This window comes from Desulfobacter sp. (genome assembly GCA_028768525.1).
Lineage (GTDB): Bacteria > Desulfobacterota > Desulfobacteria > Desulfobacterales > Desulfobacteraceae > Desulfobacter.
In genome coordinates this window covers 4,949,505-5,007,175 of record CP054837.1, presented here as the reverse complement: position 1 = coordinate 5,007,175, position 57,671 = coordinate 4,949,505, and the positions used below count along the sequence as shown (strand labels likewise).

The following is a 57,671-nucleotide window of genomic DNA, read 5'->3' as shown; positions in this document are numbered from 1 at the left end:
TAACTTGCGGTCAGATCAAAAATAAGTCCGGCCATCAGGGGACCGATGGCCCCCCCGATGGTGCTGCAGAATATAACGATGCCATAGAGCAGGCCGTGGGACTTTGTTCCGAAAAATCCGGCGACCAGGGGCGAGACCAAAGCAAAAAATCCCCCGTGGGCAAACCCGTAGACCGTAGCGAACACATAGAACATCCACAGGCCGGATACGGCTTGAAGCCAGAAAAGGGCCAGCAGCAGAAAGGAAAGACAGATCAACAGGGCCCTTTTCTCGCCGATCCTGTCACCGGCTCCGCCCATCAGCAGCCTGCCGAAGATACTCACCCCCCCGACGGTGGAAAGCACCCCGGCGGCCACCCCCGGGGCAATCCCCTGGTCAATGGCATGCTGGACAATATGCATGAGTACCGTGTAGACACAGAAAAGAATCACGAAATACACCATGCAGATGGTCCAAAACTGCCGGGTTCGCACCGCCGCTTTGAATCTCAGCCCCTCTTCCGGCCCCGTCCTGTTTTCAGCCCCCAGCCGGTTCCCATTGTCAACCAACTGGTTTTTCAAAGCGGGATCACGGACCAGAAACTGGGCCAGGGCCAGGACAAATACGAGAATGACAACGGCCAGCACCGCAAAGGACTGCCGCCAGCCGCAGGTGGTCAAAAGCCCATTGATGAAAAAAGGCATGACCAGCATCCCCACGCCTGTGCCGACTTTGATGATCCCGCTCATCATGCCGCGCTTTTTTTCAAACCACCTGGACACGGTTGACAAGGGGATCACATCAATGCCCCCCAATCCGATAGAGGCGATCACGCCGTAACACAGGTAGAGCTGCCAGACCTCATTCACATCGCCCATGAGAAAAAAGCCCAGTCCCAAAAACAGCCCGCAACCGGACATGATAAACCGGGGACCGAACCTGTCGTTAAGGTTTCCCAGAAAAATACTGGACATGCCGTGTACAAGAAATCCCAGAGAAGCCGCCCCTGAAATGGTGGCCCTTGACCAGCCGAACTCTCTGATCAGCGGGTCTAAAAAAACGCCGAAGCTGTTGCTGGCGCCCCAGACCACGGCCTGGATAAAAAAACCGGCAACAAGAATGGTATATCCGTAAAAAAAAGGAACGCGTTGTGCCTGGGTGATCAAGGTGGCCTCCTGTGTCAAAACTCATCGGATAACAGCGTATCTGTCCCAACGATAATGACTACCACCTCGGATTTAAAGAAAAAAGGGGCAGACCGGCCTTTTTTTTAGGGGTACAGATAAAAAAGCCTCCCGATTACCCATCCACGGCGACCAGGGAAACGGAAAGCGCTTTTTCAAGTTTGCGGATTTTTTCCAGCGCCCCCTCATCGACCGATGCAGGCTCGACGTCCTGGCAGGAAAAGGAAAGCAGAGACTTTCCGATTTCCGATTCAAGGGCCTGGATGGATTTTAAAGCGCTTTCATCCAATTGAGAATAACTGCAAAGCATAATGACCTCCCCATGGCTGTGGTTGGAATTTAGATTGCGGGCCGCCGGTGAAAAACAGCCCGAATAAATTTGAATGTATAAACACGGGCCAACGGATTCAATAGGAATAAAACAATAGTTTTCCGGTAGTAAAAAACTACTATTTTAAAGAAAGCAGATAGGTCCTTAAATTGATTTTCCGGCCGGTCAAACCAAATTTTTTCCGGATGTTCTTCCTGTGGAAATCCACGGCATCGGGTGAGGATCCCAGTACAGCGGCGATTTCCTTAGTTGTCCGCCCCTCTTTTACCAGATTGGCCACCTGCAGTTCCAGGGGCGTCAGCTGAAGGGCCAGTGAAGGCAGCCGCTTTAAAAAAGGAGAGGCGATACTGTCCAGGTTGGAACGGACGGTGCGGGCCAGAGCAGCCTGCCGCGCCCCAAGCCCGCTGTCCAGAAGCTGATCCAGGTGGGGCAGGACAAGCTGGCTGATATGGGTCAAAAACTGTTGTTCAAGATCTGATTTATCCTTTTCCCGCTGGTCCAAAAGCACTTTCAAGGCGGTGTTTGCCTCACTTAAGTGGCTGGACTGGAGTTCCAGCTTTTCCCTTTCTTTCCTGAGCATGGCCTCTTTTCCCAGCAGCTCCTCCTGGGCCTGTTTCAATGCGGTAATATTTTCATGGCTGATGATGATAAAGAGGTCGCCTTCCAGTTCAAGGCGGGTGGCCCGCATGTAAAACCACCGCCGGACTTTCGGCGAATGGCAGGCGTATTCCATGACAAATTCATCAATTTTTCCCGCAATCAATTCCCTGATGCCCCGGTTGACATCTATTTTTTCCCCCTCCTCCCGGCCCGGGGAGGCGGCGCAGACATCAAGATAATTAATCCCCTTTGTATCGGGACGCATCTGCAAATCATTGCGCCGCGCAAACTTTTTCCAGGCTTCGTTGGTCTCCAGAATCCGGCCGGTTTTATCGAGAACGGCCACATGGGCGGAAAGGGAATCCAGAACCAGCCTGAAATAGGAACCGCTGTTTTGCTTAAAATGATCAGCCATGGCGTTCATTAAGATAAAATTTCCATCAGCTTGCCCAGATCCTTTTCCGGATCAAAATCGCCCAGGTCCCTGGCCGGCGGGTCACAACACAAGGGAGGCGGGATACCAAGGATATCTGACACAATCAGATTCAGCTTTGACAGCCTGAGGGAAACCCTTTCAAAAGATTCACAGGGAACAGGGTATTTTAAAAGCATCAGGTATTCCATGCTGTAACGGGACAATTGTCTCTCAAATTCCCGGATACGATTGATCATCTCTACCTCCCCTTGAACCCTCTCCAGAAAATAAGCGGCCGGGTCCGCGGCGCCCGGTGCCTGGGAAAGCAGCGTTAAAAACAGTTCAAACACCCGGCCAAAGTCCTGGGGGCGGCCACCTGATTTACTCATGAACTCAAGCAAAAACCGCTTTTTTCTTCCCTCAAAGCGGCACGTCCGGTTTCGCAGCAATACTCTGAATACCGGAATATCCCCGGCAGCAGCCGTCTTTTCAAGGGCAGTGCAGATATCAAGGTCAATTTTTCCAGTCAGATTCAGCCTTGAAACAAAAACCGTCACCTGCTCCGGCGGGACCGGGATCACTATGGGCTCAGGCTGGCCAGGATAAAAAACATCAAGCCGGGAATAATTCCGGGAAAGACGCCGGGCAATGCCGGCGGCTTCTTCAGCGGTCAGCCCGGCTGGCCCTAAAAACGATTCCAGAATACAAAGAAGCTTCTGATCCGGAAAAAGAAGGTATTCGAGAATGATCTCCCCTTCCTGGGACGCTTCTTCACCCATGGCTTCTTTCAATTCCCGGGCAGTTGAGATACCGAAACCTGACTCAAGAAAAAACAAGGCCTCCCGGGAAAGGGCAATGCCCTCCCCCCATAACTGGCCGATGGCACAAACAATCAATCCCGCTGTTTTTTCTGAGCACATTTTTTAAGCCTGTAATCCCGCCATGTTAAGCGTCTCCCTAAAAACGCCATGCATTTTTTACTAATTTTGTGTTGACATACCAACCGATACCGGATATAAATGCCCTCGTTTTGGGGCTGTAGCTCAGCTGGGAGAGCGTACGGCTGGCAGCCGTAAGGTCAGGGGTTCGATCCCCCTCAGCTCCACCACTAAACCATTAAGCCGTTGAGTTTTCAACGGCTTTTTTGTTTTAAAACAAGCCTCTTCTATCTGCCGCAAAAATAAAGACTGTCTGTGTCGGCTGGCCGAGTTGATTTCCATATACCGGCGACGGCACATTACCCCGGCCGCAGCGCTTTTCCTCCGGCCACGCCGGCAAGTCCTACCAGGCCAAAAGCCAAAAGGGTTAATGTACTGGGGATAGGGACTTGAGACTCGTTCAACGCCAAATTATCAACCAGAAAAATGCCATTGGGGACAACAAGATGAAGCGCATTGATCAGAACACCGTCCCAACCTGAATAATACGTCCAATCCGTTGTTAAGGTGTATTCTGCAGAAACGGCCAAAGAACCATTCTGGTATCCTGAAATTATTAAGGCATTGGTCCCTGTGCGCCAAATCCTGGCATATAGCCCGTCAAAGGTAAAATCTGCATTGCCTACAGCATTTATCCTGCCCTCCCCGCCAAAGTTATCTAACATCGTAAAATCACCACTAATGGCGCCATAGTCCCAAGCAGAACCAACGGTATCTATCCAGTCCAATCGGTCCAAGCTATTGGTTGCATGAAACTCAAAACCATTATATGTCCCTATTGGACCATAGGCGTTCTGGGTGGCATCAGGATGGTCATCAAATGTGATGACGACGGCATTAGACATTTCTGTTAAAAATAAGAAGAATAGAACCGCTAAAAAAATCTTTTTCATTCCCCCTCCATTCCGAGGGCTTAATCCAAGCGCCGGCCCCCTATAAAGACCCATCGGCTTTTCCCCCCTGCTTCACAAGAAGGCGGGTATTCCCTCCCCCCTTGATATTTTCTAAAAACCTGAAAAATGAATTATTCTGCCCCCCTTTCCAAGGCATCCAATTTATTTTTTAATACCCTGATTCTGTCCGTTATTTCATTACGTTTTTCGATCTCTCTAAATCGTTCACCCATCGTCAGCTGACTTGAATATAGATTTTGGGAAATCTGATCAATTTCGGAGTAGTAATATGAAATCTGGGTTTTTATCTCCTCAATCTTCTCTTTTCTCAGTTTTTCCTTTGTTGACTCAATCCGGTCAAAATTTCTCCCTGCATCTGATAAGGCATCCTTTGCAATTTGGGCTGCCGTCTCCAAGTCATTTTTCACTTCTATTTTCAGCGCATTAAGTTCATCAAACACGGCTTCAGCCCTCACCTTTGCCTGCTTGGCTATTTCTGCTGACTGTTTGGCCGAAACTCTTTCCTGATTTGCAAAATAGAGTTGTAAACCAGCGATCAATAGGAGCCCAATTGAAACCAAAACACCAATGTTCTGAAAATGCCGAACTATCCACCTTTGATTTCTCTGACAATGCATACAGACGCTTGCTTCTGCTGGTATTATTCCAAAACAAAGCTGGCACTGCTTCTCTTTGCTTTCCATTTCCGGATTTTCAGAAGTCATGGCATTTCCCTTTATTTCGTCTCTGCTTTTAGAAGCTTAAAAGGCGTTTAATCCCGGATAAAACCAGCAATTATCAAAGAACCGATAGGTTCCGCCTGTCACCCCTGATCATAATCAGGCATCGCCCACAGGATATGACGTTTATTAATGAACATCACCCCATGCCTGACAGACTCTTCCAAATCCTTTTGATGGGAAGTGGCACCGACAACAACGATAAACTCTTCATCCCTGCTCTGCAGAAGATCACTGAGCCGGTCATAGCCGGCAGCCCCTCTATCAATATTAACCTGCCCATTGATCTGTGTGCCGTCCACAAGCTTCACCCGTATGATCCTGCTGTCAATCTCTTTGTTTTGTTCCATACAATCCTCCTGACACGTGAAATTTCAGATGCTGAAAATGATATCTATTCGGATAGTTAAGGGGTATCAAGGGAGAATAAAAAAGTCAAATCCGACCTGTTCATTCACAATCTGCAAGATGTTTTTTGATCATTTGACCATTATCTCCCTTGACAGAGGATTCTTTAAGGTTTAATTTATGGTCAAATGATCATAACAAGGAGATTCAATGCCGAGACCCAAACGACGCAGACACATCATGGCCCGGCCCCAGGTCGATTCATTCGGGCCGGCCGCCTCGGAGGCTGCCGGAGAAATCACCTTATCCCTGGAAGAGTTTGAAGCCATCCGCCTCATTGACCACGACGGCATGGATCAGAGCCAGGCTGCTGATGTCATGGGCGTCTCCCGCCAGACCGTGGGCCGGATTCTCAAAGCAGGACGGTCCAAAGTCGCCCGGGCCCTTGTTGAGGGCCTGAGCCTGAGAATGAGCGGAGGCTGTTACAAAATCAGGGGAAAGGGCCAGGGCAGAGGGCCGGGCAACGGCCGCGGCCGGGGCCGGGGCCGGGGATGCGGCAAAGGCCGGGGCAGAGAATAAGGAGATCACCCAATATCCTGAAAGGAGGTGAATACAATGCCAGGATTAGATCAGAGAGGACCTGAAGGAAGAGGCGCCATGACCGGGCGCCGGCAGGGCATCTGCCAGGGCGGCGGAGGCCAGTCATTTGCCGGCGGACGGGGCAGAGGCTGCCGCAGGGGCGGCGGTGCAGGGCGCGGATTCGGCCAGGGTGCCGGCCAGGGTGCATCCCGGGGCTACGGCCGCGGAAATGCTGCCGCACCCATGCCGTACACCGAAACCCGCACCTCCCTCCAGGACAGGGCAAAGATGCTGGAAGACGAGCTCAATGCCGTCAAGGACCAGCTCAATGCCATGTCTGAAAAAGAATAACCCTGTAAGCCTGCCGGCCCGGAACGTCTGCTCCGGGCCGGCATCTTTCCATAAGCCCCTTTTTACAATCGGCCCGTTCCCGTCCATCAATGAACAATGGCGGCTCCGGCGCCGTTTTTGATTTCAGATATCCGGCTGGTGGGCAATATGGTCCCGGCTCATCCGGATCAGGGACCGGACATGGTCGTCATCCAGGGAGTAATAGATAATCTTTCCCTCCCGCCGGTTTTTCACCACCTTCAGGGTCCGCAATATCCTGAGCTGGTGGGAAACGGCGGATTCGCTCTGGCTGCAGATGGCGGCCAGGTCGCAGACGCAGTGCTCCCGGACAAGCAGGGCATTTACAATTTTCAGCCGGGAGGGGTCCCCCAGGGCCTTGAAGATTTCCGCCATGCCGGCGATGATGGCATCCGAAGGGAGCCGGTCAACGGTATTGCTCACCTGCTCCGGATTGATACATTTTCCTGAACATACATCCATGGACTCACCCGGATCTTTTAGTTTCAATTCACGGCCCAGGGCCGCACCGTATATAACAAATATATGAATTCCGTACAATCAAAGAGCCCCAATTGAATCACCCCCGCTTAACGATGCCCTGGCGGCCGTTGACATAGATCCGGTCCCCGTTGGAAAGGGCCGCCATGCAGTTGTGGACATTCATTACGGCGGGAAGGCCGATCTCCCTGGCCGTCACCGCCCCGTGGGACAGGGGGCCTCCGGACTCCGTGACCACGGCTTTGGCCTTGTAGAACAGAGGGGTCCAGGAGGGATTGGTTGTCTTTGCTATGAGAATACTGTTCTCCGGCATCCCGGCAAAATCCGCCACCCCCCTCACCAGATAGGCTTCGCCCTCGCATTCCCCCGGGCTTCCCGGTATCCCCTTGAGGGTATCTCCGGTTAACTCAACCGGCGCCTCATCCCCCCCGTCCAGGTTCCAGGGCGGTTCGGATTCCCCTGCCTTCAGAAAGGCTTTCTTTCGTTCCAAAATGTTCTTCAATAATGAGGCTTCCAGCCTGAAATCGCTAATGGATTCAAACTCCTCCTTGGTCAGAAAAAAGAGATCATAGGGATCTTCCATGGCGGTGTTTTTCTGAACGGCCCGCCCGAAAGCGCCCACGGCCCTGCGGGCAATGAGGTTGGCCCGGGTGGTCTGGAAATGTTCAAGGTCATCCAGAAAGGTAAAGTTCAGGGTCATTCGGATCAATTCGCTTAAAAAGAAATGCATGGTTTCCGGGGTTTTCTCATACAACTCCCGGGTGGCCTTTAATTGTTCATCCCTGGCGGCAAGCTCCCTTTCCCTGGGATCTTCCATCCGGTCCGAGGAGGCCGTAAGGCAAATAAGGTCCAGCACCACCTCAGGGGCCTCGGCCCAGGTGGGGTGGTAATAGTCAAAGGAGATTTCCCGGTGGCCGTAATTCCCGATAAAGGCCTTGAATTCACGGGAGAAATCCTCAAATTCATCCAGCCGCCCAAGGGCGGCCCGTCCCCCGTTTTCCAGAGCCGCCATGAGCGCCCCATCGGCCGCCGCCATCCGGGCCATCATAAATATCTCCCGGTTGATCTGGCCGGTCTTGGTCTCCGGCGTTGAGATGATTTTTTTGAGCAGGTCGCTGGCAGTGAGGCTGTCCCCGGTAATCTGCTCGATAATGCCCAGCAGGGTCCGGGTCAAAAAACTCTGGGTCATTGAAATGGCGATATTGGGTTTAAAATAGTCGGTGACTGCATCAAACATTTCCCTGAGGTAGGCCTGGAAGCGTTCACAGTCAAGGTCATCCAAATCCCTGCCCCCCAGCGCCCCCATTTTAAGCAGGTACCGGTCCAGGTCCCTTAGCCATTTCTGGGGAAGGTCCATGACCCAGGCATACTGGTCCATGATCTGGGGGATCTGCTCAATGAGGGCGTCAATGCTGTCGGCCCGGATGGGGCGGTGAAGGGCCATGAGCTGGACCGCATTCTGGTTGCCGTATACGTAGTGGTTCTTCAATGCAAACCAGGGCCGCGTGGGCAGGGAGACCTGCATCAGATCCAGGGAATACTCCAACGAGGTGTTAAAGGTCTCCTCCACATAGGACCAGGTCAAAGGGGTCAAGGGTTCGGGAAACCGCTCTGCGGATTCATCCCGGGTAAACCTTGCGGGGATGGTGGTCTGGGGCCTTGACTGGACAATATAAAGCCGGTCCTTTTCCACCACCCACTCCATGTCCTGGGGGGCCCCGTAAATTCCCATCAGCTGCCTGGCCTTTTTTGCAATACGCAGCACCTGGCTGTCGGAGAGGCAGGGAAGTTTCCGCTCCCCCTCGGGGATTTCAGCCTTTACGATCCCCGTTTCCGCCGGAACATATTGAAAGAATTTTTCGCATACCCTGCGCTGGACAATTTCACCGGCCGCCACATCCACCACCCAGGAGTCCGTGGAGGCCTCTCCCCCCACCACGGATTCCCCGATGCCCCAATTGCCCTCAAGCAGAACCTGGGAGAGATCCCCGGACACCGGATCCACGGAAAAGGCCACCCCGGCGACATCCCCTTTTATCATCCGTTGAACGACCACGGCCATGGATGCCTCTTCCTGGGAAAATCCCTGGTGGCGGCGGTAGAGCACGGCATGTTTCCCCCACAGGGACGCCAGGCATTTTTGGATATGGATACCGATATCCCCGGGCTTGATGTTGAGATAGGTATCGTGCTGTCCGGCAAAAGCGGCGCCGGCAAGGTCCTCAAAGGTGGAAGAAGACCGGACCGCCCAGGTTTCATCCTTCCCTGCGGCGGCGGTAAATGCGTCCACCGCCTCTATAAGCCCATCGGGAAGGGGCCGGGCCGCCACGGCCCGCTGCATTTCCAGGCACTGGTCCGCCAACGCCGTTTCGTCTTCAAAATCAAAATCCGGGGGCGCCGGATAATGCGCCGTATAAAATTCCGAGGAAATGACCAGCCCCTCGGGCACGTTTATCCCGTTCTGGGTCAGTTCCTTGAGGTTGTATCCCTTTCCCCCGTCCGACTCAATCTGTCCGGGGGTATCAAAACCGGTCACCATTTCCTTGAATCCCATGGGCACCCCTTTACATATTATATGTTTCTTTAATTTCCAGAAGTTTTGCCACCAGTTCCCGCCGCTTTTGAATCAAATGGCCCTGCAGCCGGGGAAAAATCAGAAAAAGCATAAAGGTCCTCAGCCGCTTCACCGTCAGCTTTAATCTCATCCAATAGCGCAGGGCAAAATAGGTGGAGAATATCCCGCCCGGTATCAGGGCCGGTGCCAGTACAACGGCCTGGGGCCCGAAAAATGCAAAACAGGCGGCACCGGCACAGCCGTACCATAATACAAACAGGGCCGTGCCGTAAAACAGGTAATTGGTGGCCCAATGGTCTTCATCTTTGGACATGCCCCGCACCAGGGCGGCAAGGGCAAGAAAGGGAAGACCATTGACCAGGGCCGCCGCCCCACAGATCAGTGCGCCCAAGGCCAGGATTTCCGCCTCCCGGAACACAAAGAACACCGCCCGCCAGAACCGGACCGGCAAAAAAAGATTTTCGGCACTGATGCCCAGGGCCTCCTGTTCGGTTTTCAGGGAGATGGCGTCCTGTTTTATACCCCGGATCTCCCGGGTGTCCGGCAGCCGGTAATAATTCTCAATGAGGTAACGGGCCGTCCGGATAAAATGCGCCGGCAGCCGGTCCCCCTGATCCACCGGCAACGGCATGCGGTTCATCCGCTGGTAAATCTCGCTAAGCCATACCAGAAGCTCGGCATCCCCTTTGTTTTCCGCCTGGACCGTCAAAGCGGATATCTCTTTTTCCAGCGTTTGGGTCAGCGCTCTGTGGTCCGGAGAAGCACCGGGGATAATCCATTGAGCCGGGTCAATTGGCGCACCGATCTCCACCATGATCCGGGACCCGAATTCTGCCTTGCCCCCATAAAACAGGCCCGCCGGCAGGATCACCAGCCCCCCGCCGTCCGGGCGGGCGGCTGCATATTCAAGGGCCAGCCGGGCCGCCCCGGTCTTGAAGGGCATCATGGAGGGATTGGAATGGCTCTTTCCCTCGGGAAAAAAACAGAGGATTTCACTGCGGTCCAGTGCCCTGAAACAATGGCGGAACGCCTCCCGGTTCTGCCTCCTGTGCTCCTTGTCCTGGCTGTCCCGGGCCCGGGACAGGGGGATGATGCCCAAAACCCCTGATACGGAACGGATCAATGGATTTTTCCAGAGGGCGGCCTTGGCCGTAAGCTTCAGGGAACGGCCTATGGCCGCTGAAATGGCAAAGGGGTCCACAAAGGCGTTGGCATGGTTGCTGACCAGAAGAACGGGCCGGCCCGGCTCCGGCAGGTGGGCCAGCCCCCGGACCTGGACCCCGCCGAAAAAATGGTGGATGAAAAACCGGCAGACCCGTGCAAAAACAGTCGAGCGGGGGCGATGCATCCCATGTATTTTTTCCGCCGCCACCACTGAAAAGGAGGCAATGGCAAACCCTGCGGCAAGATCGATGAAATAATGATAGCGCAGCAGCATGGTGGCGAAAAAGATACCCAGGGCCAGTGGGATATACAATAGCCCCCGCAGCTGCCCCCGCCGGATCTCATAAAAACAGATAAACCAGGTGGCGCCGATGTGGAGGCTGGGGAATGCCCCGTGGGGTCCTCCTGCGTTTTCAATGGTCTTCAGGACGAGGCCGTGAAAGAACCCGCCCCTGAGGGCCGCATCAAACGCATTGGCCATGAACACCACCGGCCCCTTTGCCGGCACCAGCAGGTAGCCCAGAAAGCTGAGGGCATAGGTCAGGGTCAGGGCCGTGACAAAAACCGCCCGTTCATCCGCCTCCCGCCCCAGAAGGCACAAAAAAATGGAAAAATAAAGATAGGGGATAAAGCCGCCGTAGGCGATACTGAAAGCCTCCACCACCTTTGGGGTGGCAAACTGCGATAAAAAAACCACGGGGGAGCCGCCCATAAAAATCAATCTGTCCAGGGCCGATAAAACCGGGTCACCATCCCAGGGAATCACATCAAACACCAGGCCGGCAAGCACCATGTAAAGGCTGAGAATAAAAAGGATGGACACCAGGGACCGGGCAAGGATGCCGGTATTGGAACCCGGCAGTTTTACCGCCGCCCGGAGCCCGGCCAGATACCCCGCCCAGAGCAGCAGGCATATCCCCGCCCATTTGGGATGGCTCTGCACCGCCGTCAGGCTGGATACCACCAGGACGCCCATGAGCATGTGCACGGGCAGGTGGGGCCATGAAAATAAAGATTTCAATGGAAATTTACCTTTCATTGGGATCCTGAATGCCATTGAGTCCCCGGGAGCGGCGGGCTATCGCCGGTCCCCCCGCAATTGGGCCACCACCCCGCGGAGATAATCTGCCCCGGCATTTTCAGGGGCAATCACCGGCCCCACCCGGTACTCGATTTTTGAAAAAAACCGTCTGGGAAGCTTCATCAGGGCGCCCCCACCCTTGTGGCTGAAAAAGCTGCCCCACAGCCCCCTCAGGGCCGAAGGCACCACGGGAACGGGGTTCCGGGCCAGAATTTTTTCGATGCCGCTGCGGAACTCGCCCATGTCGCCGTCGGTGGTCAGCCGGCCTTCGGGAAAGATGCAGACGATATCCCCATCCTCCAGGGCCTGGGATATGGATTCAAAGGCCTTTTCATAGAGTTCGGGGTCCTTTTTCCTGGCGGCAATGGGAATGGCCCTGGCAGTCCTGAAAATAAAATTGAGCACCGGAATTTTGAAGATGGCCTTGTCCATGACGAACCGGGCCGGCCGCCGGCAGAGGCTGGCCACCACCAGGGCGTCCACATAGCTGACATGGTTGCAGACGATGACCGCCGGGCCCTCGGCGGGGATCAGGTGGAGATTCTCATGTTTGATCCGGTAGATGATATGGGTGAGGACCCAGACCAGGCAGCGCATGGTGAATTCCGGCACCAGGGTATAGATGAACACGGCCACGGCAATATTCATGAGCACGATAACGATGAAAAACTGGGGAATGGTCAGCCCGGCCACCCCGAGAAAAACCGCTCCGGCCACGGCGGCCAGGACCATGAGCAGGGCATTGATGATATTGTTGGCCGCAATAATCCGGGACCGGTATCGGGGCAGGCTCCGGGTCTGGACCAGGGCAAAGAGGGGTACAATATAGATCCCGCCGAAAACACCGATGAGCACCAGGTCGGCCAGCACCCGGATACTGCCCGGAGTCCTTAAAAAATCCGCCAGCCCCATCAATACCCCCGGGTCCGTCCCCTTGTAGGCCATGGCCAGGTCAAGCCCGAAAATACTCAGGCCAAGGGAGCCGATGGGCACCAGGCCGTATTCCACTTTTTTGCCCGAGAGCCACTCGCAGAGCAGGGAACCGGCCCCGATGCCGATGGAAAACATGGTCAGCAGCAGGGTGGCCACATTTTCGGACCCGAAAAGCACATTCTTGGTAAAATTGGGAATCTGGGTCAGGTAGCAGGCCCCCAGAAACCAGAACCAGGAAATGCCCATGATGGAGAGATAGACCACCCGGTCCTTCCGGGCCAGTTTAATGATGTCCACGGACTGGGTAAAAAGATTCCAGGAGACTTTCAGACCGGGGCTTGCCGGATCGGCCACAGGAATTTTACGGCTCACCAGCCATCCGGCCAGGGCCGTGGCAATGACGGCAGCCGCCGCCCATCCCCGGCCCTGGTTCACCAGGATGCCGCCGCCGATGGTGCCCAGGAGAATGGAAACAAAGGTGCCCATTTCCACCAGGGCGTTGCCCCCGATAATTTCGGTGTCGTCCAGGTGCTGGGGCATGATGCTGTACTTCACCGGCCCGAAAAAGGTGGACTGGGTGCCCATGAAAAACAGGAGTACCAGCAGCAGGGCCGTCTGCTCGTAATAAAGAGCAAAGGCCGCACAGGCCATGATAAGGATCTCGGCCAGCTTGATTTTCCGTATCAGTCCGGATTTTTCATATTTATCCGCCACCTGGCCGGCAAAGGCGGAAAAGAGGAAAAAGGGCAGGATAAATAGCCCGGCCGCCAGGTTGATGAGGATGTCGGAGTTGCCCCCTGCCCCGGCAGCGGACTGGAAGGCGATCATGAGAATGAGGACATTCTTGTACACATTGTCGTTAAAGGCCCCGGCAAACTGGGTCCAGAAGAAAGGGGCAAACCGTTTCTTGCCCAGGAGGCTGAACTGGTTGTGATTTTCCGGCGGCGGAACGGACTGGGAGGATCGGGCCATGGCAATTCCTTTGTGAATGGGGCGAAATGTAAAATTCAATCCGAGGGGCCGGGAATCCGTTTCCGGCCTTCCCGGAATTCATATGACAGATGGGCCCGATGGTCAATATATTTCACACCTTGCCCGCCCATAACCGCTGCCCTCCCCTTTCCCCGGGACCTTTTTTTCAAAAAAAACACCATTCCCGTCTTGCATTGTCCGGCCATTGTGATATATTCAGGACCTCGTGCAGGCCAGTAGCTCCAATTGGTAGAGCGCCGGTCTCCAAAACCGGATGTTGGGAGTTCGATTCTCTCCTGGCCTGCCACTCCCCCCCCTTCCTCTGTTTTTTCACCTGATCATTTTTTTCTCCATAGATTGAAGGCACCGTCAGAATAATGGGAACCAAACCCGTTTAATTCCATGTAACGAACCCATTTAAGTGCAATGGCCTCAAAGGTCCCGTCATTCTTTATCTCCTCTGCCGCTTTTTTCCACTGGTTGACCATTGTCATCGGAGTGCCGTTTTTAGATATGATGATATAGGATTCCACGGTGTTGGTTGTGAATATGGGATATATGTCATTGCAGTCCATTTCCGGTTTCCGGCAGACATTTAAAAGGCCTGCGGAAGCAAAATACATGGCGGAAACTCTGTTCCCTATCAGTTTTTTTACATTTAATTCATGGGTCGACACCGGATCAAGGTTTGCGAACCCTTTGGATTCCAGTAATTGTTCCCATACAGAGGACCGCATCACCCCGATGGATTTCAGGGATTTTGCATCGTCCAAGGTGGTAATGGATATCGATGCGCCTTTTCGGATAAAGAAACTGTACCTGATTCTGGTAATCCTGGTGATCCAGTGGAATTTATTTTCCCTTTCCTTTGTTCTTGTGGCAGTAAACGCAACGACATTGGGCTGTTTAAGGGCATTCCGGTAGGTTCTGGCCCAAGGATACTTTCGTATGGGATCTGTGTTGCCGATCCGCCTTTGTATCTCTCTCACCACATCAACAGAAATACCGGTAAGACGCCCTGAACTGTCCGTAAAACTTCCGGGAAACTCTTCCAGGGTATTTATCAATAATTCTGAATTTACCGCCCCTGCTGTGCCTAGGTTGACGATAAGCAACAATAGAATCAGATAGTTTATTTTTTTCATATTATTTGGCCTTGTTGGATGAGCTTCAGGATAAATCAGAAGGAGATTTAAAGTCAACCCAGGGCGGGAGAAGCTGAAATACAAGGAGGGTTCTGCACTGACGGAGGGGCATTCCGGATAGGGGGGAATATTGTAGATTCATTCACCCCAGATTTCCGGTTTAACCAACTGCCTGATCGCTGTGTTGAGGGCATCAATCGTGGCTTTATCCACAGACTTATTGCACATGAGATACCGCTTATTGCCTGGGGGGATATCAGGGAACGCAAGCAAATCAAAGAGGGACTGCTTTAGCCCCGCTTCATTAATCAGGGATTCCGCCTCCATCGGTGCGATGATGATATAATCAATACGTTTTTTCAAAATCATCGCTATCAATTGAGCGGCGGAAGAAGATACTTTTATCTGCCTTGGATGATACCTGATGATCTGCTGGTCTATATACCCGCTATACCGGTATGTGGCGACCGTCCCCATGGTCATTGATCGATCTGAGAATAAGGCGGTAAGCGACTCGTATTTATCAAACCTGCTTTTTGCTTGCTTGAGAACGAGGACTGAAAGGGGGGTGTTTTGATAAATGGCCAGGGTAAAATTTGCAAATGACAGCCGGTCCGCTTTGAAAAACCAACCGGGTGAGCATACCGCACAATCCGTGTATTGAAACATAGAAAGAATACGGTTTGGCGGCAATGACTGCCATGAATGCGGTATTCCGGCGGTTTTAAATATCTCGTTTGTCAGATCCGACAATATGCCTTTTACGCTTGAATTCTCGGTATAATAAAACGGCGGGCGTTCGATGTATGCAATCACAATTTCGCCGGCGGACGCATGGACGCCGGACATGGTTAAGAGGGCCAGGCATAACACGAATTTTTTGAGTGTTCCCATAATAACGCCTCGGTGTGTGATCATCACGAGACCGCCTATGTTTTAATGCGCAAGATGCCGATTCTAACTTTTTTACGACTTTTGGATCCTTCCATATTCATATCAGATACGGGATGGGGCATAAAGGAAAAACATCAATCATCTATTCCCAATGATGTGGCCGCTCAAAATATAAAACGGCCGCCGGGTGGCAAATTCCGGCGGCCGTTTTACAGGGTATAATAAGGAGGTTATGGAGCCAGTTTTCTAAGCATCAAAAATGGCACTGGACATAACCTACTCATTATCTTTCATTGTGTCAACAAAAAAGTTTGTAATGCATAACTTTTTATCAATTCATTCAAGGTTAACCAATTTTAGCCAGGACTCTGGATGCCCACTTGGTATCCTTCATCCGGCCCTGGATGCTGGTGCCCAGCTGGGAGAGGGCTTCGTTGGAAAGCGCCTTGTTTTCGGCTTCTTCGTAAACCGCAGCAGCGGCATCGGCATCGCCGGCAACCAGAATATAGGTTTCAGCCAGGAAAATCAGATCGTTGAACTTGGTCAGTTTTTCGCCGGCCTTGGCCAGGAGACCGGAGATGATGGACTTATCCGTGGTCTGTCCCTGAACCATTCCCACCAGTTTGGCATATTCGGACTTGTCGTTGCACAGGCTTTCTGCAGTGTCGTAGAGAGCCATGGCTTTGGCACGGTCGTCCAGCAGGTTGAGGGCGGCACCGGCCACAAAGGTATAATCGTACATGGTGGTGCAGGCCTTTTCAGCGGCTTCCAGCAGGCTGGCGGCCCAGTCTTTATCGTTAAACTTTTCAATGGCCACTGCAGCCAGTTTGATCCGGTCGCCGTTGCCAGCAACCTTGTTGCCCAGGCCGGTGTAAATTTCCTTAACCCAGGCATCGTCCTTAAGGGTGGCAGCGATAGCCGTGGTCAGGGTATTGTAGTCGCCGAAGCTCTTGCACTTGTCCAGGAGGCCCTGGTAAATGGCTTTTACCCATTCGGCATTCCCCAGGTCGGCATTAACGGCATCGGCCAGCTTGATGGCGTCGGAGAAATGAATGGTGAGTTCTTCAGCCATCTTGTACAGTTTGGCGGCATAATAGGTGTCGCCGGTTTCCGCAACCACTTCGGCGGCCAGGGCGCGCATGGGGGCGCAGGTCTTGTATTCGCCTTCCCTGATGCTGAAATCGTTGTAAAGTTTTTTGAACTCTTCCCGTTTTGCTTTCTGGAAGGCGCAGGCTTCTGCCCATTCTTTATCATCGGCAGCCACGTCAACAACGGCGTCGGCCACTTTGATGAAGTCATCGTTGTTCTTGATGGCTTCTTCAGCCTGTTTCAGCACGGGGATGGCGGCGGCATTGTCACCCAGGTCCTTGGCCAGTGCCAGGGAGAGGGATACCAGCTGGGCACAGTCCGGGCCGGTGGCGGCAGCCTTCTGATACACGCTGGAGGCAAATGCTTTGTCGCCGGTGGCCTCAAAACCGGCCTTGGCCAGTTTCAGGTAATCTGAGAACCCAGTGTACTGCTCTTCGGCTTTTTTGAATACGGAGAGGAGGAAATCCTTGTCGTCCAGCTGTTCCTTAACCACTTCGGCAAACTTGAGCAGTTCGTCGCCCTTTTCCAGGGAAGCCACGGCTTTCTCAAAAATAGCACGGGCCAGGTCTTTGTCATCCAGATCGGCAATGGCGCCGGCGGCCAGGGCCTGGAAATCGGCTGCGGTCTTGGCGGCTTCCATGCCTTTTTCGTACACGCCTTTGGCCTTGTCAGCGTCCTTGAACATATCCAGCATGGCCTTGGCAAAGGCAACAAAATCAGCCGGGGTCTTACATTTGTCAAAGGCCTTGTCCAGCACGCTCTGGGCCATTTCAGGATCATTGGCCTCGGTGGCCAGGTGGTTGCTCAGTTCCAGAAAATCGGTGAGCTTGGTGCATTTGCTCATGGCGGATTCGCTGATTTCCTTGGCCATATCGTCAAGGCCCAGCTTGCCGGCGGCACCGCCCAGGGCCAGGAAGTCGGCCGGTTTGGTGCAGAGCATTTTGCCGTTTTCCAGGAAGGTGCTCACCACGTCGTCATCGCCGATGATCTCTTTTGCGGCTTCGGCATAGGTCACGGCATCGGCATAGGTTTCGGCCCACTCAGCCCCTTCTTCAAGGAGTTCGGCGGCCCATTCTTTGTCATCAAGTCCTGCAACGATTTCTTTGGCTACGCCAATATACTCTTCCGGCGCATCACACTCTTCCGCTTTTTCTTCCAGTTCTTCTTTAAGTCCCATAATTTCTCCTTAAATTTTGGTGGTCCATATCAATTTTCAGGTTAATCACAAACCCGTTATATTTTCATTAAATCGAATATCCTATTATCATAAGGGATTTCATTGTACAAATCTTTTTAGACATAACCAGGGGGATCAGCCTGGTCTGCCAACGGAAAAAAACAATTTCATGGGTGCTAAATCCCCAAAATTCAAAAATGCCGGGCGGAAGAGGCTTTCCTGAAAACCCTTGAATTTTTCCTCAATTAGGGGTATCCCCGGCCAATGACGATACAGATGATCACAAACGGGCTAAAGGCATTTGACATGAGGACCCTGGTCTTCATCTATCTTATGGTAGTCTACATTGCAGCCTACGTACTGGCCGTCACCTGGTTCCAGACCCGGAAACGGTTCAGGGGGATCAGCGGATTTGTTTTGTATTTTTCCCTGATCGCCCTGGGCATCACCCTGAGCCTTTTCAGGGGAGCCCTGCCCGATGTCCTGACCGTGGTGGCGGCCAACGGCCTTATGTTTGCAGGGCACCTTAGCTTTCTGCAGGGCATGGCACGCTTCCTGGGAGTGGGCCTGAATATCCGGCCCTACCTTATCCTGGGGATTACATTCATTGCCCTGTACAGCTGGTTTTCCCTTGTCGACCCGGAGATCCGCATGCGGATCATCATCTTTTCCGGATTTGTCCTCCCCTCCCTTGTCCATTCGGTTTACCTGATTTTCGGTAAAGCCGATGCGGACCACCGAAACTATGCATTCAATGCAGGGGCCACCCTGACATTGTTTATTCCGGTCTACCTGTTGCGGATCTATTACGGCGTCACCGGCCCCGCCCCTGACACTTATTTTACCACCCCCATGCCGGACAGTTTTTTCCACCTGCTGGGCCTGGGGCTGACCATTCTTCTCACCCTGTCCCTGCACCTGATGATCAACGCCAAACTGATCCACCAGGCCGAGCGCCATGCCCTGGAACAGGAAGAACTGGCATCCCGTGACGGGCTCACGGGACTGTACAACAGAAGAAAAATGTCGACGCTCCTGGAAAAGGAATTGTACCGGTTCCGGCGGTACGGCCGTCCCTTTTCCGTCATTCTCTGCGATATTGATTATTTTAAACGGGTAAACGACACCCTGGGCCACGATGCCGGGGACCGGGTACTGCTTTCGGTGGCCGCCACCCTGGACCGCAATATCAGGTCCGGAGATGCCGCCGGGCGGTGGGGCGGAGAGGAATTTCTGCTCCTACTGCCCGAGACAATCGAAGCCAAAGCGGTGGAGACCGCTGAAAAACTCAGAAACCAGAATTTGGACCGCCAGCCCTTCGAAAGGGAGGGCCAAAGCCCTGTAACCATCAGTTTCGGCGTTGCCCAATGCCGTCCGGGCCTGGACCTGACCCGCATCCTGAAACATGCGGACCAGGCGCTCTACCATGCCAAGGCCGGGGGCAGAAACCGGGTTGAATCCCACAGCCGCATTTTAAATTAATGATATACAAGGAACACCCCAATGACCCCACATCATCCGTCACCCTATGCTTTTTTCAACCGGCCTGCAGCCGGTGCCCTCTACCAGGCCCTGACACCGGACCCCTTCTACTACACCCTGGAACGGTGCAGTTCGAAAGATCCCGGAGCCGCCCGGGAAGCCATGTTCCGGTACATGGACTATTCCATGGCCGAAGCACGGGAACACGGCAAACTGACCCTGACAGAGGACGGCGCATCCGGTGCGGCCATCTGGGCCCTCCCCCTCCCGCCGGCCAGTGAAAAGGCAATCGCTGCCCGGAAAAAGGACTTCATTCTGACCCATCTCGGTCCGGAGAGCCTGTCCGCCTACACCGACATCGTGGCGTTCATGGCCGAAAAAACCGGCGATGTGGTCCCGGAGGATGCCTGGTATCTATCCATTTTGGGGATAGTGCCGGGACACCAGGGCCAGGGACTTGGAACAAAATTAATGGCACCCGTTCTCCAAGAGGCGGATACCCAATGCCTGGCCGTATATGCGGAGAGCTTCACCCCGGAAAATTTCGGATTTTACAGAGGATTGGGATTTCATACAGAAAAAACCGTTTCAGAACCGGTGACAGGATCTTCATACACCGTTCTGGTAAGGCCGCCCAGGGCCTGATGAACCGGTGACGGATCAAAAGGGAGAAAAACATGACGGATCATTCTCAGACCATTGCCCGGGCCGCCGCCCTGATCACAGAGATGGTTATGGAACTTCATTTCAGGGGCTGTGAAGACACCCACCCCCTGATCAAAAGAGCCGGTGAGCTGGTCCCCATGCTCGAGGCCGTGGGAAACGGGACCCATCCGGATAAAGAGGAGAACGGCAGGACCGATTCTACCCCGCCTCAAACACTTCAGTCAATGGCGGCGGAAACCGTATCGGCAATGGACCTGGAAACGATGCTGGACCGGGGAGAGGTCACAGGAACGGAGCTGGCAGAAGCGGCATTCACCTTTGAGAATGAACTCATGGCGCTCCTTGGCGATGACAATACCATGCCCATGGAGGCCTATTCGGGGATGGACGAAAGCGGATTGATCAAGGTAATCGGCGCAGCCGTGGACAATATCTGCCGGCTGCGCTCATCCTGAATCAGCTCTCAATCAGTTCAATGACGGACTGCATATCCGCCAGGACCTTTTCCTTTGATACATCTTCCCAGCCATCATACTTGATCCGGGTCAACTCCTTGAGAAACCGTCCCAAAAGCTGGGTGTATTTGGCAGCCCCGCCTAAACCGTCGGTGGGCGTGCCCTTGATCTCGCCGCTTTCCCTGCGCTGGTCCTGAATCTCGTTAAATGCCTTGTTGATTGACTTTTCACCGGATTTGACCTTTTCACGGATTTCCTGGTCGCCGTGCTCCAGAACTTTTCTGGCCTTATCCACCTTGGCCGGGCTGATGCCCAGTTCTTTCGCGCGTTCCTCGTTCACGGCCTTGCGGGTCTTTTTCGGGGCTTCCTCGCCCTCTCCGTCCTCCCCCTGGCCGTGAATATTGTCCAGCAGGGCCAGGCATTTAAGGATATCCTCATCGGACATATTCCGCCGGTTCCGCTGGATATGAAAACTGTAAAGCAGGGCGTCGTCTTCGTTGTCAAAGGATTTCATGACCACGGGCACCTGTTCCAGCCCCAGGTCCCGTGCCGCCGTAAACCGGGTATGGCCGTCCACTACAATGGCCTCTTCCTCCCAGACCACAATGGGGAAAACCGGGTCAAACCCGTTGGATTCCATGTCCTGGCGGATGGCGGCCAGTGTTTCACCGGCAATGGGAAAAAGGGTATCAAAGGGGTCCCGGGTGGTTAAGGTACCTGTTTCGACTATCTGGGTGCTTGCTTCCATAAATTTACGTAATTCCTGATATTTTGCTTGGGTTAGTGATTCAGGCGGCAGGTTATACACGAATTCCGATAAAGATTCAATATCCTGCATGGCGGAGATACCGGGACCCCGATAAAGAACCACTGCAGGGGGCCCGTTTCAGGGATTTTATATTTATTCTGCCGCCCTTGTATGGTATGTCTTTTTTTAATTGGCTCAAGATGTTTGATTAAGATTTCCAGGCACCCATGCCGCAACGTCAACAGCCCTCTGCCAGTGGTCCGCCAATAAGCGGGAAAGGATGAAAAAAAATGCCGGACCTAAAAAGCCAACCCGAATATTACAGGGTAAAGGAATACATCACCGGCCTGTTGAACGGCACGGTGCCGGCCCACGGCAAACTGCCCTCGGAGCGGGAACTATGCGAAAAATTTTCTGTCAACCGGAACACGGTCCGCCACGCCATGCGGATCCTGGAACGGGAAGGCGCCATATACAGTGCCGGCCGCCGGGGCTGGTTTGCCGGCGGCCGGCGCCTGGTCCTTCATCTCTCCCGGAACTTTGTCAATTTCGACCGGCTGGTCCGCTCCCAGAACATGCACCCGGAGTGGGAGATCATCGACCAGGGCAAAATCCCCGCCACCGGGGAATTGTCCACCCTGCTCCAGGCGCCGGAAACCACCCCATTGTATTTCAGCAACGAGGTGGGACTGGTGGACGGCAGAAAAGTTTATTATGACGAAAACTATTTCCCGGCCGCCCGCTGCCCCGGTATTCTCCCCAAACTGACGGACCGTCCCACCACCGATGTATGGCGGGAAGATTACAAGGTGGCATCCATAAAAGAGTATATGCGTATCCGGCCCATTGTCCTCCACTCCCATGTCAGCGAACATCTCGGGGTCTCCGCAGGCACACCGGGCCTGTTCATCCGAAGTATCAGAACCGACCCTGACAAAGAGGTCATCTGGCTGGAATACACCTTTTGGCGCAGCGACGCCATTGAATTGAGACTGGAAAATTAAATAGAGACAGGCCATGAAACTTACCGTTCTTGTGGACAACAATACACTCATTGACAGATATTTTACAGCGGAACCGGGGCTCTCCCTGCTCATTGAGGATGGGGAGACCCGAATCCTTTTTGATACGGGATACTCGGATCTCTTCATCCGGAACGCCCAAAAAATGGACAAGGATCTCTCCTGCCTGGACCATGTGGTGATCTCCCACAGCCACCTGGACCATACCTGGGGCCTGGATCCCCTGTGCCGGTTCCTGGCGGAGCGGGCCATGGAAGGCCGCCCCCCAAAGCGGCCGGAACTTACGGCCCATCCGGAAATCTTCGCCTCCGCCGGAATGGCGGGGTTCCCGGAGTTCGGTTCCCTGATGTCCCGGGAGAAAACCGCCCGCCATATGGACCTGAACCTGAGCCGGAAACCGGTACGACTCACGGACCGGATCACCTTTCTCGGGGAAATTCCCCGGGAAAACGATTTTGAAGGGAAAACCGCCTTCGGCAGTAAAGCAAAAAGCGGGCAGCCCGACCTGGTCATGGACGATTCTGGCCTGGTCTATGAATCGGATCGGGGCCTGGTCATTATCACCGGGTGCGCCCATGCCGGAATCTGCAACACCATTGTCCACGCCCAGCGGGTCTGCAAGCAAACCCGGGTGGCCGATGTCATTGGCGGCTTCCACCTTCTGGCCCCTGGCCGGGACCAGCTCAGGGGCACCCTGGACTTCTTCAGGGCCCTGGCGCCGGCAGCGGTCCATGCCTGTCACTGCACCGACCTCAACGCCAAAATCGCCCTCGCCGGAGTGGCGGAAATCAAGGAGGTGGGGGTCGGTCTCAGTCTGGACTTTTGACACGGTCCGTGACCTTATTTTAACCGGGTCCTCTGCCTGGCCATTGACCAGGATATCATCCGTGGTAAGATCATCCCCGAATAATGCTGAGGAGACAAAAAATGGGATTGGATTTTTCAACCGCCGTTCTGGGACGCACCGGCCTCAACGTGGGACGGCTGGGCCTTGCCGGCAGTTACGGTGCCCCGGCCCGGGCCTATGAGGCGGCATTTGACAGGGGATGCAATTACTTTTATTCCGGGTCGGGCCGGAAACGCTCCCAGATGAAACTGGCCATCCGCCATCTGGCGGAACAGGGACAGAGGGACAAAATGGTGGTGGCCGTCCAGACCTACGCCCGAATGGGCCTGATGACCGAATTTTTCTTCAGGCAGGCCTTAAAATCCATGGCCCTTGAATATGCGGACATCCTGATGCTGGGCTGGCACAACCGCCCGCCGTCGGAGGGGCTCATGGATCTGGCCCTGTCCATGAAGGAAAAGGGACTGGTCCGTTTCATCGGCATGTCCGGCCACAACCGGCGGCTTTTCAGCCGGCTGGCCAGGGACAGCCGGTTCGACCTTTTCCAGATCCGGTACAATCCGGCCCACCGGGGGGCGGAAACCGATTGTTTCCCCGCCCTTGAAGCTGCTTGTGGAGACAATCCTGAAAACGGGTATGACCATCCGGGCCGTCCGGGCCTGGTCACCTATACCGCCACCCGCTGGGGGCACCTGCTCAAAGACAAATACATGCCTAAAGGGGAGCCTCCGCTTCAGGCATCCGACTGCTACCGGTTTTCCCTGTCCCGGCCCCAGGTGGATGTCTGCCTCTGCGGCCCCAAAGACGAGGCCCAAATGGCCCATGCCCTCACCGCCCTGGAAAAGGGCCGTCTTTCCCCGGAAGAAACAAAACGCATCATCCGCATCGGCGATCATGTCCACGCCACTGCAAAAGGATTTTTCAACTGAACCCAAACCGGAAATATCAATCATGACAGAGACAGCAATAAAGGAACTGGTCAGAACCCAGTACGGCATTGATGCCCAATTGACACGGCTGGCCGGAGAAAACGAAAATTATCTTGTGGAAGCCGACGCCGGCATGGCCTATGTCCTTAAACTGGCGGACCAGGACACGGATACCGGCCTGATAGAAGTCGAACACCTGGCCGTGGAATCCCTGATCGAGGCGGGCCTTCCCTTAAACCTGCCCAGACTGATCCCCACCCGGAACAACGATATTGAAGCCCGGTACCGGGCCCCGGACGGGGGGCTTTTTCGGGGCAGGCTTCTGGCCTTTGTAAATGGCGCCCCCTGGTGTTCCGACGCCCCGGCACCCAAGGCCAGGCTGGCGGATTTGGGCAGTGTCATGGGCAAAATGTCCAGGGCCATGTCCGCCATCATCCATCCGGATACCCGGCGGACCCACCACTGGGACCTGGCAGAGGCCGGCCAGCACCGGCCTTCGGTGGATCTCATCCAGGATCCCGGCCGCCGGCAAATCCTGGAACAGGTGTTCCTGCAATTTGAGGCCATTGCCACCCCCCGTCTGCCCCGTCTGCCCAGGGGGCCCATCCACGGGGACATCAACGACGACAATGTCCTGATATTAGGGGACCGGGTGGCCGGCATCCTGGATTTCGGGGACTGCCTGGACAACCCCCTGGTCTGCGAACTGGCCATTGCCCTGGCCTACCATACCCTGGACGAACCCGAGCCCCTGGAAGCGGCGGCCCTGGTGGTGGAAGCCTACCACCGGGAACGGCCGCTGGACCTGGATGAAATCGAGGCGCTCTTCCCCCTGATCTGTGCCCGGCTGGCCGTTTCCGTCATCATATCCGCCCAGCGCCGCACCATTGATCCGGACCGGGAATCCTGGTTTGTATCAGAGGAACGGGCCTGGAAAAAACTGGAGGAATTTTCCAGAATTTCTCCTGCGTCCGCCGCCCGGACCCTGGCCGCACGCACCGACCTTAAGCCCTACCCCGTTCCGGGCCGGCCCACCCAGGTGCTGACCGAAAAACGGCGGCAGTATATCGCCCCCTCCATGTCCCTTTCCTATAACCGGCCCGTAAAAATGGTCAAAGGCCGGGGCCAATATCTCTATGACGGAAAAGGCCGCCCCTACCTGGACCTGTACAACAATGTCTGCCATGTGGGCCACTGCCATCCCCATGTGGTGGCAGCGGGCCAGCGTCAGATGGCCCGGCTCAACACCAACACCCGCTACCTTTACGACGGGCTGGTGGATTATGCCCGGCGGCTCACCGCCACCCTGCCCGATGAACTGGACACCTGCTTTTTCCTCAATTCCGGCAGCGAAGCCAATGAACTGGCCCTGCGCATGGCCAAAACCGTCACCGGCCGGGAGGATATCCTGGTGGTGGACAATGCCTACCACGGACACACCCAGGCCATGATCCACATCAGCCCCTACAAATTCATGGGCAAAGGGGGGAAAGGCACCCCGGAACCCTGGGTCCATGTGGTGCCGGTGGCCGACGGCTACCGGGGACGGCACAAGGGACAGGGAACGGCCGCCGGCAAAGCCTTTGGTCATGACCTGGGAAAAATCCTGGCGGATATGAACCGCCCCGTGGCCGGATTCATCACCGAATCCCTGCTCTCCTGCGGGGGGCAGGTCATCCCCCCTGCCCTGTATTTCAAAACCGCCTTTGACCATGTCCGGCAAAACGGGGGGCTGTGCATCTGCGACGAGGTACAGACCGGATTCGGCCGTACCGGCAGCCATTTCTGGGCCTTTGAATCCCAGGGGGTGGTGCCGGACATCGTGGTCATGGGCAAGCCCATGGGCAACGGCCACCCCATGTCCGCCGTGGTGACCCGCCGGGAGATCGCGGACCAATTTGCCAACGGCATGGAATTTTTCGCCACCTTCGGCGGCAACCCGGTTTCCTGCGCCATCGGCATGGCCGTACTGGATGTGATTGAAAATGAGGGGCTCCAGGCCCATGCCCAAAAGGTGGGTGCCCACCTGCTGGAAGGGCTCATGGCGTTGAAGGATCGCCATCCCCTCATCGGGGACGTCAGGGGGATGGGGCTATTCATCGGCATCGAACTGGTCCAGGACAGGGAGAGCCTGGCCCCGGCGGCTGATAAAGCAGGGCGGGCCGTAAACCTGCTCCGGGAGGAAGGCATTCTCCTGGGCACCGACGGTCCCTTTGACAATGTCATTAAAATCAAGCCGCCCATGGTGATCACCGAGGCGGATGCAGATATGTTTGTCCGTGTGTTTGACCGAATTCTAACTGGTATTCAAGGATAGGAGGCAGCAATGACGGAAAAGGCATTCCAGGATTATTATCCCGACGAATTCAACCATTGTTACGGATGCGGAAAGCTCAACCAAAAGGGCCACCAGCTCAAAAGCCGGTGGGACGGGGACGAGACCGTGGCCTATTTTACCCCCAAACCCCACCATACCGCCGTGCCCGGATTCGTATACGGGGGGCTCATCGCCTCCCTGGTGGACTGCCACGGTACCGGCACGGCAGCCGCCGCCGCATACAGGGAAGCGGGCCGCCCCCTGGGATCGGACCCTTCTCTTCGCTTTGTCACCGCCTCTTTGCAGGTGGATTTCAAAGCCCCCACCCCCCTGGGTCCGGAACTGGAGATCCGGGGTAAAATAGAGGAAATCACCCCTAAAAAAGTGATTATGACCATTGAGGTAAAGGCGGAAGGCAAGGTTTGCGCCCTGGGAAGGGTGGTGGCGGTACGCATTCCCGACACAATGTTCAAATAGTGTTTAACCCAACCACAATACGTTGCTTCAAACATTTAAAATATGGAGGATCCAAGTATGTCAAAAACCGTATTGTTTGCATTCCGGGGAGATCCCCTATGCTTTATCCATGTGCTGCTCAACAGCCTGGACATGAATGACCGGGGCCAGGAAGGGCTCATTGTTCTGGAAGGGGAAGCCGTAAAACTGGTGGGAGAAATGTCGCGGCCCGGGCATTTTCTCAACGCCCTTTACGAAAAAGCCAAGGCCAAAGGGCTGATCTACGGGGCCTGTAAGGCCTGCGCCACCAAGCTGGAGGCACTTGAGGCCATAAAGGAAGAAGAGATTCCCCTGGTGGGGAAAATGGCCAACCATCCTTCCATGGGGGAATTCATGGAAAAGGGATACAGAGTCATCACCTTTTAAAGGTCACGGACCGGTGCGGCGTTCCCTGCGGCGCCGCACCGGTCCGCCCTTTATCTTACCAGGGAGAATCCCAGGCGGATAATATCCTCCCGCTGGTCATAAATCAGCAACTGGTCCGAATACCCGGTCACATACTGGGCATGGAGATACATGTCCACAAAGCCCCTGAACCAGGGAATCCGGTCCAGAGGATAGGAAAGGTCAAACTGCCAGGTCCCGCCTTTTCTGCCCTGCCTGAAATGATTTTCCAATACAAAGCCCTGGGGGTCGCCGATCTTGTTTTCAATATCAAAGTATCCCCGGTAATCGGCAAGGTCCCCGTTGCTTTCATCTTCATTGCGGACGTAAACCCATGCCTTGGGCGCAAATTTCCAGTGCAATTGATCCGTTAATTTAAAGGCGAAAAAGGGCTGGATGTATCCGTAATTGGTAGACCGGGACAGATCGCCGCCCCGGCCGTTGGACTCGTGCTGGAGCCCTGCCCTTCCCCCCCATGCCGTCAGCCAGGGCAGGGAGATGTCGGTGTTCGTGTACTCGTAAAACAGCTCGGGCATATACCTTGAATCCTCAAAGGGGGCGGAATCGGATTTCAGATCCCAGAAAGACTGCTGGGTATAGGCCAGGCGCAGGTTCTCCAGTCCGGATAGATACTTTTTCCCAAAGCTGCCCCCATGGAAATTAAACAGTCTGTACTTAAAGGAAATCTGAAAACTGGACCCCTGGATTCCCGGATCCAGGCCGAAAAGGAAATAGACGGGCTTATGTGATGAAAAATTCACCAGAAAGGGCTGGAACTGCCGCCGGATTTCCTTATCCTCCCCTTTATCCTCCCCCCCATTCTCAGTGCCGCAGGCCATTGCCCCCGGCCTTCCGTCACCATCCCCGGGAGATGCTTTTGCAGCACTGAACATGACCGGGGTATTGCCGGGCACCGACATGGTCAGAATGCCGGCCATATCCTCTGGAAGGCAAAAGCCATAGATTTTTTTGACAAACCCCTGTGCCGGGACCATCGTCCCACCTAAATTGTCCTGAACCCGGGCCGTCACGATTAGGGAGCCCCCGGACTCATTCTCAACAGACAGCTCAAGTTTGTCCGGTACCGCCGTTGCCTGCCTAGTGCTGTTGGTAAAGACAGCCGTAAACCGGATGGGGGTGCCCGCCTTTGCATTTTGAGGCGCCGACAGCAGCAGGTCCGGCCCCGCCACCTCCCCTGCAGCGGCGACGGCCGTTCCCCATAAGCCAAGCAATAGTACCGCAATGCCCCATATACCTTTTTTCATGCGTTTTCCTTTTTGTGATCCTTGTTCATGGGCCAAACGTGGATTGCCGGCAGGAAGGACTCCCCTTCCTGCTCACCGCCCCAGCCCGGCATCTGCTTTTATCACGTCAAAGGCGAAAATGACAACTGCCGGAGCCGTCTTTATTTTTCCCCGCATCAAAACGCAAAAAGGCAGCCCCGGAACCGGGACTGCCTTTCTGTCATGGCAAGTATACAGGGATCAGGCCCTGTGTATGGTCATAATCAGGCCTTTTCCGTTACCGCTGCGGCCGGTGTAAAGTTCACCTTGTCCGCGATGCGGTCTTCTTTATCCAGACGGTTGAGCTTGACCATCTCAAACCCCGTAATCCGGACGTAAACCTTTCCGTCCATATCGCAGAGGGTCAGGTCGTAGGTATTGGTTTCATCCCCCGACGCCTTTTTCTCCGTAATGCAGTAATAAGGCTTTTTCCGTTCCGGGGTGCCGTAAAAATCCATCTTATGAATCTTATAGGGCAGCACGGTTCTGGATGAGGTAAAGAACTCCAGCAGACCGCCGGTCTGGAACATGGCGTCCACCAGTACCGGGGCGGCGGTGAATTTCGGGTTCCGTACCCCCTTGAAGAACTCGGCATCGCTAATGTCGTTCAAGGTGGTGATCAGGGTGGTCCCGTCAAAGGAATTGATGTCCGTGATGGTCCCGAAGAGCCCGAACATGAACAAACGGCGGGGATGGTAGACCAGGGATGCAAGATCCCCTTCCCAGCTCACCCGGGAAAATTCGGGCAGCTCAATGGTCTTTTCCGCCAGGGGGGTTTCTGCAAACTGATAGGTACCCTGGTAATGGGTCTTGGGATCTCCCATGACCATACCGGCGGGGTTTTTAAACACCGAGGAAATCTCGCAGTCGAATCTGCCGTCTCCGGCAGATTTACCGGAGATCATCAAGGCCTTGTCCCGCCCCTTGAGCAGCTTGATTCCGTAGGGGATATGGAACCCGGACAGGCCGGTGAAATACGGTTTGTCATCGGATTGTACCCGGGCCACCTCGGCCATGGTCTCAATGCCGGTGGACCCCAGGAAAAGGGGGACATCCCCCATGGTATGGTCATTCAGGAAGATATCCCGTTCCAGGGTCAGGGTCCGGCCAAAGGTTGCGCCCTCACCGGTCTGCTCCAGGATGTCGTCCAGGAAGGGATAAGCCTTGTCGCTGGGATCCCCCAGCAGGCCGTCCACATCAAAGTCGTAATCCATGCCGGAAAAAACCATTTCAGACTCGGTTTTGTCCAGGAGGTCGGCCATGAAGAACTTCACGCCCTGGTCCATGGGCAGAAACTGGATGCCCCGGTCTTCCAATACCTTTTTCACCGTGGGGTTGGTGGCCATGCCCACCCCGCCCCATGCGGTCCAGGCATATACCTTGTAAGTCCGTTCCGGGTGGTCCAGGTTTTCTTTAACCAAGGTCTTGCCCAGAAAATCATTGGCTGCAGTATAATCCACCTGGCCCTGGTTGCCGAACCGGGCGGTGACGGAGGAAAAGGTAAAAAAGTACTTGTAATCCAGGTCCTTGGTAGCCCGAAGCAGGTTTCTCATTCCCTTAACCTTCACATCCACCACCAGTTCAAAGGACCAGAGTTCCTTTTTGGGGATGAACTGGCTCATCTCCATGCCGGCGGCGTGGAAGATGCCGTCGATGCGTTCGCATGAGTCCACCGCCTTTTTCACGGCATCATAATCGGTGACATCGGTGCAGATATACTCCACGCTGATGCCCTGGGCTTTGAGGTATTCTATATTTTCAACGGACTGGCGGACCCGCATGATCCGGTCCAGGGCCCGCTTGATTTCAACGGGTTTGACCCCGGGCATATCCTCCCTAAGAAGGGCCATGAGCCTGGGCTGATCCGCCGCCTTGTCCAGGTATTTGGCGTCGGTGGCATAGATATCGTTGATATCCAGGATCACCAGGTTGGTTTTATACCTGGCCACCACCTGCTTGAGGATCTCGTAGGTGATGCCCCCTGCCCCGCCGGTGACCAGCAGGGTGTCGTTTTCAGAGACCACCTGTTGGGTGCGGTCGGCAATGGACTGGTGCATGGAAAGTACATAGCGTTTCTTGTTGCCGTATCCGGCCTCGCACCGGTCATCGTCTCCCAGCAGTTCGCCCATGAACAGGTCCACAATGCGGGCCAGGCTCTTTTTGGGCTGCTTGTAGGAAAAATCCACCACCTTCACCCGGGTATCGGGCATTTCCTTATTCACGGTCTTCATCAGGCCGGATAGCCCTGCGAACATGGGATGGATCTCGCCGCAGCCCTCCATATAGGGGAAGACCACGGAGTCAAAGGCCATGGTGCCGATGATGTTGCCCTCCCGGTTCAGGTCATCGAAAAGATGCTTGACCAGCACAAAGGCAGATTTCACGGTGACGGAAAGCTCGGCATCCGAGGCAAACCCGGCGTTGTGGCGGTTAAAGTAAAAATCCAGCCCGGCCAGGTGGATAAACCCGTTAATGCCGGCAAGCTCCGTTTTCAGGGCGGCCATCTTCTCTTCCAGGGCCTTCACATCTGAAAGGTCAAGGACATGGTCGGCTTTCTGGCCCTTTTCCTTGTCTGCCCGGTGGGCCAGGGTGACGGCCCTGCCGCCCAGGGCCTCAATTCTCTTAATCACGGCTTTGGCAAATCCGTGGCTGTCCAGGGAAACCAGGATGGTCTTATCTTTAAGACCGGTGATCCTGGGGGCCGGTATTTCTGCCTCGTCCACCCGCACCACCAGGCGCTTGATGGGTGAGGCGGGATCCGGGAAGGGGTCGGCATCCTGGGGCGCCTGGGCGCCAGGTTCAGCAGCCGATACGGCGGCAGGCGGAGCCGTTTCCGGCGCCGACCCCGTGGCCGGGATCACCTCCGGTGAGGCGGCCGGAGCCGCCGCCGTTCTTTCCTGGATATAGGCAGAGAGCTTGGCAATGGTATTCAGGTCACGGAGCTTGAGGTCCTCGGGCACGGGGAAGTTAAAGGCGGCGGCCACTTTGGCAAAAATCTCCACCTGCTTCACCGTGTCGATGCCCAGGTCCGCTTCAAGATCCAGATCATCCTCCAGCATGTCGGCGCTGTAGCCGGTCTGCTGGGCAATCACCTCTTTGACGGCAGCGGAGACATCATTGCCGGGTACAGGTGTGCCGGTCCCGGGGGCGGCCCCGGCAGCAGGGGCAGCAGGGGCAGCCGGCGGTTCTGCAGAATCGGCCTGGCCGGTCTTCTCGGCAATATAGGCGCCCAGTTTGGCGATGGTGTTCAGATCCCTCAGCTTAAGATCATCGGGGACCGGAAAGTTAAAGGTGGCGGCGATCTTGGCAAAGATTTCCACCTGCTTCACCGTGTCGATGCCCAGATCCGCTTCAAGGTCAAGATCATCCTCCAGCATATCCTCGGCATAACCGGTCTGCTCGGCAATGACGGCCTTCACCGCCTGCACCGGGCCGGCGGCCGCAGCGGGAGCAACAGCTGCCTCTGCGGATCCGGGTCCTGCTGCAGGTGCAGCGTCAGCAAGGCCGGTCCGGTCGGTAATATATTCCGCCAGCTTGGCAATGGTGTTCAGATCCCGCAGTTTCAGATCTTCGGGTACGGGGAAGTTGAAGGTGGCGGCGATTTTGCCGAAAATTTCCACCTGCTTCACCGTATCAATGCCCAGGTCCGCTTCAAGGTCCAGATCATCTTCCAGCATATCCTGGGCATAACCGGTCTGTTCCGCAATGACGGCCTTTACCTGGTCCACGACCCCGCCGGCAGCAGACGCGGCTGCCGCCGGTGTTTCTGCCGGTGCAGCCGGAGCGGCAGGAGCACCGCTGTCCAGGCCGGTTTTATCCGCTATATAGGCCCCCAGCTTGGCGATGGTGTTCAGGTCCCTCAGCTTGAGGTCGTCGGGCACGGGGAAACCGAAATCAGAGGCGATTTTGCCGAAAATTTCCACCTGTTTCACTGTGTCGATCCCCAGATCCGCTTCAAGATCCAGGTCGTCCTCCAGCATGTCCTGGGCGTAGCCGGTCTGCTCGGCAATGATGGCCTTTACCTTGGCCACGGGCCGGGCCGCAGGGGCCAGGACCGGGTTGGCCGCAGAGGCGGCAGTTGCCGGTGCGGCTGATGCCGCAGCGATGGCAGGCGCGGGTTCAGGTGTTGCGGACGGTTTGATCTCCTGGTCACCGGCCACCACACACAGCGTGTTGTCGATCACCTTGAGTTCAGGATTCTGGCTGCCGGTGATTTTTCTCAGCCATCTCTGGTAGACCAGGTTGCCCCGCACCGGGTTTTCCTCCACCCGTTTGATGAACATAAAGGCAAAATGTGACCCGAACCCGGCGGAAAGATGGAGCCCGTATTCGGAATCAATCTTATCCTGCCCGGAGAAATTCAATTTTCTGAAATTCTTGGGCACCTTGGCCAGGTTGGCAATGGGGGGCGCCTTCCGCTTCTGGAGGGCCTTGACCATGACCACATCTTCGATGGCCGCCCCCAGGGTATGGCCGGTGAACCCCTTGGTATTGGAAATACAGATCTTATTCAGGTGGCCTGCAAAGGTGCTTTCCAGTGCCTGGACCTCGGCGTCGGCAGAGCCGCCCCGGGCCGGGGTATAGGTCTCATGGGACATGAACAGCAGCTTGTCCGCATATTCCTCTTTGGAGATGCCGGTCTGGCGTTCCACCTTTTCAATGAACTTCTGCATTTCCCTGGACATGTGGGGCACGTCGATGTTGTAGGCGTGGTAGGCGGAGTTGGCGATATGGGTGCCCAGCACCTCGGCCTGGCCGTTCATCCCGCGCCTGGCAGCAGAGGCCTGGTCTTCCACCACAAGGCCCACGGCGCCGGAGCCCAGGATGGTGCCGTTGCGGTCTTCGTCAAAGGGCTTGGCCGCTTCGGAAATCCGCTTTTTAATGGTGGCGGCGCCCAGGGCCAGGAAGCCGGAGCCGATCCACTGGTTCTGGTTGGGGGAGGTGGCGTTTTCGCCGCCCACCACCAGGACCCGCTTGCACCGGCCCACCCTGATCCAGTCCTCGGCAATGCCCATGGCCAGCGTCGTGGAGGCGCAGGCGGAAGAGACCAGGGTGTTGGGGCCTTTGGCCTTGATGATCTGGGCCAGGTGGGCCGATCCCAGGGGGCAGGCGTTGAGCAGGAAGTTCCGGTCAAACTTGTATTCACCCATGTCGCTGCGTTTCCGGGACTTGGCCTTGAAGAACCAGTCGGTGAGCCGGTCCTTGATCTCCACATCCCCGATCTTTTCCATAAGGAAGTAGTAGATTTTTTCAAACTCTTCATAGGGTTTGAGGAAGAGTTTTTCATAAAAATATTTTTCCAGCTCGGAAATCAGGGTTTCCCCATTGGGCCACAGCGAGGTGATGATGACGCCGGTCTCTTCCTGCATCTCCTCGGGCAGGGCAAATCCGTCGGGGATCATGGACCGTCCGTCCTTCATCTTCTTGTACTGCATCACCAGCGGGATGTTGGCGTCCTTGAGGGCCTCGATGCCGGCGGCGATGCCCATGGCCATGGCATTGTCATACTGGGCCTTGATGCCGTACTCGTCGGTGAGGTTAAAGTATCCCAACTGGCCTGCCAGGTGAATGACGTCCTCGGTCTTGGTGATCTGGACAAACCGTGCATTGCCGTCGGGCTGCTTGTAGAGCTTGGTGATGTTCTTGTCGGTGAGCTTGTGCATCTCGTCGGAATCCAGGGACTCAATGAAGTTCCTGCCGTTGAGGATGGCATCAAAGTTGTCTTCGGCAAAGACCCGGCGGGCTTTGCCGGGCAGGCCCACGGAGACACCGGAAATCAGCACCCGGTTGGTGTTGAACTGGAAGCGCTCCATGGCGGCCACGGCCGCATCTTTTTTCCGGCGCTGGTATTCCTTGAACAGGAGGCGGTCAATGGCTTCCTGGTTGTTCTCCTTAAATGACTCAAAATCTTCTGACATTGTAACTTCAGGTAATTCCTCTTCTTCCTGCACGGGTGCAGGGACAGTTTCAGGTGCGGGAGGGGCCGTGGGAACCGGGCGGGATTCAAAGAGGCTGTTGCAGCCCATGAGATAGTCCCGGCAGGCGGCAAAGGATTCTTCCTCGCCCTTGCGCCCGTCCACGGAGACGGCGGTGCCGAACTCCCCGATATTGATATTTTTCAACAGATTGACCAGCAGGCGGGCGGGCCCGATTTCAATGAAATGGGTCCGGCCGGAGACGTATACATGCTCGATGGATTTGATAAACTCCACGGGACTTGTAATCTGGCGGGCCAGCAGGTCCTTGACCGCTTCCGGATCCTCCGGGTAAGGGGCGGCCAGGGTATTGGAAATGATCCGGCCGTAGCGGGTCCGGTTAAAATTCAGGGTATCCAGGTAGGCCCGGAGCTCTTTGGCCGCCTCGTCCAGCATGGGAGTGTGGAAGGCGCCGGTGAGGTTAAGCTTTTTGTAAACCGCACCCTCGGTGGTGAGAAACTGGCAGAATGCCTCGATGGATTCGGCCTTGCCCGAGACGGCGGTCTGCTTTTCACTGTTCTTGTTGGTGATCCAGATGTCGGAAACAAAGGATTTGCGGATCAAGGCCGCGGTCTCCTTTTCATTCTTAAATACCACCATGATTTTGCCCGGATTCTTCAATGTGCTTTCGAACATGAGGTCGGACCGCTTGATGATCAGCTTCATGGCGTCTTCGAATCCCAGGATGCCCGAGCAGAACAGGGCGGTGTATTCGCCGACGCTGTGGCCGATGAAATAATCCGGAGAGAACCCTTCCCGGGCCAGGCGGCTGCATACTGCCGCAGAGGAGAGGAAGACCGCCGGCTGGGTGTTCTGGGTGGAGTTCAGGGCGTCGTCTTCGCCGAACATGAGGTCCAGCAGGGAATAGCCCCGCTGGGCCCTGAATATGGTTTCGCCCTTGTCCATCACCCTGCGGATTTCACTGTCGGATTCATAAAGGGTCTTCATCATGCCCGGCCGTTGGGCGCCCTGGCCCGAGAGCAGGGCCACCATGCGCAGCTTTTTGCCGCCGGGGCCGGCGGAATGGGCCGCGGCATCGGCAAGAACAATATCGTCACCGGACACCGCTTTAAATTCGGCTTCGATGACGGCGGGTTCTGCTGTTTGGGCTGCGGCACCGGCCCCTTCGAGTACCGGCGGCAGGCAGCCCATGATCAGATGGGCGTGGTTCCCGCCGATACCGTTGACATTTGCTGCAAAGCGCAGGGGCTGGCCGGGTGTCCGGTCAACGGCACGGCGGATGGGTTTCAAAATCCGGCATTCCTTGAGAATGGAGTGTTCCTCATCATAGTTGAAATCGGGAAGCAGCCGGCCGTTTTTGTTCATGAGCATAAGCTTGGCCATGGCCACCGCCGGGTTGGCCGCTTTGAAATACCCGAACTGGGGCTTGACGTTGCCGCAGCTCATCTCGTGGTCAAAGCATGCCTGGGTCACCTGTTTTTCGATGATATCCCCGAAGATGTTGGAGAAGGCAAAAAGGTCCAGGTGGTCAATGTCGGACTTTCTGATGCCGGCGGCCGCATAGGCTTCGTTGGTCACGGTCACAAAGGTCTGTTCCGAGGGGGCCAGCATATGGTCGGGTACGGAAGAGCGGACCGCGCAGGCGTTGATCTCTCCATAGATGTCCATGCCGGCTTCCCGGGCCTGTTTCAGGGTGGTGACCACATGGATGGCCGCCCCTTCGCCCATGACATAACCGTCAGCCCGGGAATCAAAGAAATTGCAGTCCCCTTCCGAGAGCAGCCCCAGCCGCTTGAAAGCCATGAGAACCGCCGGGTAAAGGTTGCAGTCCACGCCGCCGGCCAGCACAAAGTCCAGGTCTTTCTGCTTCAGGTGACGGATACCGTTGCGCAGGGCAATGGTGGCCGAAGCACAGGAGGCGTCGATGACGTAGTTGGCGCCGTTGAGGCCGAAGAAATTGGCGATCCGCCCTGAGATAATATTGGACAGCAGGCCCGGGGTGGTGTCCTCGTTGTTTTCGGGGATGGTTTCCCGAATCTTGTTCACCAGGTCCGAGGCCAGGGTTTTGGCGGTATCCTCTTCGAGGCCACCACAGTTTTCAATCACCCGGCGCAGGTAATTTTTACGGACCCGGATAACGTTCTTGCTCTGGCGTTCCCCGGCAATGGTGCCCAGGATGACCCCGGTACGCGCCGCCGCGCCGTCCACATTGAGCAGGCCGCAGTTTTCAAGGGCTTCTGATGCGGCTTCCAGGCCGAAGATCTGTCCCCGTTCAACGGATTCCACCATCTTGGGGGGCATGCGGTACTTGAGGTTATTGAACTTAAAGTCCGTAACCATCCCCGCCTTTACACGGGGCAGGTAATAAAAGGAATCCTTTCCCTGGTCGGTATAGCTGCCGTTGTCAAACCGGTCCGCCGGTATCCGGCCCAGCTGCTTCTCCCCTGAGGAGAGCTTGTCCCAGAATTCTTCCGTGTTTTTGGCACCGGGCAGGAAGACCCCGAGCCCGGCTACCACGATACGGTCGTCATTGAAGTCATAGGCGGTATCGGGAAAAATATCCCGCTGCAGGGGGACATAGGCATCGGTCATCTCTTCCACCACGGCATGGTAGTTGATCCCCCCGAACCCGTAGGAGGAGATGCCGGCCTTACGGCTAGTGCCCCCTTCCGGGGTCCAGTCCTGTGCATCCTTGACAATGAAAAGGGAAGACTTGCTCAAATCGTGTTTGTCGGACAGGGTTTCAAACCCGCCGTTGGGCGGCAGCATGCCTTTATTCACGGCCAGCAGCGCCTTGAGCATGCCGGCGGCACCGGCACAGCCAAGGAGATGGCCGATCTGTGATTTGATGGAAGAGATGCCGGCACCGGATTTATTGTATACGGCGTCCAGGGTGCCCAGTTCCACCTGATCCCCCACGGTGGTGGAGGTGCCGTGGGCTTCGATGAATCCGATGTCCTCCGGTTTTATATCGGGGCGGATACTGCCAAAGCAGCGTTCCAGGCTCATGACCTGGCCCTTGGGGTTGGGCGCGGCAATGGCTTTGCCCTTGCCGTCGGAACTGGAGCCGATGGCGTTGATGATGCCGAAAATTTTGTTACCGTCCCTGAGGGCATCCTTCATCCGTTTGAGGACATAGACAACAGATCCCTCACCCAGGATAAATCCGTCGGCCCGGCCGTCAAAGGGAAAGGACCCTTTGTCTGAAAGGGTGCCCATTTTGGCGAAGCCGATGAAGGACTCCGGGGCCAGGTGGGTGTTCACCCCGCCCACGACCACGGTGTCATGCTCTCCGGAGAGCAGTTCGTTGCAGGCCTCATCTATGGCGGTAACCGAAGAGGCGCAGGCCGCGTCCACAATATAGTTGGTGCCCCGGACGCCCAGGTGGCGGGCGATGCGGGAGGCTTCAATGTTGAGCAGGATCCCGTGGACCGGATCATACCCCTTGTTTTCTCCTTCCATCCCTTCAAACAGGGCCTGCTTTGCCTTTTCCTTCTCATCATCGCTTAAACGTTCAAAGGCCGGTAGTTTTTCCATCATGGAAAGGATTTCCGGATACCAGTATTTGAGCTGAAGATCGTTGCCCAGTTCATTGGAGAGGCAGGTGGCGATGATCACGGCAGTCCGCTTGGGATCTTCACAGATCATCCTATCGTTTTCATCCAGAAGCCCGGCGCTCTCCACGGCCTTGTAGGCGGTGGAAAGAACCATCTTCTGGCTGCGGGAGAGTTTTTTATCCTTGCCCTCGGCATAGCCGAAGCGCTCCCGGTCAAATTCAAAATGGTCCACATGGCCGGCCAGGTCCGTATAGGTCTTGTCCTCGGCCTTGCGGTTGGTGTCATAGTAAAGTTCCCGGTCCATGCGGGATTCGGGCATGGGGGCGATGGAGTATCGCTTGTCCAGGATATTCTGCCAGAGCTGGTCCGGGGTGTCGGCATGGGGAAGGGTGCAGCCCACGCCCACCACGGCGATCTCGTCGTGGATCCTGGACTTGGGACTGGAGAATGTTTCCAGACCGTTGAGGTGGGCAAAGAGCTGGGATTTGCCCGTGAAATATCCGTCGTGGATCTGCTGGATGGTGACGGGCTCTTTAAAGAAGGCCAGGCTGTCTCCCACGAGGAAGTTGCCTTTTTCACGGTGTTCCTCGCCTTCAAACCAGGTGTAATTCTCCTCGCCGGGATTTTTAAAATCCGGCAGAAAGCCTTTGGCGCCGATGAGCAGGGACCCGATATTCTTTTTTTCAAAGGAACGTTTCCGCTGGGACAAGGGCATTTTCTCCCGGATCATTTCGGCTTCATGGTCGGTCATCATTTTAGCAAAGGGGGTGGGGGCGGTTCTGGAGGCCAGCCCCAGGGTTTTGCCGATGACCACGGTTTTGTCCTGCTCAATGAGGATCTCCTGGTACTGCTTTTGTACCGCCTTGGTATCGACGATCTCCTTGGCAAAGAGATAAGCCGTGCCCACCTGAAGGCCGATCTTGGCCCCCCGGGCAGCCAGAAAAGAGGTCATGCCGGAGATGAAAAAGGAGGCGAACCGGGTGGTGATGCCCCCGGCAAAAACCAGGTAGAGGCTGGAGAGGTCACGGCCGCCGTTGATGAGACTGGCAATGGCCGCTTCCCAGAGCACCATGGAAGTCAGTGACCCCACATGGCCGCCGGCCTCACCCCCTTCGAAGATGAACCGGGTGCAGCCGTTTTCAATGGCGTTGTCCATCATGGAAACCGACGGGGTGTGCAGATAGGTTTTGGTGCCCGCCTTTTCCAGTTCAACGGCCTGGGAGGGGATGCCGCCGGCAAAGAGGGCGTAAGGCACATTATACTCTTTTACCATATCCAGGTGGGCGGCCACCTGGGGATTGAAGGCCTCAATGCCCACCAGGCCGGCACCGAAATTATCCAGTTTTTCGGCACCGGATTTAATCATGGTATCGGCCAGGTCCACGGGCAGGCTGCCCACGGCAAAGAAAGGCAGCGCGCCGGCCTCAAGGACTTGGGCGGCAAATTCCGCATTGTCTGAGATATTGGCCATGGGGCCCTGGATCAGGGGATAGGCGGTATTCTGGTCCTTGGCAAAGGGGGAATTCTTTTTAACGGGATCATGGCGGTCAACCTGATCCAGATGGCCCCCCAGGGTGGTAAAAAAGCGGTCGATAATCTCCGCCAGGGAGTCTGATTCCTTCACAAATTCCTTGGCAAATATGCCGTCCTGGCCCAGGTAGAACAGGGACTGGATAAAGGAAGCGTCCGGGTTATCCAGGGCGGTCATCTTTTCGGCAATGGCCGGATAGATGTCCCCCTCTTCTTTGTCGGAAAGCAGGACAGCCTCTTCCTTCAGGTCCTTCACCACTTTGGTGCCCAGTTTGGCAAAAACCCGGTAGATGCCTTTTTCCCTGAAGGTGATCTCGGTGGAATCCCCTTCGTCCAGCCCGGCCAGCAATTTCTTGAAATCATCGGACACCGGTGCTTCCTTGGCCAGCAGCAACTGGCTGTCCATGACAAAGCCGGAGACACCGGCGGCCAGCATCCCGGCTGCGGTATACTGCCCCACGCCGCCGTGGACAAAAAGCGGCAAGGGTGAATGTTTCAGGTACCACTGCATGAGAATGAAGGAAGAGTACCTGGACACCCGCCCGGCCGCTTCGTTGCCTTTCACCACCAGGGCGTGGGGATCAAGGTCCCTTATCTCTTCGGTCAGGCCGATATCCCTGAGTTCAAGGATGATTTTGGTACTGTTAAACCGTTTCAGGTCTGCCGGGGTATCCCCCTTGCTTAAGGGCACCACCAGGGCGTCCAGATTTTTAATATTTTCCCGTCTCAGGGTATGGATAATATCAGGGTCGTGGGCAGAAAGGCGGAGGCCGAACTGCAGGTTTTCGCCGGCAAGCAGCAATGCTTTCTGAATGATGTCATCCCTGCTCAAAAATTCGGTATCGAAAACCGGCAGGGCCCCGGCATTGTAAATGGCATGAAAATATCTGAGGTCAAAGACTTTGACTGGGGTATGAACCATCAAAGGCAGTCTTGAATTCAGTATTCTTCTAATCATGTAAATTCTCCATTTAAGGTTAAAAAAATAAACGTCCCCCCATACGTATCAAAGAGCGTGCCAACACAACCAAAACCAGATATTTTCCCATAAGCATCTGAATTAAAGTCAGTTACCCATGCAGCTGCCCGCCCCTTCATTTTTTATTTTTCCGCCAGGTTTGCATTTTATGATCACGACGTGTACAAATATGCACATTATACATTTTGAAATCAAAAATAAGGATTGCCCATGGCCCCGCCACTGAAACTGGCCCAGGAAGAAAGACATTTTTTTAAAACCGTGTACAATGCCGCCTTTGCCAACCCCTTCTCACGGCTGAGGGAACGGCTGGACCAGCGCATTGCAGGCTATTTTCCCTCCGCCTCCCGCAGGGAGAGCAAGGACATGTGCTATCGGGAGGTGGACCGGCGGCTCACCATGCTGGAAAAGCTTCACAAATGCAATATTGACGCATACCGGGAGGAGGACAGGGAGCTGCTCCGGGTGGTCTATTTCTTTGATATCTTCCACAAGTTCAGGGAAAGATTCGACCGGCACATCAAAGAGCAGATTGAGGCCGGGGACACACCGGTAAAGGCGGAGTTTGTGGATGAGGCCAAAACCATGTGGGCGGCCAAGGGATTTGATACGGAGCAATTCTACCACTACTTCGCCCTCTCCTTTCAACTGCGCCGGGCCTTTTATTTTATTTCCAACACCCTGGTGGGCACCAGCCCCTGCATGCGGATCCTGAAAAAGCATCTGTGGTACAATGTCTTTACCTATAATATAGGACTGTACGACAGGTATCTGTGGAACCGGATGGAGGATTTCTCCACCCTGCTGCTTGGAGAAACCGGCACGGGAAAAGGCACGGCGGCCAACGCCATCGGCCGAAGCGGGTTCATCCCCTTTGATCCCAAAACCAAATGTTTCGCCCAGAGCTTTACCCGGGCCTTTTCCTCCCTGAACCTCTCCCAGTACCCCGAGACCCTGCTGGAATCAGAGCTCTTCGGCCATACCAAGGGGGCCTTTACCGGGGCCGTGGAGAATTACCAGGGGGCCTTTTCCCGGTGCAGTCCCTACGGCGCCATCCTCCTGGATGAAATCGGTGAAATCCCCAACCACGTCCAGATCAAGCTGCTGAGGGTACTCCAGGAACGCCATTTCATCCCGGTGGGCGCCCATGCTGCGGAACGGTTCAACGGACGGGTCATCGGGGCCACCAACCAGCCCAGAAAAAAAATCATGGACGGCGATGTCTTCCGGGATGATTTTTACTACCGGCTCTGTTCGGATATCATTGAGGTCCCTCCCCTGCGTCAGCGGATCAAGGAGGATCCCCAGGAACTGGACCACCTGCTGGGATTTGTTATCCAGCGCATGACCGGGGCCCATGCCCCCAAACTCATTGAAAAGGTAAAACGGATCATCACACGGAACCTGGGGGAAGATTACCCCTGGCCCGGCAATGTCCGGGAACTGGAGCAGTGCGCAAGAAGCGTATTGCTGAGGCGGGACTACAACGGCAAGGCCACAGCGGATCCGGGAAAACTGGAACTGGCGGAGACCCTGGCCCAGGGGATTGAACAGGGAAGCATCGCCGTGCCGGATCTGGTGGCCGGATACTGCAAACTGCTCTACGACGCCCTGGGCACCTATGAGAAAACGGCCAGAAAAACAGGGCTGGACCGCCGAACCGTAAAAAAATACATCACCGGTTACCAGGCCCCATCCCCTCAAAAAAAGACCAAAAGAATTATTGACCCGGCCTCCTGAAAGATTTATCAATAGGCAGACACTGCGTTGACACAGTTAACCCTGTTGACACTTAAAAAGGATTGACCTCATGCTGGATTTTCTTCCCGGCCCCTTGAAAGGGGCACTCTCATTCCTCGGCTATCTGCTGAACACAGTGACCCTTACCGTTCCGCTGATCCTGGCTTCCCTTTTAAAATTCATTATTCCAATGAAAGGATTCCTCGTTTTCCTGGACAGGTTCCTCATCGGCATCGCCACCCTGTGGATCAGTATTAACGGAATGAATTCGGCCCTGTTCAACAAAATCCAATGGGATGTGAGGGGCCTGGACCGGCTGAACAAAAAAGACTGGTACCTGGTCATCTCCAACCACCAGTCATGGGTGGACATCCTGGTGCTCCAGAAGGTCTTCAACCGCAGGATCCCCATGCTCAAATTCTTCCTGAAAAAAGAACTGATATGGGTCCCCTTTCTGGGCCTTGCCTGGTGGGCCCTGGATTTTCCATTCATGAAACGGTATTCCAAAAAGTTCCTGGCAGCCAACCCCCACCTGGCCGGCAAGGACCTGGAAAGCACCCAAAAAGCCTGTGAGAAATTCAAACACACACCGGTTTCCGTGATGAATTTTGTTGAAGGCACACGGTTCACCCCTGAAAAACACCAACGGAAAGACTCCCCGTACACCCACCTGCTCCCCCCCAAGGCAGGGGGCGTGGGCTTTGTCCTTGGGGCCATGGGCCAGTACCTGCACAAAGTCATCAATGTAACCATTGTCTATCCGGGCGGCATTCCCAACTTCTGGAACTTTATTTCAGGCGGGATGAAACAGGTGGTGGTGGATATTGAGGTATCACCCGTGGAGGCCGCCCTTGTAGGGGATTATTTCGGAAATGAGGACTTCAGATCCCGATTCTGTGACTGGCTCAACCGGCTGTGGCAGGAAAAAGATGAAAAAATAAAGCGGCTCGGCGGCGGTCCGGAAAACAAACGATTGCCGGAAAACGGATCAACGACGGAAGGGATGCTGAAAACGGGGCAGAAAACCGGCCATAAAATAAATCAGTAATTATCCACCTTCATGCGGTAGGCGGGCCGCCCCCCGGACTCGTCATCGCTTTGGGCAAGCACCTCTGTAATCCGGGCATGGCGGATCATTGTGTCCACCGTGAGATCGGAATGCTTGCCCATAATCCTATTCCCCGATAACAGGGCGCCCTCAACCAGCACCTGGGGCTTTCCGGGATTATCCCTTGACCATCGGGTCAGATTGTTCCGTTCTTCGGTAAGATTTTCCAACAGGGTTTCAAACCGGTGTATTTCCCTGTCAATTTTTTTGATGAGAGCGTCAGCGGCATCTATTTTAGTGAAGCAACGGTCAATGGATTCCTCGGCCTCCCGGGCAGATGTTTCTAATGCTTCAAGCTTTTTTTCCAACTCCCGGCGTACGGCGGCACCGGCCGGATCATTCATCTGCTTGCGGATCTCGGCCTGCTCCAGCTGGGACCGGTCCTGGACATGGGCCAGTTTGGAAATATCCTGTTGAAGGGCATCTTTTTTGGCCCCGGACTCGGCCTTTTTTCCCTCCAGCTTGAGTATTTCTTCTTTGGTTTCAGCTGTTTTACTCTTATTCTGGGCCAGTTCCCTTGCCGTAAAGGCGTCGTACCCCACCTTGATCACCGAAGGGGCGCCCATCTCGGTGCCGATATTCTGAGCTGCCAGCCCCATCTTGGCCGACACCTTGGAGGAAATCAATTTCCCCCGGATAATTGAGCAGGCGCCGCCGGCATCAATGGTGGAGTCCACAATTTCTTTCTCCACATAGACATCCCCCATACATATAATCTCAGAGGAAAGAATGAATTTGGCATAGACATTTCCCCGGGCATAAATTTTGCCTTCATTGATCCCGCCGGCCACTTTAAGGTCTCCGTCGGCTTCCACGATGCCACCGTCAAGCTCTATGGCGGTAATATCGCTGCCCCTGACCTTAAATCCTGATTTGATGCAGCCTTTGACATTCACTTTGCCGTCAAATTCAATATGCCCGGTCTCATAATCCACATCCCCGCCGGTGGTGTATTCTTCATGGACAAACACCACCCCGCCCAGGGAATACTTGGGGTATCCCCTCACCCCTGCCAGCAGCTTGAACCCGTCTTCGGAAAGCAAGGCACCCTTTCCGAACTTCAGGGGCTTGTCCTTTGAGGGGACCATATGGACATCCTCGCCGTATAAATTCAACCCGGGCCGTTCCTCTACCCTGGGTGTTTTTTCCGCCAGTACCGTTCCCTTTTCCACCAGGGGGACTTCGCCCCGCTGCTTAAAATCGATATTTCCCTCTTCATCCATGCCCCCGGCCTTGAGGTAATCGGTGTTAAAGAAAAATTCCACCTTGGCATCTTTGCCCTCAATGGGGCGAATCCCCTTGGCCACCCTGAATGACTGGGTTTTGAAACCCGAAGACCTGACAAACCCCTCGATTAATTCATCTGCCGCCAGTCCCGAAACAATGCCCCTGTCAATCAGGGCTTCTCTAATTGCCTGGGCAGGCACATCCGGATCGAACTCCGGGGTTTTGGTCAGAAAGGCCGCCATAAGATCTCCGGCCACCTGCAGTTGAATCCCGCCGATGATCAGTTCCGGAGGCAGGAGTTCAGGCGGATCAGGTTTAACGGCCTCCTTTTCCGGCGCGCCCTCTTTCTTTTCTGCAGCCGATGCATCCCGGCTCCCATTCTGATCGCCGTTATCTCCGTTTCCGGGCTTGGGTTTCCTGTTCTGCATCTTGAGAATCATATCCCGCTGACTTTCCGTAATCAGCCCGGCTTCCACCATCATGTCCCCTATTCTCCGGGGCTTTTTCCCCTGCTTCAGGTCATCTTCCTGATCCTCAAGCGCCAACTCCAGGACACTTTTATTGATAAACCCCTTGGATACGGCAATGGCACCGAATTTAAACTCTTTCTGGCGGATGGAAATGGCTTTGGCCGCCACGGCCAGACGCTGGATGTTTTTTTTGGAAATCAGCTCCTCGGAAAGGAAATATGACCGCAGGGCCTCTTCAAGATCAGACGCATCCTTGCACCGATCCAACCCGGTTTCAAGATCCGCATCGGTAATCAAGCGGTTTTTTACGGCCAGTGTCCCGAACAGGGGAACAACGGCTTTTTTTACGGGCCCGTCTGTCATGGCACCTCCGAAAGGGTATTAGATTAAGACCGCCAGCACCCCCGCCAGTATAAACAACGATTCAAAAAGTATCTCATAGGGGCCGCCCGACAAAAAGCGGTCTTCTCTGTAGGCTTTGATCAATAAAAGCATGAAAACCGGCACCAAGGCAAGCCATACCAGCATTTTTCCGGCGGTCAGACAAAAAGCGCCCATAACCGGCATGGCCGCCGTGAGCAACAGGGTGTAGCGGATAACCTTCAGGCTTTTGGCTTCTCCAAGAAGGATGGGCAGGGTTTCCTTGCCCGCAATCCGGTCCCCTTGAACGGCAAGAATGTCCACAAAGGCCGTCCTGGAAAAGACAAGGCCTGTGGCAAAGAGAAAGGCGATAAGGGTTGCCGGCCATCCGCTTTTGTCAACCAGAGCCGGCAGCAGGGCGGTAACCACGCCCCAGGCCGCAGCAATGAGGATGGTCTTGGAACCGGGCAGATCCTTGATCCGGTAAAATCGCCTGCCCCCCATGAACCTGGGGATGATATTCAGGTCATATGAGAGCCCCAGCAGACTCATGGTAAATACCACCCAGAAATACACCGCGCCCTGGCCATGGGCCATATAAAGACCGGCCAGGCCCGAAGTCGCCGCAAGTCCCCACAGCCATGGTTTATGATCCTTATAAAATGCAGCGCGGTCCGGTTTATTATAGGTATCGGATTTCACCGTCATCATATTGTTCACAATCTGCATGGACAGGACATAGCACATGGCAATGGCGGCATGGAAATAGGCATCGCTTCCCTGCCTGATCCAGGCGGCGCCGAATGTAAGGCAGGCAGCCCCCAGGGCCAGCAGCAGGTTGGTCTTCATGAGCACATCCATGGCGCCAATAAATCTTCCGACCACCGGGCGGTTATGCCTCAGGGTCTGGTCCACCTTCTGGCAGGTATCCTTGATAATCCAATTGGGGGTTGAGGCGCCGGCGGTGATGGCAATGGCATTGGCCCCGGCCAATTGATCATAATCCAGTTCAGCGGCGGATTCGATATGGGTGGACGGGGTGCCTGTTTCCAGGGCCACCTGGGCCAGGCGCCGGGTATTCCCGCTCTCCTTCCCCCCCACAACAATGACGGCATCGTGGGTTTTGGCCAGTTCCCTCACCTCGTTCTGCCGTTTTTCCGTGGAGCCGCAGATGGTGTCAAAAATCTCGTAATGGGGGGCGTTCTCACGGCACCAGGTTTTGATCTCTTCGTAGAACTTGGTATTCTGGGTGGTCTGGGCCACCACAACGGCATTTTCAAACCCGGGAAGGGCTTGAAGCTGGGCCATGGAAGTAACGGTGTGCCCTTTTCCCCTGGCATAGCCCAACAGCCCCACCACCTCGGGATGTTTTTTATCTCCGATGATGATGGTGGCAAAGCCCTTTTTGGCGTATTTTTTAATGATGACCTGAACCCGGACCACCCTGGGGCAGGTGGCGTTGATCACAGTAAATCCCGCATTGGCAAGGGCGGTCTCATCTTCGGGGGGCACGCCGTGGGCGCGGACCAGGACAATGCCCTCCCCCTTTTCAGGGATGGCGTCCAGCCGGTGGATCTCTTTTCCTTCCAGCATTTCAAGGACCTGGGGATTATGGATCAGGGGGCCATAGGTAAAAATGGGCTCGTCGGACTGGTTGGCGGCATCCAGAACCATATCTACCGCCCGCCGGACGCCCATGCAGAATCCGGCTGTTTTAGCAATGGAAATTTTCATGAAAGGGTGCTCAGCAGCTCCACAAGGCGGTTGAATTCGGAACCGGACTTAAATTTGATTTCTATTTTACCCTTTTCCCCGTTTTTCTTGATGTTGACCGGGCTGTTAATCCGGGTGGAAATCCGGGTGGATGTCTGCTCCAGAAACCGTCGTTCATCCGCTGTCATCTTTTGGGCCAGCTGTCTGGGTTCCTGCTTGGCCTGGTTGACCAGCCGCTCGGTTTCCCTGACGGAGAGTTTGCGTTCCAGCACCTGCTTGAACAGGTAAAGCTGGTTTTCCTCGGATCCGCCGCCCAGTAGCGCCCTGGCGTGGCCCATGGAAATCTTCTCGGCCACCAGACTCTCTTTGATCTGCTGGGGCAGGCTGCGCAGCCTCAGCAGATTGGCAATGGTGGAACGGTTCTTCCCGATTTTCCGGGCCACCTTTTCCTGGGTATAGCCGAATTCGTCAATCAACCTGAAATAGGCCTCGGCCTCTTCAAGCACATTGAGGTTCTCCCGCTGGATATTCTCAATGATGGAGACTTCAAGCACCTGCTCGTCGGTGAGGTCCAGGATGATCACAGGCACCTCGGTAAGCCCGGCCGCCTTGGCCGCCCTCAGCCGCCGTTCCCCGGCGATGAGTTCATAGGCCCCGTCCATTTTCCGAACCAGCAGCGGCTGGAGCACCCCCTGCTGGGCGATGGAATTTTTCAGCCGTTCTAGCTCATCCTCACTGAACCGGGTTCTGGGCTGGTACCTATTGGGGCTGATCTCCCCCACGGCACAAAAGAAAAAATCAGAACTGGCTTCGGGTTTTTCCAGGTCAAAATCAGGAATGAGGGCAGAGATTCCCCGGCCAAGGCCGGTGTGTTTCTTTTTCTTTTTCATCATCGTTTCAGCAGTTCCCTTGCAAAAGCCATATAACTCTTAGATCCCTGGGACATTTTATCGTACAGGATTATGGGCAGACCGTAGGAGGGGGCTTCTCCCAGCTTCACGTTCCTGGGGATCTTGGTTTTGAAAACCAGATCCTGGAAATATTGCCTGGCGTCATCCACCACGTTCTGGGAGAGGTTGGTCCGCTTATCAAACATGGTCAGCAGGATGCCTTTGATCTTCAGCCCCGGGTTAAAGGATTGTTTCACCCGTTTAATGGTATCCAGCAGCTGACCCAGCCCTTCCAGGGCAAAGAATTCACTTTGCAGGGGGATCACCACGGAATGGCAGGCGGCAAAGGCATTAAGGGTTAAGAGACTCAATGCCGGCGGGCAATCAATGATAATAAAATCGAACCGGTCGGCCAGAGGTTCCAGAAGCGTTTTCAGCCGGGCTTCCCGCCGGGGGGCAGACATCATCTCCACCTCAAATCCGATAAGATCCACATTGGCGGGAATAAGCATGAGTTTTTTAATCATGGTGGGCTGTAAAATCTCTTCGATATCTGCGTCACCGATTAATCCGTGGTAAAGTGATGCGGGCAGGGAGGGTTTGTCAACGCCGAGGCCGGTTGTGGCATTGGCCTGGGAATCACAGTCAACAAGCAGAACCTTTTTACCCAGCTTGGCCAGGGCTGCGGCAAGATTCACCGCTGTGGTTGTTTTACCGACCCCGCCCTTCTGGTTTGCAATACTGATAATCTGAGTCATAATCCGATTTTATTATCATAATTAAAGAGCCGTGGCAAACAGATACAGCGCCTCAAATCCGTAAATTCCGTCGAGGCAAAACCAGGGGCAAATCGGATTTAAAATGCGCCCTAAAAAAAGGGCGGCAAACGACAATGGGCCCTCCGGGCGGTATACCGGCAACACCGCATATATCCGGCCCGCAAGGCCCATTGAAATATCAAACCCTGATGCTCAGGAAAAAATCATTCAAGCTTAAAAGAAACTTTCAGCTTTGTACGGTAGCCGATGATCCTATTGTCCTCCAGGCGCATGTCCATCTGGATCACCTCGGCCACCCGTATATCCCGGATGGATTTATCCACGGTGGCAACAGCGGCCTTGGCGGCATCTTCCCATGATGTTTCAGAAAACCCCACCACTTCGATAATTTTGTAAACACTTGTTTCCATGACACTCTCCTTTTATAAAATCAGGTTATAAAAAAAGGCAGGTACAAGTTCAGAGTGAGAAGATAGAATAGGGAATTGCGGAATCAACCTGATTTATCATACAAGGCTTATGGGCATTTGAAAAGCTTAAAAAATTAAATGCCCTCATCCAGAATTTTCCGGATCATCGCCAGCAGTTCCTCTCCCACCACCGGTTTCTGGACAAATTTTCGGATCCCCATCCTAAGGGCCTTGTTTTTTGAAATTTTATCGCTGTAGCCCGTGCAAAGCAGTACGGGCATATGGGGGCTGGCCTCCAGAATCTTCAAAGCCAGTTCTTCACCGCTCATCACCGGCATGGTCATGTCGGTGATCACCAAATCGAACCCTCCGGGAGTATCAAGGAATTGGGACAAGGCCTGCCCGGGGGTTGAAAACTCCGATACATGGTAACCGTAATCCCTCAAAAGCTCCGAGGTTGAATCCAGAATGCTCTTTTCATCATCAACAATCAAAATGTGTTCGGCGCCGCCTGGTATGTCAAAATCTTTCCGGACCGCCCCCTTTTCGCCGCTGTTTCCCGTAGAAACCTTAGGGAAAAACAATTGAAAAGCGGTGCCTTTTCCCGGCGTGCTGTCGGCCTGGATATATCCCTTATGCTCCTGGACAATCCCCAGGACAACGGAGAGCCCGAGGCCGGTTCCCTCCTTGATTTTCTTGGTTGTGAAATAGGGCTCAAAAATCTTGTCCAGAACCTCTTTTTCCATCCCGACGCCGTTATCCCGGACCTCAAGCCTCACATAATCCCCCTTTGGCATATCGGGGAATTGTGTCACAGCCTGGCTGTCCAGCCCCACATCTGTCAGGGTAAGATGCAGTTGGCCGCCGTTTTCCCTCATGGCATGGGATGCATTGGTGCATAAATTCATGACAATCTGGTGAATCTTGGTGGGTTCGGCCATGACATAGCTTTTGGAGGTGATCTCCTGGATAATATCGATGGACGCAGGCAGGGATGAGCGCAAAAAACCTGTGACTTCCTCAACCACCTCCCTTAATTTCACCGGTACTTTTTTATACTCGGCTTTCCGGCTGAAGGTAAGTATCTGCTGAATCAGGTCAGAGGCCCGGCTGGCCCCTCTATATATCTGGGCCAGCCTATCCTTTGCTTTTTCCGGGTCATCCAGACATCTTTCCGCCAGCTGGGTATAGCCAAAAATACCCGACAGAATATTGTTGAAATCGTGAGCAATACCGCCGGCAAGGGTGCCGATGGATTCCATTTTCTGGGACTGCAGCAGGCGCTGCTCAATTTCTTTCTTCTGCACTTCCCCCCGGCGCTGGACAATGACAACGGCCAGGGTATTGGCTGCGGCCATGAGAAAATCCTCTTCCCATTCACTCCTTTCATGGCCCGGCTTTAAATAGATATTGAGAATGCCCAGGGTTTCTGCCTTGGCGACCAAGGGGATGCAGTAATGGCCGTGGTCCTGGATACCGGGAAAGGAGATTTCGTGACGGCGGTCAATATGTGCGGCGTATACAATTTTTCGTTCAAGCGCCGCACGCCCGCATAGGCATTTCCCAAAGGGGATGGACCGGCATTGCTTTTCAAGGGCTTCAGGAAAACCCCTCTGGGCCTTCAAAACCAGTATCCCAGGCTCATCCCCCACCAAATGAATACTGCCCTGGGATTCAAATGCCAGCCAGGGAATAGACAAAAGCAGATCAAGGCTGTGATCCAATATCTCCTGGATGGAGGAATCCGTCATTGCCTCCTGCAGGATCCGATTCGCAACGGTCTGGGTATCATAGCTTCTCTGAAGGCGGTTTTCTGTCACCCTGTGATTCTCAATTTCAGCTCTCAATATCCGGTTGGTATCTTTTAACTGTCTCTGGTTGCCGGACAATTTATCATTGGCCGCAACGGCCTCCTTGTAGGCCCGGTCAAGGGAACGGATCATTTTACCGATCAAGAAAATCCCCAACAGCACATAAACGGCACCGGAAACAAAAATAATGCTTACAAACAAATTGCCGATGGTAAGTTTCGTTGAACTTATGGCCGCCAGCACCCCTATATAGCCGATAAAAAAAGAGAAGATTAAACACTGGTGAAATGCCAGAACTGGCCTCAGGGCATCATACTGCCGGGGGGCTGACCGCTTCAGCAATAGCGCGGTATCTCTGAACTTTTTGATATTCAGAGCCATAATGCCAGCACCGGCGCATATCAGAAAACAGGTACTCAAAGAAGTGATATCCATAAATTGATCATCCGCCATTTTGTAAATGGTTGGGTTCGCTTAAAAAAATAACACCCCCTGGCAAAAGCCGCAAGGCTTCTACCAGGGGGTGTTATTAATCGTCCCCGCCTCAGGCGGGGATGGTATATTTACATGGCAGACTCGGGATGGAAGACATCCACTTCCTTAAGATCATCCCCCAGGTATTCCCGTTCATTGGGACCGAGAATGCCCAAAGAGAGGGCAAGCAGGGTCCACAGGTGGACGGTTTCCCATGCATGATCGTTGACTTCGGAGAGGTCATGGACCTGGGCATGGCAATTGTGACAAGGCGTGATGCAGTAATCCGCCTTGGTGGCCAGAATCTGGTTGGCCTTGGTCTGGCCGTAGGCCCGGCGCTGTTCCTGGAAACCGGACTGCAGGTATCCGCCGCCGCCGCCGCAACAGAAGTTGTTGGACCGGTTGGGGGTCATGTCAATGAAGTTTTCCTCACCCACCACGGCCTTGACCACATATCTCAGGTCCTCTGCCACCGGGTCTCCGAAGGTTTTCCTTACCAGCTGGCAGGGATCCTGGACCGTAAAGGTGATTTTGCGGTCCTTGTTCCAGTCCGAGGAGGGGTTGAGTTTGCCTTCCCGGATCCACTGGGCATAGAGCTGGATGATGGATTGGATTTCAAAGTTGTAGGGAATATCGAATTTTTTCAGTCCTGCCAGGACTGCGAAAAGTTCGTGCCCTCACTCGGTGTTGAGCCAGACCTTACAGCCCAGATCCTCCACTGCCTTGACTTTGGTTCTGACGATATGCTCCCAGTTCTTGTCATCGGCGGCAAACATGCAGTAGTTTTCCGCTGCCCAGCCTTTGGTCCCGTAGGTCCAGTCGGCCCCGGCCTGGTGCATGATTTTCCACAGGGGCACCATTTCATCGGGTTCGGTGACCGGCTCCCTGGAGTTCTGGTTCAGAAAGTAATGGGCACCTTCCCGGTTAACGTCGGCCTTCATCTCGCCGAATTCGGGCTGGGCTTCCTGGTACTCTTCAAGCACATCCTCAACAACAAACTGGAAATCCTCTTCACTGGCGCCCATGGCGGAACAGGTATCGCTGCGCAATGCCATGTCGCAGGACCCGATGATGCCCTTGGGCTTGTCTTCTTTTTTCCAGGTGGCCCTGGCATTGAAAACCAGCTGCGGGATGTTGATCTGCATGGGGCAGACATACATGCACCGGGTGCACATGGAGCACATCCAAATCCAGTTGGAATTCAGGATTTCCTCGTCCATGCCCAGGGCGGCCATGCGCAGAAATTTTCTGGGATCCATGCCTTCAAGCCCCGTTGCGGGACACCCCGAGGCACAGGCGCCGCAGGTCAGGCAGGCATTGAGGTTTCCGCCGTCCGGCAGAATCTCCATCACCTTGTCTTTGAAGACGCTCTTGCGGGCGCCACCGATCTTAATAGCGGAATCTGTCATGCTATTATTCCCCCTATCTATAAATTAAAAATAAAAAGCAATCGTACACTAATAAATTGCATTTAAATCTAATACCCCCATATTATCTTCAAATACAAAGTTTGTTTTTCTTATATTCTATAGACCTTGTCAATAAAAAATTTAATCCGGACTTTCATAAAAGGGAAGAGATTTATGTACATTCGAACAAAAAACTGAAAATTTTTCCCATCAAAGTCATCGGGGAATTTAGGGGCACCGGTCCGGGTTCAATTTGACATTTCAAATCCCTGAGGTAGTATTCCCGGTATGAAAAACCAGCTCAAAGACATACAAACACTCATCGCCAAGTCCATGTGCAGGGACCGTCACCGCCTGCAACGCAGCCTCAACCAACTGAAAAAAAATAAAGAAAATGCAGGACCGCTGATGAAAAAAGCCCACGCCTCAGCCGCCCGGATGCAGGCCAGGGCCGACAGCATCCCAAAGGTATCCTTTGATCCGGACCTGCCCATCACGGCAAAAAGGCAGGAAATCATCCAGGCCGTAAAAGACCATCCCGTGGTCATTATTTCCGGTGAAACCGGATCGGGGAAAACCACCCAGATCCCCAAATTCTGCCTGGAGGCGGGCCGGGGCACCGCCGGGATGATCGGCTGCACCCAGCCCCGGCGCATCGCAGCCATGACCGTGGCCAAGCGCATTGCCTTCGAGCTGAACCAGCCCCTGGGCCAGTCCGTGGGATACAAGATCCGTTTTGATGACAATGCCCCGCCCCATGCCCATATCAAGCTGATGACCGACGGAATCCTTCTGGCTGAAACCCAGCAGGACCGATTCCTCTCCCAGTACGACACCATTATAGTGGACGAGGCCCACGAACGGAGCCTGAACATTGATTTCACCCTGGGCATCCTGAGGCGGCTGGTGAAACAGAGAAAGGATCTCAAACTCATTATCACCTCGGCCACCATTGATACGGAAAAATTCTCAAAAGCCTTTGACAATGCTCCGGTGATAGAGGTCTCGGGTCGTATGTTCCCGGTTGAACTGATCTATTCCCCCATTGAATCCCAGGCGGCCGGGGAAAAATCAAAAGGCCGGGACACGGGCAGCGACGACCAGGGATATGTGGAAGCAGCGGCCCGGGCCGCTGCCAATATCCTGAGTCGAACCCCCTCCGGCGACATCCTCATATTCATGCCCACGGAACAGGATATCGGCGAAACCATGGAAATCCTGCGGGGCAAAAACCATCCGGGGATCAATATTCTGCCCCTGTTCGCCAGGCTTTCGGCCAAGGAGCAGGCCAAGGTGTTTTCCACCGGCGTCGGACGCAAGGTAGTGGTTTCCACTAATGTGGCGGAAACCTCTTTGACCATACCGGGCATCAAATACGTGGTGGACACGGGGCTTGCCAGGATCCCGGCATACTCCCCCAGAACCCGGACCACAGCCCTGCCCGTCAGCCCCATCTCCCAATCCTCGGCCAACCAGCGTATGGGGCGCTGCGGCCGGGTGGAAAACGGGATCTGTATCCGCCTTTATGATGAAGAGAGCTTCAACGGCCGCCCCTTTTTCACGGCCCCTGAAATTCTGCGAAGCAATCTGGCCGAGGTCATCCTGAGGATGATCTCCCTGCACCTGGGAGATGTTTCCACCTTTCCCTTCATAGACGCCCCTGCTCCCAAAAGCATCAAGGACGGGTTCGACACCCTGCTGGAACTGTCAGCCATCCGCCCGAAGAAACAGGCCAGATCAAAGGGCGGCCGGGCCGATAAAAGAGCATCGGGCAAAACCTTCGTCCTCACCCCCATGGGCCGGATCATGGCCAGGCTGCCCATGGACCCCAAATTATCCAGAATCCTCATCGAGGCGGGCGAATCCGGATGCCTGAAAGAGGCGGTGGTCATCACCACGGCCCTAACAGTGTCCGATATCCGCCAGCGCCCGGCGGACAAGGCCCAGGCCGCAGACCAGAAGCATGCCCAGTTCAAGGATCCTTCTTCGGACTTTGTCACCCTGCTCAACATCTGGACGGCCTGCCAGGATGCGGGCACACGGCTGAAATCCAGATCCATAGTAAGAAAATGGTGCATTGAAAACTATCTTTCCTTCAAGCGGCTCAGGGAATGGCAGGATATCCACCGCCAGGTCACCCGAATGCTCAAGGAACACGGCATTGTCCAGGAAAATCCCCTGCCCCGGGCCAGTGAAACGGATACGCTCAAGTCCAAAGAATTCGAACACGGCGGTCCCCTGTATATCGCCATCCACAAGGCCCTGCTCCACGGCTACCTGGCCGGCATCGCCCATAAAAAAGAAAAAAACACCTTCATGGCGGCCAAGGGCCAGCAGGCCATGATATTCCCCGGATCCGGCCTCTTCAAAAATGCCGGGGTCTGGATCGTGGCCGCCGAGTACGTTAAAACCAGCCAGCTTTTTGCCCGATGCGTGGCCAATATCGACCCGGCCTGGCTGGAAGAGATTGCCGGGGACCTGTGCACCCGTACGTACAGTGATCCCCATTGGGAAAAAAAGAGGGGAGAGGTCATTGCCCGGGAACAGGTTTCCCTCTTCGGCCTGATCATCGTCAGCGGCCGGAATGTGGCCTATGGAAAAATAAACCCCAATGAATCCGGTGAACTTTTCATCCGCCACGCCCTGGTGGAGGGGGAAATTTTCCAGCGGTTTGGTTTCATGGACCACAATATGAAACTCACCGCCCAGGTGGAAGAGCTTGAAAACAAGACCCGCCAGCGGGATATTCTGGCCTCGGAGGAGGATATCTTCCTCTTTTACCAATCCCGCCTGCCCAAACCCTTTTACAATATCCGAACCTTTGCCCGTTTCATCAAGGACCAGAAAGACGACAATTTTCTGCGCATGTCCCTGGAGGATCTCCAAAAAGCCCATGTGGACGAGGAAAAGCTCTCCCAGTTTCCGGACCGGCTTACCATGGACCAGGGGGAATTCGCCCTGAGCTATGAGTTCAACCCCGGTGCAGAGACAGACGGGGTGACGCTGAAGGTGCCGGCGGACTCCACGGCCCTGGTTTCCCGCAGCCGGGTGGATACCCTGGTGCCGGGCCTGTTCAAAGAAAAAATTGAAGCGCTGATCAAAGCCCTGCCCAAAAAATACAGGGTAAAACTTGTGCCGGTCCAGGAGACCGCCGCCCGCATCGCCCGGGACCTGCCCAGAACGGACAAACCCCTGTACAGCCTGCTATCGGCGTTCATCCGTGACCACTATAAATTCACCATTCCGGCGGAAATCTGGTCGGACAGCAGCCTGCCCGACCACCTGAAAATGCGCATCTCCATCCGGGACGAAAAGGACAGGGAAATCAAATCCCTCCGGGACCTGTCCAAACTCGGTCAGTTCGCAACCCAACGGCCCGGAACCAAATGCAGCGCATTCGACCGGGCCCGGGAGCGATACGAAAGGACGGATATTACGGAATGGGATTTCCCGGATCTCCCTGGCCATATCGCCCTGGAGCAGGAAAACGGATTCTCCCGGCAGGTATTCATGGGACTGAAGGTGGACGGGGAAAAGCTGAATTTAAGGCTGTTCAAATCCCGGCCAGCGGCCCTGGCAGATCATAAAAAAGGCGTTGCAAGACTTTTTGAACTGGCCTATCCCGAAGATATCAAAGCCCTGAAAAAAGATGTGAAAACCGATAAGGTACTCAAGCGGATCGCCCCTTATTTCAACGGCTCAGGCCCTTTTCAGGACATGGTCTACCAGAATGCGGCCCGGGAATTCCTTGAAAAAGACATCAGGAGCCGGGAGGAATTCCAGGCGCATGTCCGGCACCTTAAGCCCGCCCTGTACCAGAAGGGCCAGGAAGTGATCCGTGCAGCCGTGGCCGTGGGAGAGGAATACGAAGCCTGCTTCGCCCTGATCCAGAAGCTTTCTTTGCAATACAAGGACCGGCCCCTTCCCTTTGAAGTCCTGACCCGGACATTCAACGAGCTTAAAAATATCTGCCCTCCCCATTTCCCGGAGCTATACACCCTGGACCGGATCCGTCATCTGCCCCGGTATCTGTCCTGTATGGCCGTCCGGGCAAGGCGGGCCGCGGAGAATCCGGCCAAGGAGACCAAAAAGGCGGAACTGATCGCCCCCTTTGAACGCCGGCTCAACGCGCTGGTGGCAGGGCTCACAGACCAGGCCTCCCAGGAAAAAGCAGATGCAGTGGAACATTTTTTCTGGATGCTGGAAGAATATAAAATTTCAGTATATGCCCAGGAAATGAAAACATTGTTCAAAATTTCTGCAAAACGGCTGGAAAAAGCCCTGATGGAAATTCAGACGATGATATAGGCCCATAGAAACAGACACCATGGAAATAAGTTGCCATATAGGTGCATTTGGGATAGAGTGTTCCCTGTTAATCAAACTCAATTAACAAAATACAAAAAATCGTTTAAAAACACTGAAAAAAACGGCGAGATCTACTTTGAATACTTGTGCAGCCATTTACAGTCGTTTCATCATCATCCTCTATTCTTCGACCACGATCTGGGGGGCTGGCCTTTACCGGCAATCAGCATAAATTTCCAGCAGCCATTATGACATAAACCGATGAATAGTGCCCAAAGGGGAATTTATGTTATTTCCCGGGGCGCGCAGAAAAAACGGGAGAAAAAAATGAACGCATCCAGCGACGCAATGAACCAGGCCATCCAGGCGACCACCGTAGAAACAGGAAAATACCTGACCTTTACCCTGGACAAAGAGGAATACGGCATCGGCATC

39 protein-coding genes and 2 tRNA genes (2 of these 41 cut by a window edge) are annotated in these 57,671 nt (G+C 54.8%); 17 read left to right on the top strand and 24 right to left on the bottom strand.

What is annotated here, in order from left to right; all coding sequences use genetic code 11:
• From HUN04_22005 to HUN04_21990, 4 genes are all read right to left on the bottom strand, one after another.
• Positions 1–1,145, bottom strand: partial view of an MFS transporter gene (locus tag HUN04_22005; GenBank protein ID WDP92248.1) — the 5' portion only. Its footprint begins 91 nt before the window's first position; only the first 1,145 of its 1,236 coding nucleotides appear in the window; its start codon is at positions 1,143–1,145; its stop codon lies off the left edge, out of view.
• Positions 1,146–1,278: 133 nt separating this feature from the next.
• Complete coding sequence (locus HUN04_22000; protein ID WDP92247.1) at positions 1,279–1,473, bottom strand: hypothetical protein; 195 nt, start codon at positions 1,471–1,473, stop codon at positions 1,279–1,281.
• A gap of 139 nt (positions 1,474–1,612) precedes the next feature.
• The gene (locus HUN04_21995) at positions 1,613–2,509 is read right to left on the bottom strand and encodes a helix-turn-helix transcriptional regulator (GenBank protein ID WDP92246.1); all 897 of its coding nucleotides are present in this window, start codon (positions 2,507–2,509) and stop codon (positions 1,613–1,615) included.
• An 8-nt stretch (positions 2,510–2,517) separates the two neighbouring features.
• Positions 2,518–3,429: a hypothetical protein gene (locus HUN04_21990; GenBank protein ID WDP92245.1), complete on the bottom strand. Its 912-nt coding sequence runs from the start codon at positions 3,427–3,429 to the stop codon at positions 2,518–2,520.
• Between the two features lie 112 nt (positions 3,430–3,541).
• Here HUN04_21990 and HUN04_21985 point away from each other — a divergent pair.
• Positions 3,542–3,617: transfer RNA gene (locus HUN04_21985), tRNA-Ala, on the top strand.
• Between the two features lie 129 nt (positions 3,618–3,746).
• On the opposite strand, the gene HUN04_21980 is transcribed toward HUN04_21985, so the two are convergent.
• The 3 genes from HUN04_21980 to HUN04_21970 all read right to left on the bottom strand — a co-directional run bounded on the left by HUN04_21980 (position 3,747) and on the right by HUN04_21970 (position 5,430).
• A complete protein-coding gene (locus HUN04_21980) occupies positions 3,747–4,340 on the bottom strand; it encodes a hypothetical protein (protein ID WDP92244.1) in 594 nt (197 codons plus the stop codon).
• 131 nt (positions 4,341–4,471) lie between these two features.
• Positions 4,472–5,065, bottom strand: a complete 594-nt coding sequence (locus HUN04_21975; protein WDP92243.1) for a hypothetical protein — start codon at positions 5,063–5,065, stop codon at positions 4,472–4,474.
• Between the two features lie 98 nt (positions 5,066–5,163).
• The gene (locus tag HUN04_21970; GenBank protein ID WDP92242.1) at positions 5,164–5,430 is read right to left on the bottom strand and encodes a hypothetical protein; all 267 of its coding nucleotides are present in this window, start codon (positions 5,428–5,430) and stop codon (positions 5,164–5,166) included.
• 208 nt (positions 5,431–5,638) lie between these two features.
• Here HUN04_21970 and HUN04_21965 point away from each other — a divergent pair, with 208 nt between their 5' ends.
• Entirely contained in the window at positions 5,639–6,007 is a 369-nt protein-coding gene (locus HUN04_21965; protein ID WDP92241.1) for a DUF134 domain-containing protein, read from the top strand.
• Between the two features lie 36 nt (positions 6,008–6,043).
• The gene (locus HUN04_21960; GenBank protein WDP92240.1) at positions 6,044–6,358 is read left to right on the top strand and encodes a DUF5320 domain-containing protein; all 315 of its coding nucleotides are present in this window, start codon (positions 6,044–6,046) and stop codon (positions 6,356–6,358) included.
• Between the two features lie 123 nt (positions 6,359–6,481).
• Here the strand turns inward: HUN04_21960 and HUN04_21955 are convergent, their stop codons facing one another.
• The 4 genes from HUN04_21955 to HUN04_21940 form a co-directional block, all read right to left on the bottom strand.
• Positions 6,482–6,838: a winged helix-turn-helix transcriptional regulator gene (locus HUN04_21955; protein WDP93368.1), complete on the bottom strand. Its 357-nt coding sequence runs from the start codon at positions 6,836–6,838 to the stop codon at positions 6,482–6,484.
• A gap of 97 nt (positions 6,839–6,935) precedes the next feature.
• Positions 6,936–9,410, bottom strand: coding sequence for a phosphoenolpyruvate synthase (locus tag HUN04_21950; protein WDP92239.1), 2,475 nt, complete (start codon positions 9,408–9,410; stop codon positions 6,936–6,938).
• A gap of 10 nt (positions 9,411–9,420) precedes the next feature.
• The gene (locus HUN04_21945; protein ID WDP92238.1) at positions 9,421–11,616 is read right to left on the bottom strand and encodes a phosphatase PAP2 family protein; all 2,196 of its coding nucleotides are present in this window, start codon (positions 11,614–11,616) and stop codon (positions 9,421–9,423) included.
• A gap of 57 nt (positions 11,617–11,673) precedes the next feature.
• Positions 11,674–13,581: an MFS transporter gene (locus HUN04_21940; protein WDP92237.1), complete on the bottom strand. Its 1,908-nt coding sequence runs from the start codon at positions 13,579–13,581 to the stop codon at positions 11,674–11,676.
• A gap of 230 nt (positions 13,582–13,811) precedes the next feature.
• Here HUN04_21940 and HUN04_21935 point away from each other — a divergent pair.
• Positions 13,812–13,888, top strand: a tRNA-Trp gene (locus HUN04_21935).
• Between the two features lie 31 nt (positions 13,889–13,919).
• Here HUN04_21935 and HUN04_21930 read toward each other — a convergent pair.
• The 3 genes from HUN04_21930 to HUN04_21920 form a co-directional block, all read right to left on the bottom strand.
• Positions 13,920–14,726 (bottom strand): transporter substrate-binding domain-containing protein, encoded by an 807-nt coding sequence (locus HUN04_21930; protein ID WDP92236.1) that lies wholly within the window; start codon positions 14,724–14,726, stop codon positions 13,920–13,922.
• A gap of 138 nt (positions 14,727–14,864) precedes the next feature.
• A complete protein-coding gene (locus tag HUN04_21925) occupies positions 14,865–15,620 on the bottom strand; it encodes a transporter substrate-binding domain-containing protein (protein WDP92235.1) in 756 nt (251 codons plus the stop codon).
• 346 nt (positions 15,621–15,966) lie between these two features.
• The gene (locus HUN04_21920; GenBank protein ID WDP92234.1) at positions 15,967–17,886 is read right to left on the bottom strand and encodes a hypothetical protein; all 1,920 of its coding nucleotides are present in this window, start codon (positions 17,884–17,886) and stop codon (positions 15,967–15,969) included.
• A 264-nt stretch (positions 17,887–18,150) separates the two neighbouring features.
• Between HUN04_21920 and HUN04_21915 the strand changes: the two genes are divergently transcribed.
• Genes HUN04_21915 through HUN04_21905 form a run of 3 tightly spaced genes read left to right on the top strand, consistent with a single transcriptional unit; the run spans position 18,151 to position 20,489 of the window.
• On the top strand, positions 18,151–19,368 hold the full coding sequence (locus tag HUN04_21915) for a diguanylate cyclase (protein WDP92233.1): 1,218 nt from the start codon (positions 18,151–18,153) through the stop codon (positions 19,366–19,368).
• A gap of 21 nt (positions 19,369–19,389) precedes the next feature.
• Entirely contained in the window at positions 19,390–20,013 is a 624-nt protein-coding gene (locus HUN04_21910) for a GNAT family N-acetyltransferase (protein WDP92232.1), read from the top strand.
• Positions 20,014–20,045: 32 nt separating this feature from the next.
• Positions 20,046–20,489 carry a hypothetical protein gene (locus HUN04_21905; protein WDP92231.1) on the top strand — a complete coding sequence of 148 codons (444 nt, stop codon included), beginning with the start codon at positions 20,046–20,048 and terminating at the stop codon, positions 20,487–20,489.
• Between the two features lies 1 nt (position 20,490).
• Here HUN04_21905 and HUN04_21900 read toward each other — a convergent pair whose 3' ends face one another.
• Complete coding sequence (locus tag HUN04_21900) at positions 20,491–21,237, bottom strand: ParB N-terminal domain-containing protein (GenBank protein WDP92230.1); 747 nt, start codon at positions 21,235–21,237, stop codon at positions 20,491–20,493.
• A 290-nt stretch (positions 21,238–21,527) separates the two neighbouring features.
• Here HUN04_21900 and HUN04_21895 point away from each other — a divergent pair, with 290 nt between their 5' ends.
• From HUN04_21895 to HUN04_21870, 6 genes are all read left to right on the top strand, one after another.
• The gene (locus tag HUN04_21895) at positions 21,528–22,241 is read left to right on the top strand and encodes a GntR family transcriptional regulator (GenBank protein ID WDP92229.1); all 714 of its coding nucleotides are present in this window, start codon (positions 21,528–21,530) and stop codon (positions 22,239–22,241) included.
• Between the two features lie 13 nt (positions 22,242–22,254).
• Positions 22,255–23,085: an MBL fold metallo-hydrolase gene (locus HUN04_21890; GenBank protein WDP92228.1), complete on the top strand. Its 831-nt coding sequence runs from the start codon at positions 22,255–22,257 to the stop codon at positions 23,083–23,085.
• Positions 23,086–23,186: 101 nt separating this feature from the next.
• A complete protein-coding gene (locus HUN04_21885) occupies positions 23,187–24,035 on the top strand; it encodes an aldo/keto reductase (protein ID WDP92227.1) in 849 nt (282 codons plus the stop codon).
• A gap of 22 nt (positions 24,036–24,057) precedes the next feature.
• Positions 24,058–26,352: an aminotransferase class III-fold pyridoxal phosphate-dependent enzyme gene (locus HUN04_21880; GenBank protein ID WDP92226.1), complete on the top strand. Its 2,295-nt coding sequence runs from the start codon at positions 24,058–24,060 to the stop codon at positions 26,350–26,352.
• A 9-nt stretch (positions 26,353–26,361) separates the two neighbouring features.
• Positions 26,362–26,829, top strand: a complete 468-nt coding sequence (locus HUN04_21875) for a PaaI family thioesterase (protein ID WDP92225.1) — start codon at positions 26,362–26,364, stop codon at positions 26,827–26,829.
• A 57-nt stretch (positions 26,830–26,886) separates the two neighbouring features.
• Positions 26,887–27,234: a cytoplasmic protein gene (locus HUN04_21870; protein ID WDP92224.1), complete on the top strand. Its 348-nt coding sequence runs from the start codon at positions 26,887–26,889 to the stop codon at positions 27,232–27,234.
• 50 nt (positions 27,235–27,284) lie between these two features.
• Here HUN04_21870 and HUN04_21865 read toward each other — a convergent pair whose 3' ends face one another.
• Together HUN04_21865 and HUN04_21860 are read right to left on the bottom strand one after the other, a co-directional pair.
• A complete protein-coding gene (locus HUN04_21865) occupies positions 27,285–28,517 on the bottom strand; it encodes a phospholipase A (protein ID WDP92223.1) in 1,233 nt (410 codons plus the stop codon).
• Positions 28,518–28,759: 242 nt separating this feature from the next.
• Positions 28,760–40,516 (bottom strand): acyltransferase domain-containing protein, encoded by an 11,757-nt coding sequence (locus HUN04_21860; GenBank protein ID WDP92222.1) that lies wholly within the window; start codon positions 40,514–40,516, stop codon positions 28,760–28,762.
• A gap of 231 nt (positions 40,517–40,747) precedes the next feature.
• On the opposite strand from HUN04_21860, the gene HUN04_21855 reads away from it, so the two are divergent.
• Positions 40,748–42,277 carry a sigma-54-dependent Fis family transcriptional regulator gene (locus HUN04_21855; GenBank protein ID WDP92221.1) on the top strand — a complete coding sequence of 510 codons (1,530 nt, stop codon included), beginning with the start codon at positions 40,748–40,750 and terminating at the stop codon, positions 42,275–42,277.
• Between the two features lie 70 nt (positions 42,278–42,347).
• On the top strand, positions 42,348–43,325 hold the full coding sequence (locus HUN04_21850; GenBank protein WDP92220.1) for an acyltransferase: 978 nt from the start codon (positions 42,348–42,350) through the stop codon (positions 43,323–43,325).
• On the opposite strand, the gene HUN04_21845 is transcribed toward HUN04_21850, so the two are convergent.
• The 7 genes from HUN04_21845 to HUN04_21815 form a co-directional block, all read right to left on the bottom strand.
• Positions 43,319–45,445 carry a DUF342 domain-containing protein gene (locus tag HUN04_21845; GenBank protein WDP92219.1) on the bottom strand — a complete coding sequence of 709 codons (2,127 nt, stop codon included), beginning with the start codon at positions 45,443–45,445 and terminating at the stop codon, positions 43,319–43,321. The two genes, HUN04_21850 and HUN04_21845, sit on opposite strands and share 7 nt — an antisense overlap.
• A gap of 18 nt (positions 45,446–45,463) precedes the next feature.
• Positions 45,464–47,176: a 4-hydroxy-3-methylbut-2-enyl diphosphate reductase gene (gene ispH / locus HUN04_21840; protein ID WDP92218.1), complete on the bottom strand. Its 1,713-nt coding sequence runs from the start codon at positions 47,174–47,176 to the stop codon at positions 45,464–45,466.
• Positions 47,173–48,048: a ParB/RepB/Spo0J family partition protein gene (locus tag HUN04_21835; protein WDP92217.1), complete on the bottom strand. Its 876-nt coding sequence runs from the start codon at positions 48,046–48,048 to the stop codon at positions 47,173–47,175. Before HUN04_21835 ends, ispH begins: the two co-directional genes overlap by 4 nt.
• Positions 48,045–48,803: a ParA family protein gene (locus HUN04_21830; protein WDP92216.1), complete on the bottom strand. Its 759-nt coding sequence runs from the start codon at positions 48,801–48,803 to the stop codon at positions 48,045–48,047. Before HUN04_21830 ends, HUN04_21835 begins: the two co-directional genes overlap by 4 nt.
• Before the next feature lie 224 nt (positions 48,804–49,027).
• Positions 49,028–49,234 carry a dodecin domain-containing protein gene (locus HUN04_21825; protein WDP92215.1) on the bottom strand — a complete coding sequence of 69 codons (207 nt, stop codon included), beginning with the start codon at positions 49,232–49,234 and terminating at the stop codon, positions 49,028–49,030.
• Between the two features lie 134 nt (positions 49,235–49,368).
• Positions 49,369–51,189 carry a response regulator gene (locus tag HUN04_21820; protein ID WDP92214.1) on the bottom strand — a complete coding sequence of 607 codons (1,821 nt, stop codon included), beginning with the start codon at positions 51,187–51,189 and terminating at the stop codon, positions 49,369–49,371.
• Positions 51,190–51,608: 419 nt separating this feature from the next.
• Positions 51,609–52,928 (bottom strand): (Fe-S)-binding protein, encoded by a 1,320-nt coding sequence (locus HUN04_21815; protein ID WDP92213.1) that lies wholly within the window; start codon positions 52,926–52,928, stop codon positions 51,609–51,611.
• Positions 52,929–53,216: 288 nt separating this feature from the next.
• Between HUN04_21815 and hrpA the strand changes: the two genes are divergently transcribed.
• Positions 53,217–57,236, top strand: a complete 4,020-nt coding sequence (hrpA, locus tag HUN04_21810) for an ATP-dependent RNA helicase HrpA (protein ID WDP92212.1) — start codon at positions 53,217–53,219, stop codon at positions 57,234–57,236.
• 327 nt (positions 57,237–57,563) lie between these two features.
• Positions 57,564–57,671, top strand: the beginning of a protein-coding gene (locus tag HUN04_21805) for a purine-binding chemotaxis protein CheW (protein ID WDP92211.1). The gene runs 411 nt beyond the window's last position; the window shows 108 of its 519 coding nt (coding positions 1–108); its start codon is at positions 57,564–57,566; its stop codon lies off the right edge, out of view.

Excerpts from the sequence above, each read along its gene's own strand:
- HUN04_21920 (WDP92234.1), bottom strand. The coding sequence starts at position 17,886 with ATGGGACTTAAAGAAGAACTGGAAGAAAAAGCGGAAGAGTGTGATGCG.
- HUN04_21960 (WDP92240.1), top strand. The coding sequence starts at position 6,044 with ATGCCAGGATTAGATCAGAGAGGACCTGAAGGAAGAGGCGCCATGACC.
- HUN04_21950 (WDP92239.1), bottom strand. The coding sequence starts at position 9,410 with ATGGGATTCAAGGAAATGGTGACCGGTTTTGATACCCCCGGACAGATT.
- HUN04_21970 (WDP92242.1), bottom strand. The coding sequence starts at position 5,430 with ATGGAACAAAACAAAGAGATTGACAGCAGGATCATACGGGTGAAGCTT.
- HUN04_21825 (WDP92215.1), bottom strand. The coding sequence starts at position 49,234 with ATGGAAACAAGTGTTTACAAAATTATCGAAGTGGTGGGGTTTTCTGAA.
- HUN04_21955 (WDP93368.1), bottom strand. The coding sequence starts at position 6,838 with ATGGATGTATGTTCAGGAAAATGTATCAATCCGGAGCAGGTGAGCAAT.
- HUN04_21990 (WDP92245.1), bottom strand. The coding sequence starts at position 3,429 with ATGTGCTCAGAAAAAACAGCGGGATTGATTGTTTGTGCCATCGGCCAG.
- HUN04_21850 (WDP92220.1), top strand. The coding sequence starts at position 42,348 with ATGCTGGATTTTCTTCCCGGCCCCTTGAAAGGGGCACTCTCATTCCTC.
- HUN04_21890 (WDP92228.1), top strand. The coding sequence starts at position 22,255 with ATGAAACTTACCGTTCTTGTGGACAACAATACACTCATTGACAGATAT.
- HUN04_21975 (WDP92243.1), bottom strand. The coding sequence starts at position 5,065 with ATGACTTCTGAAAATCCGGAAATGGAAAGCAAAGAGAAGCAGTGCCAG.
- HUN04_21905 (WDP92231.1), top strand. The coding sequence starts at position 20,046 with ATGACGGATCATTCTCAGACCATTGCCCGGGCCGCCGCCCTGATCACA.
- HUN04_21895 (WDP92229.1), top strand. The coding sequence starts at position 21,528 with ATGCCGGACCTAAAAAGCCAACCCGAATATTACAGGGTAAAGGAATAC.
- HUN04_21925 (WDP92235.1), bottom strand. The coding sequence starts at position 15,620 with ATGGGAACACTCAAAAAATTCGTGTTATGCCTGGCCCTCTTAACCATG.
- HUN04_21965 (WDP92241.1), top strand. The coding sequence starts at position 5,639 with ATGCCGAGACCCAAACGACGCAGACACATCATGGCCCGGCCCCAGGTC.
- HUN04_21855 (WDP92221.1), top strand. The coding sequence starts at position 40,748 with ATGGCCCCGCCACTGAAACTGGCCCAGGAAGAAAGACATTTTTTTAAA.
- hrpA (WDP92212.1), top strand. The coding sequence starts at position 53,217 with ATGAAAAACCAGCTCAAAGACATACAAACACTCATCGCCAAGTCCATG.
- HUN04_21915 (WDP92233.1), top strand. The coding sequence starts at position 18,151 with ATGACGATACAGATGATCACAAACGGGCTAAAGGCATTTGACATGAGG.
- HUN04_22000 (WDP92247.1), bottom strand. The coding sequence starts at position 1,473 with ATGCTTTGCAGTTATTCTCAATTGGATGAAAGCGCTTTAAAATCCATC.
- HUN04_21835 (WDP92217.1), bottom strand. The coding sequence starts at position 48,048 with ATGATGAAAAAGAAAAAGAAACACACCGGCCTTGGCCGGGGAATCTCT.
- HUN04_21995 (WDP92246.1), bottom strand. The coding sequence starts at position 2,509 with ATGGCTGATCATTTTAAGCAAAACAGCGGTTCCTATTTCAGGCTGGTT.
- HUN04_21900 (WDP92230.1), bottom strand. The coding sequence starts at position 21,237 with ATGGAAGCAAGCACCCAGATAGTCGAAACAGGTACCTTAACCACCCGG.
- HUN04_21930 (WDP92236.1), bottom strand. The coding sequence starts at position 14,726 with ATGAAAAAAATAAACTATCTGATTCTATTGTTGCTTATCGTCAACCTA.
- HUN04_21940 (WDP92237.1), bottom strand. The coding sequence starts at position 13,581 with ATGGCCCGATCCTCCCAGTCCGTTCCGCCGCCGGAAAATCACAACCAG.
- HUN04_21845 (WDP92219.1), bottom strand. The coding sequence starts at position 45,445 with ATGACAGACGGGCCCGTAAAAAAAGCCGTTGTTCCCCTGTTCGGGACA.
- HUN04_21865 (WDP92223.1), bottom strand. The coding sequence starts at position 28,517 with ATGAAAAAAGGTATATGGGGCATTGCGGTACTATTGCTTGGCTTATGG.
- HUN04_21980 (WDP92244.1), bottom strand. The coding sequence starts at position 4,340 with ATGAAAAAGATTTTTTTAGCGGTTCTATTCTTCTTATTTTTAACAGAA.
- HUN04_21860 (WDP92222.1), bottom strand. The coding sequence starts at position 40,516 with ATGATTAGAAGAATACTGAATTCAAGACTGCCTTTGATGGTTCATACC.
- HUN04_21880 (WDP92226.1), top strand. The coding sequence starts at position 24,058 with ATGACAGAGACAGCAATAAAGGAACTGGTCAGAACCCAGTACGGCATT.
- HUN04_21875 (WDP92225.1), top strand. The coding sequence starts at position 26,362 with ATGACGGAAAAGGCATTCCAGGATTATTATCCCGACGAATTCAACCAT.
- HUN04_21885 (WDP92227.1), top strand. The coding sequence starts at position 23,187 with ATGGGATTGGATTTTTCAACCGCCGTTCTGGGACGCACCGGCCTCAAC.
- HUN04_21910 (WDP92232.1), top strand. The coding sequence starts at position 19,390 with ATGACCCCACATCATCCGTCACCCTATGCTTTTTTCAACCGGCCTGCA.
- HUN04_21870 (WDP92224.1), top strand. The coding sequence starts at position 26,887 with ATGTCAAAAACCGTATTGTTTGCATTCCGGGGAGATCCCCTATGCTTT.
- HUN04_21830 (WDP92216.1), bottom strand. The coding sequence starts at position 48,803 with ATGACTCAGATTATCAGTATTGCAAACCAGAAGGGCGGGGTCGGTAAA.
- ispH (WDP92218.1), bottom strand. The coding sequence starts at position 47,176 with ATGAAAATTTCCATTGCTAAAACAGCCGGATTCTGCATGGGCGTCCGG.